The organism is Trujillonella humicola (assembly GCF_046233715.1).
GTDB lineage: Bacteria > Actinomycetota > Actinomycetes > Mycobacteriales > Geodermatophilaceae > Trujillonella > Trujillonella humicola.
Window position 1 is genome coordinate 1 of record NZ_JBJNRJ010000003.1, and the last position, 40,649, is coordinate 40,649.

At 71.3% G+C, this 40,649-nt stretch carries 37 protein-coding genes and 1 pseudogene; 18 read left to right on the top strand and 20 right to left on the bottom strand.

All coding sequences use genetic code 11. The annotated features are described in order from the left end of the window. The 3 genes and pseudogenes from ACK586_RS25590 to ACK586_RS02400 form a co-directional block, all read right to left on the bottom strand. A pseudogene (locus ACK586_RS25590) lies at positions 1–211 on the bottom strand (hypothetical protein); the annotation flags it as partial. Further along, positions 208–591: an ANTAR domain-containing protein gene (locus ACK586_RS02395; RefSeq protein ID WP_409328853.1), complete on the bottom strand. Its 384-nt coding sequence runs from the start codon at positions 589–591 to the stop codon at positions 208–210. The gene ACK586_RS02395 and the pseudogene ACK586_RS25590, both read right to left, overlap by 4 nt. Next, the gene (locus ACK586_RS02400) at positions 501–899 is read right to left on the bottom strand and encodes a GAF domain-containing protein (RefSeq protein WP_409328854.1); all 399 of its coding nucleotides are present in this window, start codon (positions 897–899) and stop codon (positions 501–503) included. Before ACK586_RS02400 ends, ACK586_RS02395 begins: the two co-directional genes overlap by 91 nt. Positions 900–1,199: 300 nt before the next feature. Here ACK586_RS02400 and ACK586_RS02405 point away from each other — a divergent pair, with 300 nt between their 5' ends. From ACK586_RS02405 to ACK586_RS02440, 8 genes are all read left to right on the top strand, one after another. Continuing rightward, a complete protein-coding gene (locus ACK586_RS02405; RefSeq protein WP_409328855.1) occupies positions 1,200–1,664 on the top strand; it encodes an STAS domain-containing protein in 465 nt (154 codons plus the stop codon). After that, complete coding sequence (locus ACK586_RS02410) at positions 1,661–3,163, top strand: PP2C family protein-serine/threonine phosphatase (protein ID WP_409328856.1); 1,503 nt, start codon at positions 1,661–1,663, stop codon at positions 3,161–3,163. Before ACK586_RS02405 ends, ACK586_RS02410 begins: the two co-directional genes overlap by 4 nt. Positions 3,164–3,247: 84 nt before the next feature. Further along, complete coding sequence (locus ACK586_RS02415; RefSeq protein WP_409328857.1) at positions 3,248–3,724, top strand: SRPBCC family protein; 477 nt, start codon at positions 3,248–3,250, stop codon at positions 3,722–3,724. A 109-nt stretch (positions 3,725–3,833) separates the two neighbouring features. After that, entirely contained in the window at positions 3,834–5,120 is a 1,287-nt protein-coding gene (locus ACK586_RS02420) for an ankyrin repeat domain-containing protein (RefSeq protein WP_409328858.1), read from the top strand. A 63-nt stretch (positions 5,121–5,183) separates the two neighbouring features. Beyond that, positions 5,184–5,720, top strand: coding sequence for a dihydrofolate reductase family protein (locus tag ACK586_RS02425; RefSeq protein WP_409328859.1), 537 nt, complete (start codon positions 5,184–5,186; stop codon positions 5,718–5,720). Between the two features lie 345 nt (positions 5,721–6,065). Continuing rightward, positions 6,066–6,395: a hypothetical protein gene (locus ACK586_RS02430; protein WP_409328860.1), complete on the top strand. Its 330-nt coding sequence runs from the start codon at positions 6,066–6,068 to the stop codon at positions 6,393–6,395. A 117-nt stretch (positions 6,396–6,512) separates the two neighbouring features. Then, a complete protein-coding gene (locus tag ACK586_RS02435) occupies positions 6,513–8,438 on the top strand; it encodes a RiPP maturation radical SAM C-methyltransferase (protein ID WP_409328861.1) in 1,926 nt (641 codons plus the stop codon). Continuing rightward, positions 8,439–10,469 carry a S8 family serine peptidase gene (locus ACK586_RS02440; protein ID WP_409328862.1) on the top strand — a complete coding sequence of 677 codons (2,031 nt, stop codon included), beginning with the start codon at positions 8,439–8,441 and terminating at the stop codon, positions 10,467–10,469. It abuts the gene before it with no gap. Here the strand turns inward: ACK586_RS02440 and ACK586_RS02445 are convergent. The 6 genes from ACK586_RS02445 to ACK586_RS02470 all read right to left on the bottom strand — a co-directional run bounded on the left by ACK586_RS02445 (position 10,466) and on the right by ACK586_RS02470 (position 18,829). After that, complete coding sequence (locus ACK586_RS02445; RefSeq protein ID WP_409328863.1) at positions 10,466–11,236, bottom strand: DUF6065 family protein; 771 nt, start codon at positions 11,234–11,236, stop codon at positions 10,466–10,468. The genes ACK586_RS02440 and ACK586_RS02445 overlap by 4 nt on opposite strands. Positions 11,237–11,402: 166 nt before the next feature. Then, positions 11,403–13,241 (bottom strand): IS1634 family transposase, encoded by a 1,839-nt coding sequence (locus ACK586_RS02450; RefSeq protein WP_409328864.1) that lies wholly within the window; start codon positions 13,239–13,241, stop codon positions 11,403–11,405. 300 nt (positions 13,242–13,541) lie between these two features. Next, positions 13,542–15,002, bottom strand: a complete 1,461-nt coding sequence (locus tag ACK586_RS02455; RefSeq protein ID WP_409328865.1) for an amidohydrolase family protein — start codon at positions 15,000–15,002, stop codon at positions 13,542–13,544. Next, entirely contained in the window at positions 14,999–17,341 is a 2,343-nt protein-coding gene (locus ACK586_RS02460; RefSeq protein WP_409328866.1) for a xanthine dehydrogenase family protein molybdopterin-binding subunit, read from the bottom strand. Before ACK586_RS02460 ends, ACK586_RS02455 begins: the two co-directional genes overlap by 4 nt. 1 nt (position 17,342) lies before the next feature. Further along, positions 17,343–17,855, bottom strand: a complete 513-nt coding sequence (locus ACK586_RS02465; protein WP_409328867.1) for a (2Fe-2S)-binding protein — start codon at positions 17,853–17,855, stop codon at positions 17,343–17,345. Positions 17,856–17,938: 83 nt separating this feature from the next. Next, positions 17,939–18,829 (bottom strand): FAD binding domain-containing protein, encoded by an 891-nt coding sequence (locus ACK586_RS02470; RefSeq protein WP_409328868.1) that lies wholly within the window; start codon positions 18,827–18,829, stop codon positions 17,939–17,941. Positions 18,830–18,992: 163 nt separating this feature from the next. Between ACK586_RS02470 and ACK586_RS02475 the strand changes: the two genes are divergently transcribed. Then, entirely contained in the window at positions 18,993–20,489 is a 1,497-nt protein-coding gene (locus ACK586_RS02475) for a PucR family transcriptional regulator (protein WP_409329017.1), read from the top strand. Between the two features lie 39 nt (positions 20,490–20,528). Here ACK586_RS02475 and ACK586_RS02480 read toward each other — a convergent pair whose 3' ends face one another. Beyond that, positions 20,529–20,729 carry a hypothetical protein gene (locus ACK586_RS02480; protein WP_409328869.1) on the bottom strand — a complete coding sequence of 67 codons (201 nt, stop codon included), beginning with the start codon at positions 20,727–20,729 and terminating at the stop codon, positions 20,529–20,531. Between the two features lie 192 nt (positions 20,730–20,921). On the opposite strand from ACK586_RS02480, the gene ACK586_RS02485 reads away from it, so the two are divergent. From ACK586_RS02485 to ACK586_RS02495, 3 genes are all read left to right on the top strand, one after another. After that, on the top strand, positions 20,922–21,233 hold the full coding sequence (locus ACK586_RS02485; RefSeq protein ID WP_409328870.1) for a type II toxin-antitoxin system PemK/MazF family toxin: 312 nt from the start codon (positions 20,922–20,924) through the stop codon (positions 21,231–21,233). Positions 21,234–21,899: 666 nt separating this feature from the next. Next, positions 21,900–22,211 (top strand): hypothetical protein, encoded by a 312-nt coding sequence (locus tag ACK586_RS02490; protein ID WP_409328871.1) that lies wholly within the window; start codon positions 21,900–21,902, stop codon positions 22,209–22,211. A 25-nt stretch (positions 22,212–22,236) separates the two neighbouring features. Next, positions 22,237–22,578: a hypothetical protein gene (locus ACK586_RS02495; RefSeq protein ID WP_409328872.1), complete on the top strand. Its 342-nt coding sequence runs from the start codon at positions 22,237–22,239 to the stop codon at positions 22,576–22,578. A gap of 558 nt (positions 22,579–23,136) precedes the next feature. Here ACK586_RS02495 and ACK586_RS02500 read toward each other — a convergent pair. Further along, on the bottom strand, positions 23,137–24,975 hold the full coding sequence (locus ACK586_RS02500) for an IS1634 family transposase (protein WP_409328864.1): 1,839 nt from the start codon (positions 24,973–24,975) through the stop codon (positions 23,137–23,139). A 371-nt stretch (positions 24,976–25,346) separates the two neighbouring features. Between ACK586_RS02500 and ACK586_RS02505 the strand changes: the two genes are divergently transcribed. Next, complete coding sequence (locus ACK586_RS02505) at positions 25,347–25,850, top strand: EVE domain-containing protein (RefSeq protein WP_409328873.1); 504 nt, start codon at positions 25,347–25,349, stop codon at positions 25,848–25,850. A gap of 71 nt (positions 25,851–25,921) precedes the next feature. Here the strand turns inward: ACK586_RS02505 and ACK586_RS02510 are convergent, their stop codons facing one another. Next, a complete protein-coding gene (locus ACK586_RS02510; protein WP_409328874.1) occupies positions 25,922–26,671 on the bottom strand; it encodes a TauD/TfdA dioxygenase family protein in 750 nt (249 codons plus the stop codon). A gap of 153 nt (positions 26,672–26,824) precedes the next feature. Here ACK586_RS02510 and ACK586_RS02515 point away from each other — a divergent pair, with 153 nt between their 5' ends. The 3 genes from ACK586_RS02515 (at position 26,825) to ACK586_RS02525 (ending at position 29,598) form a co-directional block, all read left to right on the top strand. Next, the gene (locus ACK586_RS02515) at positions 26,825–27,016 is read left to right on the top strand and encodes a hypothetical protein (RefSeq protein WP_409328875.1); all 192 of its coding nucleotides are present in this window, start codon (positions 26,825–26,827) and stop codon (positions 27,014–27,016) included. A gap of 97 nt (positions 27,017–27,113) precedes the next feature. Then, entirely contained in the window at positions 27,114–28,226 is a 1,113-nt protein-coding gene (locus tag ACK586_RS02520; protein ID WP_409328876.1) for a JmjC domain-containing protein, read from the top strand. Positions 28,227–28,269: 43 nt separating this feature from the next. Next, a complete protein-coding gene (locus tag ACK586_RS02525) occupies positions 28,270–29,598 on the top strand; it encodes a radical SAM protein (RefSeq protein ID WP_409328877.1) in 1,329 nt (442 codons plus the stop codon). 150 nt (positions 29,599–29,748) lie between these two features. Here ACK586_RS02525 and ACK586_RS02530 read toward each other — a convergent pair whose 3' ends face one another. Further along, positions 29,749–30,798: an NAD-dependent epimerase/dehydratase family protein gene (locus tag ACK586_RS02530; protein ID WP_409328878.1), complete on the bottom strand. Its 1,050-nt coding sequence runs from the start codon at positions 30,796–30,798 to the stop codon at positions 29,749–29,751. Between ACK586_RS02530 and ACK586_RS02535 the strand changes: the two genes are divergently transcribed. Continuing rightward, on the top strand, positions 30,785–32,263 hold the full coding sequence (locus ACK586_RS02535; RefSeq protein WP_409328879.1) for a class I adenylate-forming enzyme family protein: 1,479 nt from the start codon (positions 30,785–30,787) through the stop codon (positions 32,261–32,263). The two genes, ACK586_RS02530 and ACK586_RS02535, sit on opposite strands and share 14 nt — an antisense overlap. A gap of 151 nt (positions 32,264–32,414) precedes the next feature. Beyond that, positions 32,415–32,561 carry an immunoglobulin domain-containing protein gene (locus ACK586_RS02540; protein ID WP_409328880.1) on the top strand — a complete coding sequence of 49 codons (147 nt, stop codon included), beginning with the start codon at positions 32,415–32,417 and terminating at the stop codon, positions 32,559–32,561. A 1,314-nt stretch (positions 32,562–33,875) separates the two neighbouring features. Here ACK586_RS02540 and ACK586_RS02545 read toward each other — a convergent pair. The 7 genes from ACK586_RS02545 to ACK586_RS02575 form a co-directional block, all read right to left on the bottom strand. Beyond that, positions 33,876–34,412: a hypothetical protein gene (locus tag ACK586_RS02545; protein ID WP_409328881.1), complete on the bottom strand. Its 537-nt coding sequence runs from the start codon at positions 34,410–34,412 to the stop codon at positions 33,876–33,878. Positions 34,413–34,649: 237 nt separating this feature from the next. Next, entirely contained in the window at positions 34,650–35,087 is a 438-nt protein-coding gene (locus ACK586_RS02550) for a hypothetical protein (RefSeq protein WP_409328882.1), read from the bottom strand. A gap of 399 nt (positions 35,088–35,486) precedes the next feature. Beyond that, on the bottom strand, positions 35,487–36,044 hold the full coding sequence (locus tag ACK586_RS02555; RefSeq protein WP_409328883.1) for a hypothetical protein: 558 nt from the start codon (positions 36,042–36,044) through the stop codon (positions 35,487–35,489). After that, on the bottom strand, positions 36,041–36,640 hold the full coding sequence (locus tag ACK586_RS02560; protein WP_409328884.1) for an RNA polymerase sigma factor: 600 nt from the start codon (positions 36,638–36,640) through the stop codon (positions 36,041–36,043). Before ACK586_RS02560 ends, ACK586_RS02555 begins: the two co-directional genes overlap by 4 nt. Before the next feature lie 126 nt (positions 36,641–36,766). Further along, entirely contained in the window at positions 36,767–38,773 is a 2,007-nt protein-coding gene (locus ACK586_RS02565; RefSeq protein ID WP_409328885.1) for a helicase HerA domain-containing protein, read from the bottom strand. After that, positions 38,770–39,210 carry a hypothetical protein gene (locus tag ACK586_RS02570; RefSeq protein ID WP_409328886.1) on the bottom strand — a complete coding sequence of 147 codons (441 nt, stop codon included), beginning with the start codon at positions 39,208–39,210 and terminating at the stop codon, positions 38,770–38,772. The genes ACK586_RS02565 and ACK586_RS02570 overlap by 4 nt, the downstream gene beginning before the upstream one ends. A gap of 120 nt (positions 39,211–39,330) precedes the next feature. Continuing rightward, positions 39,331–40,518, bottom strand: coding sequence for an OmpA family protein (locus tag ACK586_RS02575; RefSeq protein WP_409328887.1), 1,188 nt, complete (start codon positions 40,516–40,518; stop codon positions 39,331–39,333). Between the last annotated feature and the right edge of the window lie 131 nt (positions 40,519–40,649).

The following is a 40,649-nucleotide window of genomic DNA, read 5'->3' on the forward strand; positions in this document are numbered from 1 at the left end:
CGGCGTGGTTGAGCAGCCGCTGCGTCGCATCCGGCGTCCGGTCACCGGCCTGCTCGGCCAGCGTCCACCCATTCTTGCGCTCCAAGCCCGACAGCAGCCTCCTGGAAAGGGTCGTACGCCGACTACCCATCGCAGGCGCAGGCGTACGACGTCGACGACGAGGTTCACCCAATCGCAATGTCGCGAGGAGCACCGTCGCCGGGCCCCTCACCGCCGGGCGAGCTCCCCGGTCTCGACCAGCTGCCGGGCGACTTCCCGCACTCGGGTGTTGGTGTCCTGGGAGTGGCGGCTCAGGATGGCGAACGCCTCGTCCGCAGTGATCCTCAGCCGCTCCATGAGGATCCCCTGGGCCTGGCCGATGAGGGTGCGGCTGGCCATCGCGGTGCGGAGGTTCTCCTCGTTCGTCCCCCAGCGCACCGCGACCGCCGCCAGAGCGGCGAGGGCCAGGGCCCGGACGCGGATCGCTGAGTCGAAGGCGTGTGCCCGGAGGGCGAAGAGGTTCAGCGCCCCGAGCTCGAAGCCTCGTCGACGAACAGGTTCACCGACAGGGCGCTGCGGATGCCGGTCTCGGAAGCTGCCCTCCTGGACCACTCGGGGTACCGGTCGTCGGCCGTCAGGTCCTCGACGGCGCAGGTCCGCTGCGTCGAGATGGCGTCGAGGCACGGTCCCTGGCCGAGTTCGTACTGCAACTGGTCGGCCCGTACGGCCCGCTGGTCGCTCGCCGCCGGCGTTTCCACGTCGCGGCGGCGGACCACCGACACGCTGGAACTGACGTGGGCACCGAGCTGAGCGGCGACCGTGTCGACCACCCGCTGCGCGACGTGCGGGAGGTCGGGTTCCCGGCCCAGCCCTCGGACGAGGGCCACCAGCTCGAGCGGCCGGCTGTCCGCTTCCGCCATGGAGGTCTCCCTCGGTCGATCCCGTCCTCCGGCGGCGCGGCTGACCACCGGGCGGGAATTGCGGTGATCCCAGGCTAGGACGGGTGCGGAGGCCCACCCATGCCCGGAGAGCTTTCGTCACGGGGTCGACAAACCGCTGCCCGCCGGCCCGCGCGGGCCCGGGCCGGCGAGCTGCTCCCCGGCGCCTGCTCCGCTGGTAGGTTTCTCCCCGGGTCATAGCGCCGGCCCTCGATCACGAGCAGGCAGCACGTCGGCACCGGTCGTTCCGCGGTCGGTCGTGTGCGCCGCCGAGGTGAGCGCGTGCCACATCCCGTCGGATCCGAACCCATCCGGCACGACCTGTCCTCGCTGGTCATCAGGCTCAGCCTGGGCGAGGGCCGGCTGCTCCTGGCCGGGCCGCTCACCCGCCCTGGCGCCCGACTCCTGCACGCCGGCGTCTCGCGCCTGCTGCGCACCGCGTGCAGCTCCTGGGTGCTGGACGTCGCCGCCCTGACCGGTTTCGACCGCTGCGGACTCCGGGCGATCAGCGGCACCTACCGCCGCGCGCTGCGGCACGACCGCCGCGTGACGCTGGTGGGCGCGTCGGTGGGGCTCCAGGGGGAACTCACCCGCCTCCGCCTCGATCGCCACCTCCTCGATCGCCACCTCCTCGTCGTGGACCGGCGATCGGCACCCTCGGGTGCCCACGTGGCCCGAGCCGTGCGGGAGCCGGTCCGGCCGGCTGGTGCGGTCCGTCGAGGGCCGGCTGCGGAGGAGGCCCGGTGAGTCTCGGCAGCGTCGCGGTGGACCTCCCGGGGGTGCCCCGTGCGGTTGCCGAGCAGGCACGCGACGCCCTGGACGACGTCGTGGCGTTGGCGGCGCACGCGGTCCCCGGCTGCCTCGGCGTCGGGGTGTCGCTGGCCATCGACGGCGAGGTGCACACCGTGGCGCTGACCGGCGATCCCGCCCGGCTGCTCGACGAGCTGCAGTACGACCGCGGCGACGGCCCGTGCCTGACCGCGCTGCGCCGGGACGAGGAGGTCGCCTGCGACGACTACGCCGTCGACCGGCGCTGGCCCGACCTCGCGCGTGCCGCCCGATCGGCCGGGGTCAGCAGCTCGCTGTCGGTGCCGCTGCACGCGGGCAACGGCGTGGTGGGCGCTCTCAACTGCTACGCCGGGCGTCCGGCGGCCTTCCCCATCCAGGCCCGCGGCGCCGTGCAGACGCTGGCCCGGCACGGCGCGCTCATCCTGCGGGAGCTGCAGCAGCGCCACGAGGACCGGACCCGCCTCGCCGGCGCCCGCGGTGCCCCGGACGCGCTGCAGAGCAGCCTGCTGCCCGCCCTGCCCGGGGTGGCCTGTGCCGCTCGGCGCGTGGCCGGCACCTCCGGCGAGACCACGGCCCGGGACTGGCACGACGTGTTCCCCCTGCCCGACGGCGCGATCGGGCTCGTGGCCGGGGAGGCCCCGGGGGACGGCGCCGTGGGTGCGGCCACGACGGGGCAGGTGCGCAGCGTCCTGCGCTCCTACGCGTACGACGGGGCCAGCCCCTCGCTGGTGCTCGACCGGACGGACAGGGTGGTCGCGGGACTGGGACTGGCCCGGCGGGCGACCGTCTTCTACGGCCGGGTGGTCGTCGATGCCGGCGGAGCGCTGCTGCTCTACAGCAACGCCGGGCACCCGCCTCCTCTCCTGCGTCGTCCCGACGGCAGCGTCACCCGGTTGCGCGGCGCGGTGACCGGCCCCATCGGCGTCCTCCCGCAGGGGCACCGGCTCCGCTCGGAGACCGCCGTCGACGTGCCGGCCGGTTCCACCCTGCTGCTCTACACCCGCGGACTGCTCCACGGCCGCGCCGGCGCGGTGGGACCGGACCGGGCGATCGACGACCTCGCGCGCACCGTGAGCCACCTGCCCGGCACCGCCGATCCCTCCTCCTTCTGCGAGGCCGTCCTCGAGCGCCACGGACCGCCCGAGCGGCACGAGGACGTGACCGTGCTCGCCGTGCGGATCGAGGGTCGACCGCGTCCGGTGCGCCCGCGGCGACCTCCCTCCGGCGGTGCGTCCTTCACCCGCACCGTCGAACGGGCCCGCCGGCTGGGCGACCTGCTGGCGGAGACGGCGCGCGAGAGCCGGGACCTGTGCACCGAGCTCCGCGACGGCGAGGGGGTCGACGACGACGTCCTCGCCCGTGCCGAACGCTGCCGACTGCTGATCGAGGAGGCGCTGGCCTGCGGCGTCATCGACCTGCCGGCGTCGTCGGAGGTCCGTGGCGACCCGCCGCCCTGACGATCTCGTCGTCCGCCCGCGGCCAGTGGCCGCCGGGCGTGACGGGGGCCCGAGGCCCTGGCGGAGCGCCTACGCTGCGCCGCCATGGCGACGGACACCTACACGGTGCAGCGATCGACGACGATCGCAGCACCGCCGGAGCGGGTGTATGCGGAGATCGTCGACTTCCGCCGGTGGACCGCGTGGTCACCGTGGGAGGACGTCGACCCGGCGATGCGCCGGGAGTACTCGGGCGCCGAGTCGGGCGTCGGCGCCGTCTACGCCTGGTCGGGCAACCGCAAGGCCGGCGCCGGCCGGATGACCGTCGTCGACGCCGCCGAGCCCTCCCGGGTCCGCATCGACCTGGTCTTCGAGAAGCCGTTCAGGGCCAGGAACGACATCACCTTCGCCATCACGCCTGATGCGGCCGGCTCCGCGGTCACCTGGACGATGGTCGGCCGCAGGACGCTGGCGGTGCGGCTGATGGGTGTCGTGAAGTCGATGGACGCCATGGTGGGCCCGGACTTCGAGAAGGGTCTCGCCCGGCTGAAGGCAGCGGCGGAGGCGCCGACCGGGACATAGCCGAGGCCGCGGCGGCCCCCGGCGCGTCCGCTCCCGGACGACCCCAGGCTCCGAGCCTCGCGGAGATGAGGGACTGGTGGGACCCGACCGACGTCCTGTCGTTCTCGCGATGCGCGCCGCGCGGTGGGCGGCCTGCGTCCTGGCCGTGGTGGCGGTCGCGGTCGCCGGGTGCGGGCAGGACGCGCCGCCGGAGCGGGCGGCCGGTTCCACGAGCCCGTCGACGGCGCTCTCGCCGTCCCCGCCCTCCGAGGAGACGCCCCCGCCCCCGCCCCCGCCGGCACCGCCCGGACCCGAGGAGCAGCGGGCGCTCGACACGGCCCTCATCGAGGCGGCCTGGGCGAACGACGTCGTCCGGGCCCGCGAGCTGATCACCGCCGGCGCCGACGTGAACGCCCAGGACGCCACGCAGCAGAGCGCCTACCTGATCGCGACCAGCGAGGGCCATCGCGAGCTGCTGGAGGTGGCCCTCGCCGCGGGGGCGGACCTCGCCGCGCTCGACAGCTTCGGCGGGACGGGGCTGATCCGAGCGGCCGAGCGGGGTCACGCCGACGTCGTCGGGCGGCTGCTGCAGGCCGGGATCACCGTGGACCACGTGAACCGGTCGGGCTTCACCGCGCTGCACGAGGCGGTCATCTACGGAGACGGCAGCCCGCGGTACGTCGACACGGTGCGGCTGCTCGTCGCCCGCGGGACCGACGTCGCGCTCCCGCCGGTGCGCGACGGGATCCCGCCGCTGCAGCACGCGCGGTCGCGGGGCCAGGACGCCGTCGCCGCGACGCTGCGGGCGGCCCTGGAGGCGGGACCGGTCGCGGACCCGGCGGGGTCGCTGCTGGAGGCCGCGGCGGCCGGGGACCCGGATCGAGCGGCCCTGGCGCTGCGCGCCGGCGCGGCCCTCGAGGTGCGGGACGCCGGAGGGCGGACGCCGCTGCTGCTGGCGGCCACCTCCGACCGGGTGGACGTCGCGCGGCTGCTGGTCGCGCTGGGCGCCGACCCCGACGCGCTGGACGGCCGGCACGACACCCCGTGGCTGGTGACCGGCGTGACCGGCAGCGTGGCGATGCTCGAGGTGCTGCTGCCGGCCGGGCCGGACCTGACGATCCGCAACCGCTTCGGCGGGGTGTCGGTCATCCCGGCCGCCGAGCGCGGGCACGTGGACTACGTGCGCCGGGTGGTCGAGACGGGCATCGACGTGAACCACGTCAACGACCCCGGGTGGACGGCGCTGCTCGAGGCGGTCGTCTACGGCGACGGGTCGGGCCCCTACGTGGAGATCGTCCGGATCCTGCTCGCCGCCGGGGCCGATCCCGGCATCCGCGACGCGAACGGGCGCACCGCTCTGGACCACGCGCTCGCCCGCGGGCACGAGGAGATCGCCCAGGCGTTGCGCGGGGGTTGACCGATGAGTTCGCCGCGGCGGGTCGGTCCCTCCGGCGGAGACCGAGCCGACGAGAGGCGACCCGTGCGGAGACTGACCTACGCGATGAACGTGAGCCTGGACGGCTACACCGCCGCGCCCCGCGACGACCTCGGCTGGAGCGTGCCGAGCGACGAGCTGTTCCAGTGGTGGTCCGACCGGGTGGCGGCGACCGGTCTGGCGCTGTACGGGCGCCGGTTGTGGGAGGGGATGAGCTCCCACTGGCCGACCGCCGACCAGCAGCCCGGCGTCACCCGGGCGCACGCCGAGTACGCCCGCCGGTGGCGGGACATGCCGAAGGTGGTGTTCTCCTCGACGATCGGCGCGGTCGACGGGAACGCCCGCTTGGTCCCCGGCGACGCGGTTCCCGAGATCGCCCGGCTCAAGACCGAGGACGGCGGTCCCATGGACATCGGCGGCTCGACCCTCGCCGCGGCGGCCATGCGGGCCGGGCTGATCGACGAGTACGCGGTCGTCACGCATCCCGTCCTGATCGGCGGCGGCAGGCCTTCTTCACCGCTCTGGACAGCTGGGTCGATCTCGACCTGGTGGAGACGCGGACCTTCGCCGGCGGCGTGCTGATGGCCAGGTACGAGACCCGGCGGTGATCACGCGAGCCCGCGGGTGCGCTCGAACCAGGCCCGGGTGCTCGGCAACCCTCAGGACTCCAGCGACGGATCGTGACGCGGCGGTTTCAATGCGTGCCTACACGCGTCCCTGGTGCTCATCACCGCAGGTTCGCGCATACGGCGTCCCGCAGCGGGTTGACGCCTTCAAGTCGGCAGAGGATAACAATTACGCGGATATCGGTGACTTTCATCACCACCGATGCTGGGGGACCTCCCTAGGGGTGGTCGTGCGCCGCGGGGCCGCGCCTGCTTTCCGGTATTCACCGTCCACCGAGAATGGTTCAGGAGGGGGAAGAAAGTGGACCAGACCATCACGCAAGGGGATCTCGCCGCACTTGCCCGGAAACTCGACGAACTGGGTGACGTGTTGACCGAGAAGGAGCAGACGCTGCTGCTGGCGGTGTTCAGACTCGCCGGAAAGGAGATCAACGACCGCGTGCGGGCCAGCGCGTCGTCGGGGAGCGGGTCGCAGACCGAGAGCGGGCGCGCCGTCGCTGCCGCGCGCACGACCGGGCGGCTCTCGGCGGGCTTCAAGGACGCCTTCGTCCCCGTCGGGACGGCCGACTTCAACCTGCGCGGTGGGCTCGACGAGGTCGCCGGCGGGGTCGGCATCGGCGTCGTCTACTGACCTGTTCCGGCCGCTTCCGGCCACTGCTCGGGAGCGGCCGGCCAGACAGGTCGGCGCGAGTCCTCCACCCCGGCTGTTCGCCCGACCCCCCGTGAGCCATAGCTGAGGAGCATGGTCATGCCCGCTGCTGCTTCCCCGGCGCCGACGGCTCCGGTCGCGCTCACCCTGTCGAGACCGCGGCGGCACGGCCCGACGGTCGAACAGCGCTCGGCCTGTGCCGTCGCCCTGGTGAGCATGCCGTTCGTGTCGGTGCACCGGCCTTCGCTGCAGCTGGGCCTGCTCAAGGCCATCGCCGAGCGGGCGGGCTTCCCGGCCGAGACGCTCCACCTCTGCATCCCCTTCGCCAGTCAGATCGGCACCCGCGCGTACGAGGAACTCGTCCACCACAGGGGGCGCATGTTCGGTGACTGGTTGTTCTCGGTCGCCGCCTTCGGTGAGTCGGCGCCCGACCCGGATGGCGCACTCCTCGACCGCTTCTCCGAGGAGGCCGACCTGCTGCTGGCCGACGTCGGTCTGACCCGTGAGCAGCTGCTCGGCGTCAGGGACGTACAGGTGCCCCGATACATCGAGTCGATGGTGGACGACGTCGATTGGGGCGGCTTCCGGGTGGTCGGGTTCACCTCCACCTTTCAGCAGAACGCCGCGTCCTTCGCTCTGGCGCGGCGCCTCAAGGAGCGCTGGCCGGAGACGACGATCGTCTTCGGTGGGGCGAATTTCGAAGGGGAGATGGGCGATGAGCTGGCCCGGCTGCCCTGGGTGGACCACGTGGTCAAGGGTGAGGCCGACGAGACGTTCCCCGAGTACCTCGATGCCCTCGCGGTCGGTGCAGATCCACGTGAGGTCCCCGGGGTCGTGGCCGACGGTGTGTCGGACGGCGGCGAACGTGCGCCCTTCGTCGCGTTGGACGAGCTGCCGGTGCCGGACTACAGCGAGTACTTCGCGCGCGCGCTCGCGGCCGGCGTGGTCTCCGAGACCTCCCGCCGCCTGGTTCACCTGCCCTTCGAGAGCGCGCGGGGTTGTTGGTGGGGGCAGAAGCACCACTGCACCTTCTGCGGCCTCAACGGGTCCACCATCGGCTTCCGTTCGAAGTCCCCAGCACGCGTCGCGGACGAGCTGGCCAGCCTCGCCCGGTCTTACGGCTCCTTCCGGTTCGAGGCCGTCGACAACATCATGGATATGCGGTACTTCACCGATTTGCTCCCCCGAATCCGGGCCGACGCCCTCGACTACGAGTTCTTCTACGAAGTCAAGTCGAATCTCTCGCGCGAGAAGATCAGGTCGCTGCGCGAGTCTGGCGTGGTGCGAATCCAACCGGGGATCGAATCGGTCGACAGTACCGTTCTGAAACTGATGAGGAAGGGCGTGACCGGGCTCCAGAACATCAATCTCCTCCGGTGGGCCGCCCATTACGGTATCGACGTCGGCTGGAACATGATCTGGGGATTCCCGGGTGAACGGCAGGAGTCCTACACGCAGCAGCTCGAAACTTTGAAGCTGCTGCGCCACCTCCAGCCCCCGACAGGTGCCGGCCGCATCTGGTTGGAACGTTTCAGCCCCTTGTTCCAAGAGGAGGGTGCCTGCACCACCGAGTACGTCCGCCCCGAGGAGAGCTACAGCTACGTCTACCCGCCCTACTTGGACCTCCGGCGCATCGCCTACTTCTTCGACTACCGGTTCGTCGACGCCCTGTCCGATGAGGTGTACCTGGCGATCCGGGACGAGGTGCGGGACTGGCAGGCGGCGTGGAAAGGATCGCCTCGGCCGTCGCTGTTCTTCTGGTCCTCCCCGGATCAGATCCTGATCGAGGATTTCCGCGACCCAGGGCAGCGCGGCGTGTACCGGTTCTACGACGAGCTCGCTGAGATTTACCGAGCCTGCAGCGAGCGCCCGTGCTCGGTCGCGAACGTGGCGAAGGGACTCGCGTCGGGCCGTTCCGTGGTCGAGGTGGAGGAGGCCCTCGTCGGGTTCGCCACGCGTGGCCTGATGGCTCGGGAGGGTGACACGTTCCTGAGCCTGGCGCTCCCGGCGAGCAGGGGCCGGTAGATGCCGACCTCGGTCCAGCTCAACGACGCGAGCGATCGCCAGCTGGCCGTCCTCCTGGGACTCGACTCCGACCAGGTGGCGTTGGTCGTGCGCCTCCGCCCGGTCCGGCGGCGGCAGGACCTGGCCATGCTCCCCGTCACGGCGCTCGCCCGGATCGACGATCTGCTGGAGATCCCGAAGCTCGACATCAACGAGGCCACGCCGCGAGAGCTGGTCGAGATCACGGGGATCCCCGTGGCCACCGCGGATCGCGTCGTGGCCCGGCGGCCGTACTTCACGGCGCTCGAGCTCCGCGCGCTATCCGGCATGGACGCGGAGGCGTTCACGGCCATCACGGAGTTCTTCGCGCCGCGACCGCTCGGCTATGTCGACAAGCTGTCCGGTGGGGAGGTCCGCCTCACCCCCGACCCGTCCCGATTGCTGGTCTCCCTTCGCCCGTCGGACACCGAGAGTGCGGCCTCCGTCGGGGAGAGCCACCGGTTGACCCGGGTCAGCTCCACGCGCGACGGCCGTGGCTACCAGGTGTTCGCCGTCCCCGAGACCGAGGGCGCCACCGACGCACTGGACGGGCTGAAGGGCGACGAGCGGGTCGAGCTCGTCATTCCCTCCTTTCGTCGGGGGCGCAACGGGACCGTGTTCTTCGACCCCCAGTTCTGCATCGCGCAGTTCCGGGCGGGGACGGCCGAGGCCCGGCAGGACGAGGTGATCGCGGCTGCCGGACTGGCGGTGGAGAGGCGACACCGGACCCCCGGGCTCGTGACGTTGCGGCTGGCCGGCCAGGGAATGAACCCGGCCGCGATCATGCAGTCGATCGGGGTGCTCAACGAGGCCTCGGAGGTCGAGTTCGCGGAACCGGCATTCGTCGCGGTCAACGACCTCGAGGTGGCCGCGACGCTCGAGATGGAGTCCGGGACGGCGACTGGCACCGCCGCTGACCTGCCCTGGAACCTCCGTCTCGTGGGGGCTCGCCCGGACGAGCCCGCCACGGCTGGTCACCCGGACGTCGTCGTGGCCGTCATCGACACGGGAGTCGAGACGTCCCACCCCGCGATCGCCCACGCCGTGCTGTCCCGCCCATCGGGCGAGAGCTGGAACTTCGAGGACGACGATGATCCGGAGCCGACCGACGACCAGGGACATGGCACGTTCATCGCCGGCCTCCTCGCCGGACGGGGGGAAGGCGGGATCTGGGGGATCTGCCCGAGCTGCAGCATTCTGCCGCTGAGGGTGGGTCTCTCCGGTGCTTCGCTGAGCTACGCCCAGCGCCGCGACGCCATCCTCTACGCCGTCGGGCTGGTCCGGTCTCCCCGGCGCCTCGTCCTCAACCTGAGCTGGAAGACGACCGGCGACGTCGCGCTGATCCGGGACGCGGTGGTCCAGGCCGAGCAGGCCGGAGCCGTCGTCGTCGCCTCGGCCGGCAACTGGCCGGCGGCGGAAGACGAGCCGCACTTCCCCTCCGACTACCGGCAGATCGTCTCCGTCGGTGCCGTCGGCCCGGACGGGCGGCGGGCCGCCTACTCCTTCTACGGTCGTGAGGTCGACCTGGTCGCGCCCGGCGGCCGCGGCACGGGGGGCGGTGCTGACAACATCCGGTCGGCGGCGCGGGGCGGGAGGGACACCGTCGACTTCGGCACGTCGTTCGCCAGCCCGCACGTGGCCGGAGCGGCCGCGCTGGTGCTTTCCCGGCGGCGGGACATCTCGGTGGCCGAGGTGCGCGATGCGGTGGAGCGCAGCGCCAATCCTCTCCCCGACTCCGGCACCGGACGGGGGCTGCTCGACGTGGGCGCCGGGGTGACGCGCGCATCGCCGTCGCCCTCCGGGCCGGTCGCCCCGACGGCGGGGGACGGCGGGCTGGTCGCGGTCAACACGATGGACCAGGCCACCCTCATGAGTTCGTTCGGGCTACTGGCGTTCACCGCGCGGCTGATCGTCGCGCGGCGCCCGTTCGCCTCGCTGGAGCAGTTGCGCGGCCTGCTCGGTCTCACCGCGGAGCAGTTCGACCGGATTCTCCGGTACGACGGAGGCGGCTAGGCCGAGGTGTGCCGCTCGCCCCGTGTTCGACGGCGCACCTCGGTCTTGTACGAACCGGGGCGGGCCGCTGGACCGTTGCGCATCATCAGCGACGCGCCGAGTTCGTCCCACTCACGCCCGGTGAACTGCTCCACGCCCCGAATGGACTCGACCGCCTTGAGGGTCTCGGCCCGGTAGGCGAACTTCGGTACCGGCTGGACCTGGAACAGGGGTCGGCGCACGTGGAAGAGGATCGGATGACCGGTCAGGCACAGCCGGACGTTCGAGATGAGCGGGCCGAACCACCAATCGGTCTCGATGATGCCCTCGAGCACGTCATAGCCCGGATGCCGCGGCAGGTTGGCAGGAGGACGCACGAGCAGGGACCACCCCGGCCGGGTCCGTGCCATCACCCCGGTCCAGATCTGCACGATTCCGGGAAGGTCCGGTCCCGTGGTCAGGAAAGGCACGAGATGCCCCGGAAGCGCGTACGGGGCGTGCCGGGCCAGGTGCTCGTCGAGTCCGGGCAGCACCGTCCATTCGAGGAGTTCCCAGTCGAGCTGCCCGGGAAGGCGGAAGTACACCGCTGTTCCGTCCCACTGCAGGGCGAACTCGAGTGGGGGGAACAAGTGCCAGCCGAAACCGGTCGCTGAGGTGAGCGGCTCGCAATAGTGCTCGGCCTTCGCGGGGATGGAGCCGTTGAGCCCGGGGCTGGCCCGACGGGGGAGAGGGGCGTCGGGGTACACCTGGAAGAACGTGGCTATCGCTTCGCTCTGGTTCGTGTCCATGGCTGACCTCGGGTGGTCCGGTCGCGCATCTGCCCCCCGGGTTCCGCAGTTCGTAGGTCGACGGGACCGCCGAATCGGGGGGTTGATCTGCGAAGACGCGCCTCGGCGGGAGCTGGAGTCGTGTCACTACACGCTCCGACGGCCTCCTCGGCCGTATCTGTGCAGGTCAGGCGGGGTGTAGGGCGGTGATCCGGGGCGGTGGGGTGAGCCCGCAGGCCCGAAGAATGCTCTGCTGGGCGGTGGTGAGCTCGGTGGTCTGGGTGACCGTGCCGGTCGGCCCGGTGAGGGTGACCGCGTGCAGCCGGCCCAGCTCGCGGGCCAGGGCCGGCCAGGTCTCGCCGGTGCGCCGTTCGGCGACCCGGATGAGCAGCAGCGCCAGCCAGCACAGCAGCACGTGCGCGCGGATGCGGGGCTCGAGGCGGTGGAACACCGGCCGCAGCTCCAGGGTGGACTTCAGGTCGCGGAAGCCGCGCTCGGCCTCCAGCAGGTTCTTGTAGCCCAGCGCAACGTCCTCGGCCGACAGATCGGGGTCGGAGGTGACCAGCAGGTACTTGCCGTCCAGCCGCGCCTCGGCGCGGACCTTGGCGGTGTCGACGACCAGGCGCCCGCGGGTGTCTTGGCGCAGCCAGCGGCCCAGCGCGCGGTGGTCGCGCAGCGCGCACTCGGCGCGGGTGTGCGCGGCGAGCTCGGCGTCGCGGCGACCGATGGCCGCCTTGGAGGTCGGCTTGGTGGTGGCCAGCCGGTCGCGAGCGGTCTTGATGCGGGCCAGCTCGGCGCGGATGCGGGTCAGCGCCGCCTCGCGCTGGGCGGCGGCGCGGGTCGCCTCGTCGGGGTTGGCGCACAGCACCCAGCGCAGATCCGGGGCGGCCTCGAGCCGCACTTCCTTGACCCGCAGGTTGTCCCGCACGGTCCGGTAGCGGCCCTGGCGGGCGAGGACCTCCTCGACGTGGGCGGTGCCGGCGCGCATCCGCTCGCCGGCGATGAAGTGCCCGCCGGCCCGGCGCAGGTAGTCCAGGTTCGCCGCGGAGGAGAAGCCACGGTCGACCACGGTGACCACCCGACCCAGCCGCCAGGCCCGCAGATCGTCCTTGACCTGCGGCAACACCGCCTGATCGGAGGTGTTGCCCGGCCAGCACCACACCCGCACCGGAATGCCCTCGCGGGTCACGGCTAGGCCGATGATGATCTGCGGCAGATCACCGCGGGAGTCCTTGGAGTGCCCGTAGCGGCGGAAACCCGCCGCCTCGCCGGTTCCGGCCTCGGTCCCTGCGCCGGCAGCGTCGGCGGCGTCGGCGGCGTCGGCGGCTGGCGCGGGGTCCTCGGTGTCGCGCTCGAAGTAGGTGCTGGTGGTGTCGAAGAACAGCAGGTCGACCTCGAGGTTGAGCAGGTTCGCCACGGCGAAGAACACCGCCTCCTGGACCTTGGCGTCGGTATCGGCCTCGACCAGCAGGTCCATCGCCCGGTACGCCTGATCGTCGGTCGCCTCGGCCAGCCCCGGGATCGCCACGTCGGAGGTGATCCACTCCGCGGCGGCCAGCTTCGACGCCGGGGCCAGCGCCCGGTTGGCCACCAGCGCGAAGATCATCCGCTCGACGTCGGTGCTGAACCGGCGATCGCCGAGCACCTCGTGCAGCGCGGTGCCGATCCCGAGTTGTTGCCACAGCCCGTCCAGCAGCCACGCCCCACCGGCCGGGCGGGAGCCGGTGATCCGCAGCCCACCGCCGGCCCCGTCACCGGGTTCGGCGCCGACCTGGAGGCCGGCGTCGCTGCCGGCGTCGTCACCGAGGTAGCGGTTGATCGAGCCGACCAGCCGGCGCAGGCCGGCGACGTCGAGGCGGTCCTCCCGGCCCAGCGGCAGCAGCACCTTGGCCACCGACGGGCCACCCGGGCTGCGCTCGTTGTGCGCGATCGACACGTACCGCACCGTCGTCCCGTCCTTGTTCTGCCGCGACGACGTCCGCAGGTACACACCTACACCCTGGCCGCCGATGACCAGGAAGAGCAAGCGCTCATTGGCCGGAACGTGTACCTACACATCCCCGGCGTCCGCGACCGCTACGAGGCGCCGACCAGCAGCTTCGCCCAAACCACCACGCTCGTGTGCCCATCAACTGCGGAACCCGGGTGCCCCGTGGTCTGCGCGTCACCCGTCATCCGGGTCGGCGGCGCCGTGTTCCGGGGCGGCCGAGCATAGCGGGGTGAGTCCCCTGGAGTGGTGTAGTTGGGGAGGCCACCGCCGTCCACTCCCGCGCGAAGGCGCGACAGGGCGATCCCATCTCTGGCTGCATGGAGGGCGGTGTGACGGCTACCGCGTGATTTCCACACCTGATCCGGTGCCGACCAGCGACCGCCACTCCCGGTCGGCGAGCCGGACGGTCCCGGCCCTCGCCGCCAGGCCGGCGGCTGCGGCGGAGGAACGGGACCGGATCTCCTCCTGGTCGACCGTGGCGAGCCTGCCGCCGTCCACCACCATCCGGCCGTCCACGTACACCCGATCGACCTCGTCACCGCGCTGGCTGTAGACCAGCGATGACACGGCCGCGTGTACCGGCGTCACGCAGAGGTTCGACAGGTCCAGGACGACGAGGTCGGCGCGCTTGCCCACGTCCAGGGAGCCGATCGATTCCTGCAGTCCCAACGCTCGAGCGCCGTCGATGGTGGCCATCTCGAGAGCCTTTTCCGCCGTCATGACCTCCGGGTCGCGCAGCACCCCTTTGTGGAGGAGGGCGGCGAACTTCATCGCCTGGAGCATCGAGTGGTTCGACGACGACGCCGGGCCGTCCGAGGCGAGGCCGACGGTGATTCCGCGCCGCTGCATCGCCGGAACGGGCGCGAAGCCCGACCCGAGGTAGAGGTTCGAGCAGGGGTTGTGCGACACCTTCGTGTCCGACTCCTGGAGCAGGTCCAGGTCCCGCCCATCCACCTGCACGCAGTGCACCGCCAGCAGGTCCGGGCCGAGCAGTCCCGTGTCGGCTGCAAACGGGACGTCCCGAACCCCGAACCGGCGGACGGACTCCGCGACGTCGAACGGCGACTCCGCCAGGTGCATGGTCACGAGCGCCCCGGTGCGGTCGGCCAGCGCGCGCGTCTCCCGCAGGGTCGCCTCATCCACCGTCCAGCTCATGCACGGTGCCAGCCCCACGGTGATCCGTGAGCCCGGGACGTTCCACCGGCCGATGAGCCGCTCGGCGTCGGCCAGAGCCATGTCCAGCGGCTGGATGAGCTCGGGCGGCACCCCGACGTCGCTGCCGGCCGTCATGTAGCCCCGTGCCATCACCCCGCGGATGCCGACGTCGACCATCGCCGCTGCCACAGCGTCCCCGAGGCCGGCGGTCGGGTGCACGTACATGAAGTCCAGCAGCGTCGTCGTGCCCGTGGTCAGTGCCTCGGCGCAGCCGTGCAGCGCTCCGGCGTAGCAGTCCTCCGGCGTCAGTCGCGCCGCCGACGGGCCGGTCATCGTCAGGAACCAGTCGGACAGGACGCGATCGTCGCCCAGCCCCTTGAGCAGGGTCTGGAACAGGTGGGTGTGGGTGTTGACGAACCCCGGCAGGACCACCCGCCCGGAACAGTCGACTACCTCGGCGCCGGGGTGGGCGTCGAGCACCTCGGCCGTGGACCCGACGGCGAGGATGGCGTCGGTGAATGCCACCGCCCCGTCCGTCAACACCCGCCGGGCGCCGTCCATCGTGATCACGGTGGCCCCGGACAGCACGGTGACGGAAGGGGAACCGTCCGGGGCGGCGGCGCGGCCCGCGAGGTCGCTCACGCCGTCGTGCCCGCACCGGCCGGCGCCGCCGTGCCCGAACGCATCAGTCCCCAGACCGTCGCGGGCTTCAGCGGCGTGCGGGTGACGGTGCAGCCGAGGTGCTCGATGGCGTCGGCGACGGCGTTGGCCACCGCGGAGTGCCCGCCGATGGCGCCGCCTTCGCCCATGCCCTTGAGGCCGAGCGGGTTCAGCGGGGACTTCGACTCCAGGTGTCCCACCTCGACGCGGGGGACGTCCAGGCTGCCGGGGATCAGGTAGTCCAGGAAGGACGTCGACTGCGGTTGGCCGTCCGGGGCGTACACCAGCTCCTCCATCAGCGCGCCGCCGAGTCCCTGCGCCACCCCGCCGACGATCTGCCCCTCGGCGTTGCGGGGGTTGACGATGGTTCCCGCGTCGTTGACGACGACGTACCGGCCGACCGTCGTGATGCCCGTGTCCGGGTCGACCTCCACCTCGGCGATGTGGATCCCGTAGGAATAGGGGGCGGCCATGTTCTCGAAGTACTGCACCGACTCCAGGTCCGGCTCCATCCCCTCCGGCCGGTTGCCGCCCGGCGTCGCGGCGGCGGCGATCTCCGCCCAGCTCACCCGCGTGGTGGGCACCCCCTTGACGTGGGCGTAGCCGTCCTCGAGCACCATGTCCGACGGGTCTGCCTCCACCAGGTGCGCGGCCAGGGCCAGCGCCTTCTCGCGCACCTTCGTCGCGGCCATCACCACGGCGGTACCGGCCATGACCGCGTTGCGGCTGGCGTAGGTCCCCATGCCGTGGGCCAGCCGGCCGGTGTCCCCGAAGACGACCTTGATGGTGTCGTGCGGCACCTGCAGCTCGTCGGCGGCGATCTGCGCCAGCATCGTGGCGGTGCCCTGCCCCTGCGGGGCGGCGCCGGAGTTGATCGTCACCTCGCCGGTCGGGTCCACCCGCACGCTGCCGCCCTCGAACGGGCCGGTGCCGGTGATCTGGTTGTAGACGCAGATGCCGAGGCCGATCAGCCGGCCCTGCTCGCGGGCCGCCTGCTGGCGCGCAGCGAAGCCGGCGTAGTCGATCATCTCCAGGGCCTTGTCCAGGCCCGCGGGGAAGTTCCCGCTGTCCAGGACGACCGCCGCCTCCAGGGAGACCAGCCCCGTGTCGTGGGGCATCTCCTCCGGGGTGAGCAGGTTCTTGCGGCGCACCTCGGCCCGGTCGACGCCGAGTTCGCGGGCCACGATGTCGAGCAGGCGCTCGCGCGCGAACGTCGCCTCGGGGGTCCCCGCCCCCCGGTAGGGGGAGGCGGGCGACTTGTTCGTGGAGGCGCAGACGGCCTCGACGCGGTAGGCCGGGATCCGGTAGACCCCCCCGAGGCTCGTACCGGCCAGGGAGGCGTTCACGAGTCCGAGGGGTCGCTGGTAGGCGCCGCAGTCGGTGATGTGCCGGGCGCGGAGGCCGAGGATCGTGCCGTCGTGCCGCAGCGCCATCTCCACCTCGTGGATCTGCTCCCGGGAGTGGGCGATCGCGAGGAAGTGCTCGTTGCGGTCCTCGATCCACTTCACCGGGCGACGTGCCCGTCCGGCTGCGAAGGGCACGAGGAAGTCCTCGGAGTTGAAGTCCGCCTTGACCCCGAAGCCGCCGCCGATGTCGGGGGTGATCACCCGTATCGAGCGAGCGGGGACGCCCAGCATGCCGGCCAGGAGGGTGCGGGCGGTGTGCGGCCACTGCGTCGAGTTCCACACCGTCAGCTCGCCGGTCACCGTGTCGCGGTGGGCGACGACGCCACGGGTCTCCATCGGGATGCCGGTGTAGCGCTGCATGTCCAGCCGCCGGGAGATGACCCGATCGGCGGAGGCGAAGGCGGCTTCGACGTCGCCGTTCTCGTAGACCAGTGTCGCGGCGACGTTGTCGGGCGCGTTCTCGTGCAGGACCGGCGCCCCGGGCTGGATGGCCGCGTAGGCGTCGACCACCGCGTCGAGCGGCTCGTAGTCGACCTCGATCAGCTCGAGCGCGTCCTCGGCCTCGTGCCGGCTCCCCGCCACGACGACGGCGACCGGCTCGCCCACGAAGCGGACGGTGTCCGTGGCCAGCGGGTACTGCGGAGCTGGGCGGAAGGTCTCGACGACGAACAGCGCGGGTATCGACGGTGGGTGCGGCCCCAGCGCCGCGGCGGAGAAGGCGTCGACCACGCCCGGTGACCGCAGGGCGGCGCTGACGTCGACCGAGAGCAGCCGGGCGTGCGCGTGCGGGCTGCGCAGCACGGCCATGTGCAGCATCCCCGGGAACCGGAGGTCGTCGACGAAGGCGGCCTCCCCGCGCAGCAACCGGGGGTCCTCCATGCGCTTGACGCTCGCGCCGATCGTCTGCACGCCCATGTCAGCGCTCCCACGACTCGTCAGCGGCCTGGACCGAGCACACGATGCCCTGGTAGCCGGTGCACCGGCAGAGGTTGCCCGAGAGGGCCTCCCGGATCTCCGGTTCGGTCACCCCGTGCTTCTCACGCAGGAAGTCGTACGTGGTGAGCAGGAACCCGGGTGTGCAGAACCCGCACTGCAGGCCGTGGTTCTCCCAGAAGGCCTGCTGGATGGGGTGCAGCTCGTCGCCGGCCGCCAGTCCCTCCACCGTGGTCAGCTGCCTCCCGTCGGCCTGCACGGCGAACATCAGGCACGCCCGGATCGGCTCGCCGTCCAGCAGGACGGTGCACGCGCCGCAGACCCCCTGCTCACAGCCGACGTGGGAACCGGTCAGGCCGAGGTCTTCGCGGAGGAAGTCGACCAGCGAGCGCCGGACGGAGAGGGTCCGCTGGTGGGAGTCCCCGTTGACCGTCACCGTGATCGTCTTCTCCCGCATGCCCCCGGAGCCGACCGTTGACCGCTCCTCGACGTCCATCGCGTGCTCGCTCTCCCGGCCGGTCGTGCCCGGCCTGCTCGTCGGTCCTCGGTGGGTGCTCGAAGGGGGGCGTGGCTGGGGGGTCAGGCGGCCGAGGCCGCAGGAGGTGCGGCGAGCCCGGTCGCCTCGGCGATCGCCCGCTGCAGCAGGTGCCGGGTCAGGTGGCGCCGGTACTCCGCCGGGCCGTGGGTGTCCGGGGGTGGGTCGAGGTCGGCCGCGAAGTTCCCGGCCAGCTCGGCGACGGCTTCCGGGGTGGGCTCGGAACCGACCAGCCCGTCGACGACGCTGTGGGCCTGCACGGTGCTGGGAGCGGCCCCGGCAACGCCGAGACCGGCCCGGGTGACCAGGCCGTCGGCCACGGTCACCACCGCGGCCACGGCGACCTGTGCGAAGTCGCCTCGGCGACGGCTGACCTCGAGGAAGGAGCTGCGGGTGCCCTCGGGCCAGGCCGGGACGCGGATCTCGGTGAGCAGTTCCTCGGCGGCGAGGGACGTGGTGAAGAACCCTTCGAAGAACTCCTCCGGAGCCACCTCCCGTGATCCGTCGGTGCTCCGGATCACGAGGGTGGCGCCCAGGGCGCTGACCGCAGCGGGCAACTCCGCCGCCGGGTCGGCATGGGCCAGGCTGCCGCCGATGGTTCCGCGAGCGCGGATCTGCGGATGGCCGATGTACCCGAGCGCGTTCCGCAGCAGGCTCCCCGGACCGTCGGCGGCCCCGGACAGGTGCCGCTCGAGGGCCCGCTGCCGGGACGTGGCGCCGATGTGCAACGTGCCGTCCTCGGCCCGGATGCCGTCGAGGTCGGCCACCTGGTTGATGTCGACCAGCACGGCCGGGCGGGCCAGCCGGAAGTTCAGCATCGGCACGAGGCTCTGACCGCCCGCGAGCACCTTCGCCTCGTCGCCGTGCTCCCGGAGGACGTCGAGGACCTCCTCGACGCGGGTCGGTGCCAGGTAGTCGAACGGAGCCGGCTTCACGGGCGTGCCTCCTGCTGTCCGTGGGGGCCGGCTGCGACCGACGCCGACTCCCGAGGGGCCATCGTCGGCACTTCCGCGGCTCGGCGCCACGGACGTTCCGGTGCACTTTGCCGGGCCGTCACTGGACGTTTCGTCCACCGGCTGCTGAGGTCGGCGCGTGACGATGACGCTCGCCGAGGTGCTCGCCCTCGACGTCCTCCGACGGGCGGACCCCCACGTGGTGGTGGGCGCGGAACTGCTCGACCGCCCGGTGCGCTGGGTGCACACCAGTGAGCTGGCCGAGGCGGCGTACCTGCTGCGGGGCGGGGAGCTGCTCCTCACGACAGGCCTGGGCATCACCGGGCGCGGTGCGGTGGGGGAGGCCGCCTACATCGCTGCGCTGGCCGCGCGCGGCGTGGCGGCGCTGGCCCTGGAGCTCGGCTGGACGTTCCCCGAGGCGCCGCGCGCGCTCGTCGACGCGTGCAGCGAGCACGGCCTGCCGCTGCTGGTCCTGCGGGAGGTGGTTCCGTTCGTCGAGATCACCGAGCAGGTGCAGGCCACGATCCTGGAACGCGCTTCCGGAACGGCGCGCAGGGGACGGGACGTCCGGCAGGTGCTCACCGATGCCCTGCTCGACGGGGCGGGCCCCCAGGAGCTCACCGTCCTGCTGTCCGAGCTGGTGTCCGCCCCCGTCGTGGTCTCCACCGCTGAGGGCGCGCTGGTTGCCGCGGCGGGCCAGGACCCGCACGGGTCGGGACGGCGCGGCCGACCAGTGGCACGCCGAGACGTCGTCCTGCTCGACCGTCACTGGGGCCACGTCGCCGTCCTGCCGCCCGCCCGCACGGACGACCCGTCCGTCAGCGCCGCGTGCGGCTACGGCGCCGAGGCGCTCGGGCTGGCGCTGCTCCGCTCGGCCGCCGGTACCGACCTCGAGGTCCGGCGTCGCCAGCTGGTCGATGACCTCACCGAGCGGCGGTGGCGGTCGCCGGGGGAGCTGGTCGCCCGGGCTCGCGTGCTGGGACTGCCGTTCCCGGCCGACAGCTCGTACGCGGCACTGGTGGTCACAGACCTCCCGGTGACCGATCCTGACAACCTTGTCCGGGCGGTGGCCGGCGCCGTGGCACCGGGCACCGCCCTCGTCGCCGACGTGGGGGAGGACGTCGTGGCCGTCGTCCGCACCTCGGCGGCGACCCCGGCCGCGCATGCGGTGCTGCGCGCCGTGGACGCGCTCGGCCCACCCTCCGCGCGGGTGGTGGCCGGGACCGTGGTGGGCAGGCTCGAGGACGTGGATCGGTCGATCGCCCGGGCCCGGGCCGTGCAGGCGCTCACCGCCGGCGGTGACCGGGTGGTGTCGGGCGAGGGCATGACCGCCCGGCTCCTGCTCGCCGGCGTCAGCGACGGGCCGCTGGCCCACCACCTGGTGCGAGAGGAGATCGGCCTCCTCGCCGATTACGACGCGGCTCACGGCAGCCAGCTCGTCCTCACGCTGCGGACCTACCTGGCCCATGCCTCGTCGAAGGTGCGGACCGCGCAGGCGCTGCGGCTGCGACGCCAGACCCTGTACGGCCGGCTGCAGCGGATCGAGGAGCTGATCGGTGACATCGCCGCACCGCAGCGGCACACGGCCCTGGTACTGGCCCTGGCCCTCGACGAACTGGCGTGCGGAACCGAGGCGCCGTGACCCCCGGTGCTCCCGGGTGCAAGCCGGCGCCCCGTCGTCTCAGCGGCCGGTCAGTCCGCCGAGCGGGCCGCCGCCCAGCTTGGCGATGACTTCCTGTGGTCCTAGGCCGTAGTTGGACAGGAGGTCCACGTCGTCGTCCGTGTCCATCCGGTCGGGCAGTTCGCGGTCCGCCTGCTCGGCCTTGTCCGCTTCCCCCTTGCGGCGCAGCAGCTCCAGCACCTGTTCCTTCTCGATCTGCATGAGCCCTGCCGTACCCATTCGCTGGGAATCGGTACCCGGCTCCGGGCAGCCATCGGGATCAGGGGGCTGACGGTCCCAGAGCTCGCGTCAGCGACCCCGAGCGTGGGCGGCCGCGCTTCTGGACCCAGGGCGTGGCCGATGAGGCCGACCGTGCCGAGGCGGCTCAAGTTCTTCGGGACATGGAGACGTTGCGTGCGTGGTGAGGTCTTCCGCCTGCGCGCTCCCCGTGGCACCCAGGGCGACGAGCAGGCCGGCGTTCGCTATGCCGTCGTCGTCCAGTCCGACCTGCTGCCACTGTCGACATGGCTCGTTGCCCCCACGTCCTCCTCAGCGCGCGCGGCGACCTTCCGCCCGGAGGTATCCATCGTCGGGCGCTCGACCAGGGTGCTGGCCGAGCAGACCAGTGCCGTCGATCCGCAGCGCCTGGGGGAGTCGGTCGGGCACCTCAGCTTTGATGAGCTGCGCCAGGTCGATGCTGCGCTGCGCCTCGTCCTCGGCCTATGAAGAAGACCTGTCCCTGTTCCGCCACTGATCACCGTCGAGCAGGGGCCTTCTCGCGGCAGCAGTGATTCCTCGTGATTGCCATCCATGGCACCCGAAGTTTCCCGGACCGAGTGCTGGGACCGGCTGTCATGCCGGGCGAGACGTCGACGACCGCGCTCGGGGTTGCCGGCGTTCGCCCCGTTCGCAGTTCCTACGTCCGCGTGTCCTGTGCCGGACTCCCACCTGGGGTGAGGGCTCTCCTGCCGTTCACGTCGTTGACGGCGTCGGCCCAGTCAGAGGTGGACGTCGACGAAGCCGAGGCCGGCGGCTGGCCTCGAGTAACCCTACGTGCAACGCGAGGTCGCGGGACGCTCGTGAACGGCGCCCCGCGACCTCCCGGCGGAGCGGGTGACCGAGATGGAACCGGCATGGTCAGCTTGGAAGGCTTGAGGATCCATAGGTTCTCCTGACTGGTCAGTGGAGAGTCAGGCTCATGTTGTGCCTTCCGCGTGCCTCAGCGCCGCAGGCCTCGGCTGGATCTCGTCGCTGTCGCTCGGCCCGATGCCATACCTGCGAGGAGGTCTTCGAGCTCCGGGCGCCGCGGCCCGACGTCATTGCGTTGTGACGCCGCCAGCCGGACTTCGAGTGTGGACACCGTGCCGAGCCGGGTCGGGCAGACTCCCTGCTGTGACGGGCCGCTCCTACGTCTGCGCGCTCACGGCGCTGATTGACGTCGACGACGAGAGCCTGAAGGCGGCTGTGCTCGGCTGCCGCCTCTCCAATGGGTTGCCAGGACTTGACGTTACGGATCCGGACACCGTGCAGCTAATGCTCGCAGCGACTGAGGAGATGCAGCCCGAGCGACGGATGCAGTTCTACCTCGTCAACAAGTACTTCGTGGACGTCCGGGAGTCACTGACATCCATGCTGGAGCAGGACCTGCCTGGTGCGCGCGTGCTTCTCATTGGCGTTGACGCCACACTCGAGGAGAGCGACTGACCCACGCTGCGTTGATCATGTGGGGGTGGATGTCGAGCAGTTCAGCTTCACGCGCCGCCGGGTGACCATCGTGATCGACCGGGAGAGATCTAATGGCCGCACCGGTCGCGGCGGTGTGGCGGTTGTCGCCACCTGCTCGGTCTGCGGCGCCAGCGAGCGCGGGGAAGTCCCCGCTGTGACGGACTACGAGGGACTCACGGACCTTGCGACACGCGTGGCCAAGGAGAGGTGCACCGTTCGAGGGCACCACTACAAGGTCCGTACTCACCGGGACAGGATCATCGAGCAATGGCACCACCAGCAGCTGATCAAGCGCATCTTCGCCTCCTGCGCTGGTGAACCCGTGCCTCCGCCCAACATCAACTAGCCTCTGCAGGCGCCCGAGCCCGCCACGTCCAGCCCTCGGGATGAGGAGACGGCCGAACAGGCGATCGCCCGCTTCCCAGCCCGGGTCCCCGGCGTCGCCAGGACGAGATGAGCCGTCGCTCGTCTGGCCGGACCCAGCCCCGCCACGCAGGCGCAGGGAGGCGCCATGCCGCCGCACTACGAAGCTCTCGAACCGCCTCGGCCGGTGTGGGTCAAGAATCCGAACGACCGCCGCTGGTACCCAGGCATCAGTGTCGGCAGGCTGTATCCCGCTTGGCCGGACAGACGGAGTGTGCGGTTCGACATCGCCTACGCGGATGACTCCGGGACGATGTACCGCGGCACGGTGTACGACCACCTTGTCGAGAGCCGGAGCCCACTGGCGGAGCCGGAGAAGGACGCGCCGTGCGCGCGGTGCGGCACCAGCCCCCGGGTTCCGCAGTTCGTAGGTCGACGGGACCGCCGAATCGGGGGGTTGATCTGCGAAGACGCGCCTCGGCGGGAGCTGGAGTCGTGTCACTACACGCTCCGACGGCCTCCTCGGCCGTATCTGTGCAGGTCAGGCGGGGTGTAGGGCGGTGATCCGGGGCGGTGGGGTGAGCCCGCAGGCCCGAAGAATGCTCTGCTGGGCGGTGGTGAGCTCGGTGGTCTGGGTGACCGTGCCGGTCGGCCCGGTGAGGGTGACCGCGTGCAGCCGGCCCAGCTCGCGGGCCAGGGCCGGCCAGGTCTCGCCGGTGCGCCGTTCGGCGACCCGGATGAGCAGCAGCGCCAGCCAGCACAGCAGCACGTGCGCGCGGATGCGGGGCTCGAGGCGGTGGAACACCGGCCGCAGCTCCAGGGTGGACTTCAGGTCGCGGAAGCCGCGCTCGGCCTCCAGCAGGTTCTTGTAGCCCAGCGCAACGTCCTCGGCCGACAGATCGGGGTCGGAGGTGACCAGCAGGTACTTGCCGTCCAGCCGCGCCTCGGCGCGGACCTTGGCGGTGTCGACGACCAGGCGCCCGCGGGTGTCTTGGCGCAGCCAGCGGCCCAGCGCGCGGTGGTCGCGCAGCGCGCACTCGGCGCGGGTGTGCGCGGCGAGCTCGGCGTCGCGGCGACCGATGGCCGCCTTGGAGGTCGGCTTGGTGGTGGCCAGCCGGTCGCGAGCGGTCTTGATGCGGGCCAGCTCGGCGCGGATGCGGGTCAGCGCCGCCTCGCGCTGGGCGGCGGCGCGGGTCGCCTCGTCGGGGTTGGCGCACAGCACCCAGCGCAGATCCGGGGCGGCCTCGAGCCGCACTTCCTTGACCCGCAGGTTGTCCCGCACGGTCCGGTAGCGGCCCTGGCGGGCGAGGACCTCCTCGACGTGGGCGGTGCCGGCGCGCATCCGCTCGCCGGCGATGAAGTGCCCGCCGGCCCGGCGCAGGTAGTCCAGGTTCGCCGCGGAGGAGAAGCCACGGTCGACCACGGTGACCACCCGACCCAGCCGCCAGGCCCGCAGATCGTCCTTGACCTGCGGCAACACCGCCTGATCGGAGGTGTTGCCCGGCCAGCACCACACCCGCACCGGAATGCCCTCGCGGGTCACGGCTAGGCCGATGATGATCTGCGGCAGATCACCGCGGGAGTCCTTGGAGTGCCCGTAGCGGCGGAAACCCGCCGCCTCGCCGGTTCCGGCCTCGGTCCCTGCGCCGGCAGCGTCGGCGGCGTCGGCGGCGTCGGCGGCTGGCGCGGGGTCCTCGGTGTCGCGCTCGAAGTAGGTGCTGGTGGTGTCGAAGAACAGCAGGTCGACCTCGAGGTTGAGCAGGTTCGCCACGGCGAAGAACACCGCCTCCTGGACCTTGGCGTCGGTATCGGCCTCGACCAGCAGGTCCATCGCCCGGTACGCCTGATCGTCGGTCGCCTCGGCCAGCCCCGGGATCGCCACGTCGGAGGTGATCCACTCCGCGGCGGCCAGCTTCGACGCCGGGGCCAGCGCCCGGTTGGCCACCAGCGCGAAGATCATCCGCTCGACGTCGGTGCTGAACCGGCGATCGCCGAGCACCTCGTGCAGCGCGGTGCCGATCCCGAGTTGTTGCCACAGCCCGTCCAGCAGCCACGCCCCACCGGCCGGGCGGGAGCCGGTGATCCGCAGCCCACCGCCGGCCCCGTCACCGGGTTCGGCGCCGACCTGGAGGCCGGCGTCGCTGCCGGCGTCGTCACCGAGGTAGCGGTTGATCGAGCCGACCAGCCGGCGCAGGCCGGCGACGTCGAGGCGGTCCTCCCGGCCCAGCGGCAGCAGCACCTTGGCCACCGACGGGCCACCCGGGCTGCGCTCGTTGTGCGCGATCGACACGTACCGCACCGTCGTCCCGTCCTTGTTCTGCCGCGACGACGTCCGCAGGTACACACCTACACCCTGGCCGCCGATGACCAGGAAGAGCAAGCGCTCATTGGCCGGAACGTGTACCTACACATCCCCGGCGTCCGCGACCGCTACGAGGCGCCGACCAGCAGCTTCGCCCAAACCACCACGCTCGTGTGCCCATCAACTGCGGAACCCGGGCAGCCGCGAGGACTGTGATCGGCGCCAGCAGACCAAGCGGCCGCCGTATTGCTGCCCCCGCTGTTGGCGCGGTAGAAAGCGCTACGAACTGCACGTTCGAAGGACGTGAGCGATCTCGTGCAGCCTGTCCCGGCGCAAAGCCCCCTGTCCCCGCTCCTGCACTTCGCTGCGGCGCTGACGGTCACCCGATTGTGTAGGCGACCCCGGCCCTCCCGTGAAGGGAGGATGCCTGGTGAAGCCAACGTGGGAGTGTGACCGTGCCGTCGGCCCGCCTGAGCACGACCGACGTCGCCTGCTGGGTGTTGAAGGCGAACCCACAGACATACGACCTCCTAGCTCAGTGGCACCAGCAGGGTCCCTTCAAGGTCGGGGGCTGGGTCCCGTTGCGCCGGACCTACCGACTCGACCTGATGGCACCAGGCCAGCGGTGTCTCCTGTGGGTCAGCGGACCGGAAGCGCCCGGAATCTATGCGATAGGAACGCTCACCGGCGTCGTTCAGGACAACAGCCGCGGCGGCGGGAAGTACTGGCGTGATCCGGTGAAGGCGCGACAGCTCGGGCCGGGGGTCCCCATTAAGGTGGCGCCGCTGTCGACCCCCGTGCCGCGCACTGACCTGATGCAACAGGCGGCGTTCCAGAATGCCGAGTTCGTTCGAATGGCAGCCGGGAGCAACCCGAGCTATCTGGACCCTGATCAATTCAAGGTCGTGCAGGCACACCTCCAGGCGGCGGACATGACCGCCGCCGGCTGGTAGCCGCCATAGCTGCGTAGCCCGTCGTGACGGGACGGGGGGTGACACAGAAGCCACCTGCCGACGCAAGGTAGCTACGGACGCACGCGGACCGCGATCCTTTCGGTCCAGCGGAGCGTTTGGTAGTCGGCCAAGACTCGGTGGAGAGTGCACCGGTTGTCCCAGATCGCAACGTCGCCGCGTGACCACCGGTGACGGCACTGAATGTCGGGGTGTTCGGTTGACTCGAACAGCAGCGGGAGCAGGTTTTCGCTTTCTGCCCGCGACCTTCCGACGATGCGCTTTGTGAATTGACGGTTCGCATACAACGAGGCCCGAGTTGACGTCGGGTGCACCTTCACCAACTTGTGCACCGCCGACCGGTCGCCGTCAGGGGTCACGTGCAGCGCACTCAATCCGTCGAGGAGCTGACGCAACGGCCCGCTCAGCATGTCGTAGGCGGCCCGGGCGTCAGTCCACACAGTGTCGCCGCCGATTTCGGGGGCGTGCACCATTCGCAGGAGACAGAGGTCCGGCGGCTCGGCTTCATACGTCTCGTCGGTGTGCCAAAAGTCCGCAAGCGCGCGTTCGCTCCTCATCACAAGGAAGTCCGGGTCCTGCGCGTCTGAGTGGTAGCGGTGGTGCTGCACCGTGCCGAGTAGAAGTGCTAGTTGCAGGTGCTCGGCGCGCGAAAGCTCCTGCCCGCGAAAGACCACGACGGCGTAGAGGTCGAGCAGCTCGCGCAGCGTCCGCAGCGAGGGCCCGTCGAGCTGCCTCGGCAGAGTTCCGCTGACGGTGACGCCGAAGGTACCGGAAGAGAGCGGCTCTACCCGCCAGTCGACCACAACGCAACATACTGCTGGCGGCTTCCCCTAAGGCGCCGCTGGACGGCGCCGCCTCAACCTCGAGGAGGCCCGGCGACCCTGTGCAGCATTGTGAATTCGGGCACATCCGTGGTAGACCTGGGCAGCCCCGTCCGAACCGCAGGGAGAGCCCCCATGTCCGATATTGTCTCAGACGAGCGACGTGAAATCGTCCGCGCGATCCTTACCCAGGCGCAGGTCGAGATTGACCTCGCCCTGACGAGGCTCGACACCTACGACAAGCCGCATTTCCTCGAGATCGAACGTGCCGCGGGCGGATTGATCAACTTCTTCCCGGAAAATGATCGCAACAAGAGTTGCTACTGACTCCTCACTGGCCGCCTGTCGCGTCTGCCGGGCGTGCGGGCGGATCAGCGCCCGCCGGACCTCGATCGCCTCGCAACATGTAGGGAGGGTGTAGCGGTTGCTGGACCTGCTGGCCAGTAGTGCGGCCGAAGTCGGCCTTGGGCGGCTCGCGGCTTCAATAGCCAGAGACTTGCGGCTCGACTCTACCCACGACGAGCGGACGAGGTCGGCTGACCTTCGCGGAAGTGAGCACCAGGAACTGGTTCCCTGCCTGGCCGCAGCAGCGTTCGAGGCAGTCAGCACCCCGGGCGCGCTCGCCAGCAACATGCGCCTGCTCGATGAAGGCCGCGAAGTCGGCGCCCCAACATGGGTGGCGTCGCGCATCGACGGCGACCAGGTCATCCATACGCAGATTAGGGCCGGCGCAATCGAGCGGGCTTTGGCGGCGGGGCATATGCTGGTTGTCGACAGCGCTGACGACCGGCACCCGTGGCTCATGGCGCTACGCGAGGGACTGGAGTACGCGCTGCGGGCGCGTTCCTGGATCAACATTTACACCACTGCCGGATTTGGCAGCACGTTCGGCGAGCACCGCGACACGATGCCGACCCTCATCTTTCAGGTATTTGGAAGGCGTCGGTGGCTCGTGGCCGACGCGCCCGGCGGCTCGCCGCCCGTCAGGCAGGAGCTACGAACGCATGATCTCGTCCCCGGCGAGATCCTTTACGTGCCCGCTTTGACGACCCACGATGTCGTCGCGGTCGGGGAGCTGTCGGTCCACCTGACTATCGGATTCGACCGGTCCTGCGGGCTGTCCCAACAGCTTGACCAGCTCGGCCGGTGGGTGGGGCGCCCACTGCCGGCCCTAGACGACCAGGAACTGGCCCGCGGCCGGGCGATGCTGCCCGCGCGGCGCGCCGGCAGCTCGCTACCCTTCGCGGTCACACACAACCTCGCTCATGTCCGCAGCGTCCGCTGGGCCAGCCGGCTGCCACCCATCCTCGAAACCGACGAGATGGGAGCCTGTCGGGCGCTCAGCCTGGGAAAGGAACACGAGTTGCCCGGCTGGGCGGCACCGGCCCTGAAGCTCCTGGCGAGAGGCTCCGCGCATTCGATCGGGGACCTTATGGCAGAAGGCCGCCTGTCCGAGCCCCAGACGCGGGAGCTTCTGGTGATGCTGGTTGACCGGCAGCTGGTGATAGCGAGCTGCGGGGGGCCTCCGAATGCTTGACGGGTCCCCGGGTCAGGGCGGCTGCGATGCCGAGAATTTGAGCGTGTCGCTCGAGCCCTTCTATCGGCTGTCTCGGTACGTGGTGGCGACGACACGGGGTGACGACGAGCGAGGGGGCGTGCTCGTCTTCTCGACGCGGAGCTGTAGGACGTTCCTGCTTAGCGCCGAGTATTGGTCCTATCTGACAAGCGGCGACTGCACGCGTCTGCCACCCAACGTTGCGCAAAGCCTTGTTGAAGCCAGGGTGCTGGTCGAAGGTTCCGCGTCAGAGCTGGACGACGTCCTGCGGGAGAACGTCGAAGCCATAGCGGCGACCTCTACCCTTGAGCAAGTCATCCAGCCGACCGCGGCGTGCCAGCTCGGCTGTCACTACTGCGGGCAGCAGCATTCGCCGCACCGCATTACTCCCGACATGGAAGAGCAGATTGTCGCGAGGGTCCGGCGCCGGCTGGACGCCCGCCGGTACGACCGGCTGAACGTCGGCTGGTTCGGCGGCGAGCCTCTGCTGGGCTTAGCGAGCCTGCGCCGCCTGTCGCCGGCGCTACAGCGGCTTTCACGGGAAGCCGGCGCGGACTACTCAGCGCACATTGTCACCAATGGCCTCCTCCTGACGCCCGAGGTCGCGCGCGAGCTCGAGGGCGCACACCGCGTCGGCCACATCGAGGTAACGCTCGACGGCCCGCGCCGGGTGCACGACTCCCGACGCATGACGAAGGCGGGCAGAGGGTCCTACGACAGAATCTTGCGCAACCTGCGGGGGATTCTCGATGACGACCGCGTCGCCGCCGAGATCACGCTGCGATGCAACGTCGACTCTTCGAACGCCGCCGCCGTGCCCGAGCTCGTGCACGAGCTGGGCGAGCTCGGATTCGCCCGACGCTTCCGCCTCTACTTCTCACCGGTGTATGACTGGGGCAACAGCGCAGGCGATGCGTCGTTGAGCCCTGAGAGCTTCGCCGCCGAGGAACTCGGCTGGCTCGGCATGATGTACCACTACGGCTTCGACATCGCGCTGCGCCCAAAGCGCAAGAAGATCACCTGCATCGCGGTCCTGCCGCGCGCCCGGGTCATCGACGCGTTTGGCGACGAGTACAACTGCACCGAGGTGCCGTACGTCCCGCAGTACCGGCAGAGCCACCTGCTCCTCGCCGGAGGCGAGCCGACCGAGCAGGCCCCACCCCCCCGGTACCGTGACTGGAACGAGCGCATCGGCCGGGGGGACGTCCCCTGCACCGCGTGCCGGATGCTGCCGATGTGCGGCGGAGCCTGCCCGAAGGCTTGGAGTGAAGGGGCCGTACCCTGCCCGTCGTTCAAGCACAACCTTGGGTCACGGCTCGTCTTGTCGCTGCTGCCGGCCCGCGGCGGCGAATGACGCCGCGCCCTACGGGTTGGCGAGTGTGAGAGCACGCCGCCGTGCTGATGGCTTAAACGGATCAGCCGGCGGGACTCGCGACGGCGAGAGCTGTACTGCCGGGTCAGAAGATCGGCTCCGCGGGCGTGAGGTGGCGGTGACGAACCTGCCTCACCGCCGGTCGCGCTGCACGATGGCTCCCTCCTCGTCCGCGGCGCACAAGATGAGGCGTTCGAGGACGTGCGAGAGCCGACCGGGGTCCTCCGGCGGGACGCCTGCCGCAACGATGTCCATCGCAGTCGAATACAGAGGGCGGACTCGAAGGCCCGCCACCTGGGCTTTGGTCGTCGAGAAAAGCATGGTGCCCTGCGTCTCTGCAGACGTGCCGCGCCACAACGGAAGGTCGGTCCAGGGACGGGCGTGGTACGACAGAAGAAAATGTGGGTCGACCCAGCTAACAGCTGGGCTGGCTGCCGTGGCACGCGCGGTGGCCTCTAGCACGTCTTTCATCGAGAGCAGGCCGGGTGGCGACGTGGCGTTGTAGGTGCCGTATTCGCGTCGCTCCAGCTGGTCCAGCAGGAAAGCGGCGTGGTCCCGGGCGTCGATCAGCTGCACCGGCTCCATGGGCGGGGCCGGGACGAGGACTTCTCCTCCACGGCGGAACCGGCATAGCCAGTAATTGAAGCGGCCCGTCATGTCGTGCGGGCCCACGGCGAGCCCTAGCCGCGTTATCAAATGGCTGCGCGGGAAAGCCTCTCGCACGACCCTTTCGCACTCCGCCTTGCGGCGCCCATAGGACCACGCCTCTTCGCCGTCGTCCTGACCAACGGGCCATGCGGCGGGGTCGCTCTCGTCCACGCCCGAGCGGCTGTGATCGGGATAGGCGCTCAACGATGACACGAACGCATACGCCTCGACCTGGTGGCGCAGTGAACGAGAAGATGCCTCGACAGCGGATGGGTAGTACCCGCATGTGTCCACCACGGCGTCCCAAGTGCGGCCGGTTAGAGCCGCTAAGGACGCTCGGCGGTCGCCGTGAAGAGCCTCCACCTGGGCGCCGAACCGGTTTGGACTTCTTCCGCGCGAGAATGTGGTTACGTGGAAGCCGCGGCCCAGGGCCGTCTCCACGATGTGGCGTCCGACAAAGCCGTGTCCGCCGAGAATCAGTAGCCTCACGGCTTGTTGCCCCCTGACTCTGGAGTTAGGCATGCACGACTTCATCGACGTGGCCGCTGTTCAGCGGCTGTACGCGCGGGTGGGCGCGCCTCCGCCATTGTCACTCCTACTCCAGCATAGGTCGCTGATCCCCGTGCCGGCGTTCGTTGACGTTCTCGCGATGCAGCGGCCCGACGAGCCCGCGCTGATCCTGGGCGCGGGCTCGAGTCCCGAGGCGATCACGCGAGCAGAGCTCGCAGGCGCCGTCACGGCCGCGTCGCTCCGCCTGCACGAGGCGGGCGTCGTTCAGGGCGATTGGGTCGGCGTGGCCCTTCCAAACGGCGCCGATCACGTCGTCGCGACACTTGCGGTTTGGCGCGTCGGCGCGACGCCCGTGCCTCTTCCAGATGGCACACAAGGCGCGTCACTGCCCGGGGGCCGTGTCCGGCATGTCATCGCGGACTGCCGCGGCTGGAGGTCGCACCGCGGGGGGCGCTACGACCCAAGCACTCGCGACCAGTGGAGCTTCCGCGTCCCGGACCCCTACGCGGTCCTGAGCAGCGGAGGAAGTAGCGGCCGGCCTCGACTTATTCCGCAGCCGAGCGGGCTCTGGGGCCGTGCGCGGGTTTCTAAGCGCGACCAGCACCGGTACGGGCTGCGCCTGGGCCAGACGCAGCTGGTGACGCTGCCTCTGAGCCACGGCTTCGGATTCAGCTACGCGTATGCGAGGGGCCTCGCGTACGGCCATTGCCTCGTCTTCCCAGCGTCCCTGGAGCCCGATGTCGTCTTGCGTGCGATCGCCGAGGAGCGGGTCGAGTACATGGCGGTGGTCCCCGTGATGCTGGAGAGGCTGCGCCGGGCCGGCGGGTTCGAAAAATTCGACGCCGGGTCGCTTGAGACGTTGCTCCACGGAGGAGCGCGTTGTTCCGAGGTGACGCGCGCAGCGTGGTTCGCGAAGGTCGGGCCGAACCGGGTCGTCGAGGCGTACGGCGCGACCGACTTCGACATTCAGTGCATGATCTGGGGCGACGAATGGCTGCAGCGCGTCGGCAGCGTCGGCAGGCCTGAACAGGGCGGGATCGAGATCAGGACGCCGGACGGCGCGGCGGCCGCGCCCGGCGAGGAAGGCATGATCTGGGCGTCGCCTCGGGTAAACAGCTCGCCACATCAGCCCCTGCAGCCGACGGGGGACTTGGGCCTCCTTGATGGCGACGGTTTCCTGTATATCGTGGGCCGCGCCGACCGCGTCATCGACTGTGGCGGAGTGAATGTGTCGCCCGAGGTGGTCGAAACCAGGCTCATCGAACACGTCGCCGTGGCCGACGTAGTCGTGCTAGGTGCGTCAGATGCGCTCGGCAATTCTCGCTTGCACGCCCTAGTGCAGCCCGCGGCAGCCGTAACCGCCGACGAGCTCATGCTCTGGTGTCGGTCCGCTTTGCCACGCGAGTTTGTTCCCCGCCGGGTCACTTTTGTGGATCAGGTGCCCAGGAGCAAGGCCGGCAAGGTGAAGTACGGGGTCAACCTCCTGTAACGGGATAGAGACACTCCGACCTGTTGGGGGTTTAGGCCCTCTGGTTGCTTGGGACTCGACAGCCTGTCTAAGCAGTCACGCTCTTCCAGCCCGGGGTTCAGTGAAGGCTCGGAACTGACGCGGCGACGGTAGTCGCCGCGGGGTTGTGCCGGTGGAAGTCGTCCTCGCGCTCGGCCGGTGGGATGAGGACGATTCCGCCGTGTCGGCGTCGGAGGTTGAACCAGTCGATGTACTCGGCGACGGCGACGGCGATCTCAAGGTCGTCCTCGCCCTTCCATGGGCCGCGGTTGCGGTTTAGCTCGGTCTTGAACAGCGAGTTGAAGGCCTCCCCCGGGGCGTTGTCGTAGCTGTCTCCGGTGGAGCCGAAGGAGGCGAGGGCGCCGGCCTCACCATCGACGCGCCCCGAGCGACCGCCGAGCTCGACGACGGAGTCCCGGCGTAGTCAGTAGAGAGAGATTTCCCATCGCGCGACCTCTTGTCTCGCGAGTCGGCCCCTGACATTGTCTTCGCCAATCGGGGTCGCTGTCGGGGGCGTCGCCATGATCAGGATCAGACGGGAGTGAGCCGGCGCTTGCTGTAGAGGGTGAACCGGTCCGCTCAACTAATTTCCTGGGTGCAGGGTATGGCAGGCGCGCTGCGCATCTCAGCGCAACCTTGGCTTCCTATTCCGAGGTTGCGACTGCTAGGGCTGTTGCTGACAACAATCCAGCGTCATGAAAAGTCTGCGCGCTGGCTGACGTTGAGACGAGCGGAGGGGTCTTGGGTAATGGGGCGATTGGGGGCAGCCGCTGATGAAACCCAGGCTCGACGCCAAGTCGCGGACGGTCAGGAATAGGCTGGCTTGCCACTGCTGGCGCTGACGGTGCTCGGTGCGAGTGATCGCGGCGGGAACGATCCGCTGATGGAAATGGCCAGGCCAAGAAGCCCACCGAGATGCGAAGCTGCCGTGCGTGTCGGGGAGGGCTAATTGTCCTCGTCGGCTTAGGTGACAGAAAATCTCACGCCAGCTGGTACAACCACCGCTAGTTTCACTGCTCGCGGCGACGTTTCAGCCGCCGAGTTCCAGCAGCACACTACCTGCCTCGTGGCGGTCAAGTAGATGCGCGCCATTCTTTGTGACTCAGGAGCCACCTTGACCCCTGAGTATATGCATGACTTTTCATATGACTCTCGGGTCTGGTGACATACTTGGTGCCTGGTGACCTACTTGATTAGGGAGAGAAATCCATGACCGATCTTGCAAGCATCACCGCGGTATACCAATGGCCACAACCCGGGGACGGGCTCCCCCAGAGGAAGGCAGCAAAGGGGCTTGAAAAAGAGGGGGCGGGGGCGGCAACAATTCTTGCTCAGTCCGGCGAGTCCCCGGTAGTCGCTGGTTACGGCCGCGAGGGGCTCGTCGTAGTGACGGATCGGCGCACGATCGTCGTCAAGCGAGGCAAGGTGCGCACGGAGCGTCCTCATTCCTCGGTCACCGTCACAAAACTAGGGAAGCATCCAGGGATGGGGCCGGTGGTGACTCTCCACGGACAAGGCATGGACCTCCTCTGGCTCGACGCCATGTCAGCCGCGAACAACATTGCAGTGTCGATTGACCGTTACCTAAGCTAACTCAGCCCGAGCTGCCGGCGAAGAAGATGGTCTGCAGGCTCTCTTCGTTGTGCGCGAAACGACGTCCGCCGAGGGTCGACAGCACTTCCCGGCCGTCCTCATCCGTCCACGCGACGGCGTTCTCGAGTTGTGCACGGATGTGGCCGGCCAGCCCCGACTGTCGCAACACCGCTGCCTCGACGTGCGCGCCCATGATCGAGTAGTCGGCGATCAGTACCGACGTGCCCGCCTCGCGGTGAGTCGCGATGTGATACTTGCCCAGCGCCGATCTTCTGTTCTTCTGGTTCGCCCAGAGCAGGCAATCAGTCACGCCCGGGACGTCGATGGCAATACCGCCGTACACGCTCAACGTCCAATTCCATCCGGCCGAGCCGGTGGAGTCGATGAAGAAGAGCGTGAGAGCGTTCGGCGATGCGACGCCGAAGCCGTTGAAGGTGTCCACCGAATCCATCAGGGGAAAGGTCATGACAGCGCCGGGATATCGTTGTTCGAGCCAGCCGCGGGTGATGCCAGCAACATCCGCTGCCGCGGAGTTCACCGGGCACCCGAGGTCGCAGCGACATGGACGGACGCGCCTGCGGCGGCCCCTGCTCTCAGTCGCCTCGAATTCCTGTCCGTGCGCATCGGGGCACCCCATCCTGTCTGTGGACGTACGTCGAACAGGGATGACCCGTTCGGCGCGGCCCGCGGAGTCTCACGGCCCGCGAAGCCCTTCTTCTCTGCCTGCATGGTGGTGAGTTAGGGGTGTTGCTCGGTCGAGACGGATGCGGGCGTCTCAGCGCGTCGAAACCGCTGCCGCGGCGTCGATCTTCCGCAGTTCAGCGGCGACCGCCTGCATGTAGGGCCGGATGAAGCGGGCGTCCGACGTTGCCCCGAACAGGCCGCCGATCCCTGAGCGGCCGGATGAGGTCAGAGCCATCGAGCACACGGTGCGATCCCCCGTTGCGCCGTCGATCGAGAAGGAGACCCGAGACCCCACCGCGGTCTCTGCCTCCTGCGCTGCCGTTCGAGAAGCGATGCTGCCTACGGCGCCCAAGCCCTTCCGCCCCTGATAAGTGGCTGTAGCGGATCGAGCGCCGGTCGCCACGGCCCAGCGGGCCTTCGCGAACGTCCCGCCTTTGCCGCTGAATGCCGCCGCAAATGCGCGGATGCACTGCTCGGGTGTGGCTGCTACGTCATAGCGCCATGTCCTGCGGTGGTCGAACATGCCCACGTGTTTCCCCTGTCGACTCGGACTTACCAGCACCCTATCGGCCCCACTGACCCACCGTCCACCACTCGTGCATCCGGCCAAGCGGAGTGCAGAAGCGCCTTTCCGACGCTTCCGATTCGCGAATGTCAAGCCTCTTCGGCAGTTACTTCGTCGCTAATGTGGAGCGTGGTCTCAGGCGCATTCCAGCCGACATCATGGAGACGCATGACGGCGGAGTGTTGTCGTCTCGGCAGAGCTCGACGGCTGAGCCCGTCCTCTCGCGTCTCGAGGACGCAGGACGACTGCGCTGCCCGCCACTGTGGCCCGTCGGACGCAGGAGCGCCGGCTGGGAGCGGAGCGGTGAGCCGCAACGGCGGTCCGTCACGTCGGGACGGTCGAGGGCCGCGCACCAGGAACACTTCAGGCCGGGGGGACGGGCCGGATGCGCACGTGCACCGGCGGCTCGGCCTGGCCGTCGACCGTCACGGCGGCGGGCCGCTGGGACACCACCTCGACCTCACCGACGGCCTCCGCGGCCCGGCCGGTCCAGGAGAGCTCGACCGCATATCGGCCCGGAGCCGCGCGAAGGACCCGGACGGTCCAGCGGCCGTTCCCGGCCTCGCTGACGACGAGTGAGGTACCCGTCCGCGGGTCCTCGGTCTGCAGCACCGTCCTGATCGGTTCGCCGCGGTCGTCCTCCGGGGTCCCGGTCCCGCGGTAGGCGATCTGCTGGTTCTCCACCAGCAGCAGCCACTCCACCTCGAAGTCGAACTCGTCGTCGGTGAGCGGCTCAGGGACGACCGGGCGGGTCGGGCGGCGGCGGGTCCGGGCCCCGAGCCGGCGGGCTGCCGCCTGGATGTCGGCGGCGGACACCGACGGGTCGTGGCCGTGCTCCTCGATGGCCCGCTCGGTCTCGAGGAGGGCGCGCAGGGCGTGCAGGACGGCCTGCTCGTCCTCGGGGCTCAGTGGGCCGGTCATGACGGGTCCTCCTCTCGCCAGAAGGGGGTCAGCAGCTCGCGCAGCATCGCCTTGGCTGCCATAAGCCGGACGTCGGCCGCGTTGCGGGTGATGCCCAGGGCCTCCGCGGCTTCCTTGCGTTCCACTGCGTTGAAGTCTCCCTGCTCCACGTCGTACACCGTGCGCACGATCTCCTGCAGGGCAGGCGTCAGCTGGTTGATGGCGGCCGCGAGGGCCTGGCGGCTCTCGAACCGCAGGGCCTGGTCGGCCACCGGCAGGGCCCGGGCCGGCTCGCGCCGGGCCTGCTCGATGTCTATGGTGTCCAGGATCTTTTCGCGGACCTTGTACTTGCGCCACTGGTCGATGAACAGGTTGGTCATCACCGTGCGCGCGTAGGCCTTGGCCTGGTCCTTGTCGCGCGGGATCGCGCCGGGCCGCTCCAGCAACCGCAGCTCGACGTCGCTCGAGAGGTCCTCGGCGTCGTCCTTGTCGTGGGTCAGCCGCATCGCCAGCCCGAGGGTCGCGGCGGTGAACTCCAGGTGGGAGAGCGGCCCGATGACGGGCTCGTCCTCGTACTCCTCGTCGTCGCTCCGGTCGATCTGAGGTGCTTCCTCCACGCCGCCCCCGTCCGCTCGCGCGTGCCGCAGGAGTATGGCTGCCCGCGGCGGGCGGCGGAAGTCTCCCGCAGCCGGGCCGCCCCCACCCCCGTGAGGGGCGGCCCGGGGTCTGCGGGGAGCGGGGCGCTAGTCCGCCAGCCGGCGCACCGGTGGCGGCGGGGGCACCACCAGCCCGCTCGGCCGGGGCAGGCGCCGCACCTGCGGGCGCCGCGTCAGGTCCGGCGGGTCCGCCGGGCGCTCCTGCGCGATGCGGTCCCGCACGGCGGTGGTGCGGGCGACGTCCCGCCGGCGCTGATCGACGTCGCTCCGGCTGAGCCGGCGCATCAGGCCGGCGCCGTCCCCCGGCTCCCCGGCGGGCCCGGTGCCGACGACGGACTGCCCGTCGTCGGCGGTGACGAGTACCTGGTGCGGCCGCAGCGCGGCGAGCTCGCCGTCGGCCGGCGCGCCCAGCCGGCCGCGCAGGTGCGCGGCGTCCAGCGGCCCCACCCGGAACGACGCCACGGTCCCGACGTTGGTGAGGACGGCGGTGCGCAGGTCACCGGGGAGGACGGCGGGGCTCTGCGTGCCGAGCCGCAGCTGCAGGCCGAACTTGCGGCCCTCGGCGAGCAGCTCCGCGCACATGCCCGCCGGCATCCGGTGCGCCTCGTCCAGGACGACGTCGACCGGCTGCCGCGCGCCCCGCCGGGCGTGCCCCCACAGCCACCGCAGCAGCAGGAGGCTGAGCACGGTGGCCCCCTCGTCGCCGAGGGTGCTCGCGGGCAGCGCGGCCACCAGCGAGCGGCCGGCCTGCACCGCGGCCAGGTCGACCGTGCCGACCGGGTGATCGATGACGGCGCGGACGCCGGGGTGCTGCAGCAGCGGTTCCAGCTTGCTAATCAGCCACGTGCGGGCGTGGCCCTCGCGGTCGCGGTCCATCAGGCCGACGGCCTCCCAGGCGTCCCGCCGGACGTCGGCGGGGACCCGGGACAGGACGCCGTCCCGCCACCGGACGGCGGGGTCGTCGCGGTCGGTGTTGCGGGGCAGGGCCATCTGCAGCACCGACGGGAGCGGCCACGGGCCGGCCGGGTCGAGCACGAGCGGGAGCAGCAGCCCGCCCATCGCCCGCCGGAACACCGGGCCGAACCACTGCGCGTCCGCCCCCGGCCAGGCCGCCTGGACGGCGGCGAGCAGCTCGGTGACCCAGGCGCGGGGGTCCACGCCCTCCGGCGGGGCCATGACGTTCCACCGGGGCGGGTCGTCGGGGTCGCCGAAGTCCAGGACCTGCACGGGCACGCCGAGCCGGGAGGCGTCCAGCGTCACCTGGGCGGCCAGGTCGCCGTGCGGGTCGAGGACGACGGCCGTGCCCCCCGCAGCCAGGCGGTGCTCGACCACCGCGCGCAGCAGCGTGGTCTTGCCCAGCCCGCTGCCGCCGAAGACCGCGGTGTGCGGCGGCGCGGTGCGGGTGAGCCGGTCCAGCAGCTCGCCGGCCGGCACGGACGCGCGGGCGTCCCACCCGCCCGGGACCAGCGAGACCGCGGCCAGGCAGCGGCCCACCACCGGCACGGTCAGGGGCAGGGTGCCCTCGCCGGGGCGGAGCGGGCCGAACGCGTAGCGGGCGGTGTCGTCGCCGAGGCCGGCGGCCAGCGTGCCGCCGACGGCGTGCAGGGTCGGCGCGTCGGAGGAGAGCACCACCCGCCCCCGCGGCTGCCCGGACGCGCTGCCGGCGCCCGGGGTGACCAGGGTCAGGGTGAGCCGGGTGCGGGCCGTGGCCCGGGTCGTGCCGTGCCAGAACGCGGGCAGCAGGTCCGGGCCGGGAGCGGGCGAGGCGGCATCGACCGGCGCCTCGGCGAGGGCCGCGGAGAACGGCAGCGGCCGGCCCGCGTCGGCGTCGGGGGCGGCCGCCCAGGTGGCCCACGGCGTGGTCACGGCGAGGACCGCGCCGGCGGCCTCCAGGGCCTGCTCGGCCAGGGCGTCGTCCAGGCTGCGGACGGTCAGGTGCGCCTCCGCCGGCGCGGCGCCGCCGACCTCGACGGCGAAGGTCCACCGGGCGGGGACGGGCAGGTCGAGCAGCGCCGCGGCCGCCGCCGCCGTGGCGCGCAGCAGCGGTGCGGCCGGCTCGGCCACGGCGACCAGGCGCAGCGACCGGGCGGTCACCGCCGGCCGGCCCGGGGGGCGACGACGCCGCGGACGGCCCCGAACAGCCAGGTGACCAGCCCGGTGAGCACCACGACGGCGAGGGCCGTCCCCGGCCCGTGGTCGTCGGCGAGAGCCGCGAACTGGGCGGCCAGCCCGAGAAGGGCCATGACGAGCAGCGCCGCACCGGGGGCGACGACGACGCCGACCACGGCGGCCACCAGCAGGGGGGCGAGGACGCCGGCCGGCACCGGGAACCAGCCCTTCCCGGCCACGTCGAGCAGGCCCCAGGTGCAGGCGGTCAGCGCGAGCCAGGTGGCGGCCAGCGGCCCGGTGGGCGACCGGAAGGTCGCGTCGGCCCGGCGCGGCGAGAAGGGGGTGAGGCGGCCGCGGGCGAGGAATCCGAACAGGCCGAGCAGCAGGAGGAGGGGCAGCACCAGGGCGAGGACGTCGTTCACGAGCGACTCCGGGGGTGGGGAGGGGGCGGGGGGGGGGGGGGGGGGGGGGGGGGGGGGGGGCGGGGGGCCGCGCCCGGCGCCCCCCCCCCCCCCGGGCCGGGGGTGGGCGGTCGAGGGGCGTTAGCAGTCCGCGGGGCCGCTGAGGGAGATCCGCACCGAGCGGTTGGCCTGGCGGGCGGCCGGGTCGTCGGCGTCGGGCACGTACTCGGGGAAGTCGCTGCCGACGCCGACGGAGGTGAGCTGGCCGCCGGTGACGCCGGGGGTGGCGGCGATCAGCTGCACCACGGCGGCGGCCCGGCGGCCGGCCAGCTCGCGCTGCCCGGCCGGGTCGCCGACGTCCGCGGTGGTGCCGACGACCTCGGCCCGGCGGGCCGGATCGGCGGCCAGCCACCGGCCGATGCCGGCGAGGGCCTGGGCGGCCGCCGCCGGGTCGGCGAGTTCGGTGGACTCGGCGAGGAAGCGGACCGCGCTGGTGCCGTCGAAGACCAGCGGCGCCGCGGTGCACGGCGGCTCGGGGTCGGGATAGGTGTCGACCGGCACGGTGCCGGTGGTGAACGGCGTGTCCGGCCCGTCGCCCTGCTGGGGCAGCGGCACGGCCTCCGCGGCGTCCGCGCCGCCGCGCCGCAGCACCTCGAGCCACACCTCGCTCACCCGGCGGCGCTGGGCGTCGGGCAGCGGCTCCTGCGGAGCCGCGGTGTAGCCGGCGCCCACCAGAACCCAGTCGGTGCCGGTGGTGTCGGGCAGGTTGCCGGTGGCGGTCAGGTGGTCGGCCACGTCGACCGGCTCGGCGAGCGCCCACGCCGGGTCGGTCATGTCGACGAGGCCGGTGTCGGGCAGCAGCGAGTCGTAGACGAGCACCGTGGTGTGCGCCGCGGGGCTCGCGGCGGCGAGGTCGCTGACGATGCCGAGGGCGGCGGCGACGTCGGAGCCGTCGCTGTCGGCGGTCGCCCCGGCGATCGCCGACAGCACCGCGTCGGTGCCCGCCTCCAGGTCGCGCTCGTGGCGGTCGGGATCGCTGTCGTCGACGGGGACGACCAGGTTGCGCAGCAGGGCCTGCGGGGTGCCGTCGATGGCCACGACGCTGATCGGCGCGCCGTCCCGGACGGCTCGGCCGACCAGGCAGGCGACGTCGGGATCGGCGGCGAGGGCGGCCGCCGGGGCGTTCTGGTGGACGCCGTAGGCGAGCGTCAGGCCGCCGGTGAGCGCCCGGCTGCAGGCCGGCTCGGGCTGGTCGCCGGAGCAGCCGGTGAGGGTGAGGGCGAGGGTGCCGGCCAGGGCGACACCGGCAGCGGTTCGGGAGCAGGTCATGTCGGACTCCGGGGGGAGGAGGGACGCGGACGGGTGCTGCGAGAGGTGGTGCTGCCAGGGGAGACGCGGGGGGGGGGGGGGGCGCTGGGGGGGGGGGGGGGGGGGGGGGCGGGGGGGGGGGGGGGGGGGGG

Coding starts and splice junctions, on each gene's coding strand:
- ACK586_RS02445 (WP_409328863.1), bottom strand. CDS start 11,236: ATGGACACGAACCAGAGCGAAGCGATAGCCACGTTCTTCCAGGTGTAC.
- ACK586_RS02475 (WP_409329017.1), top strand. CDS start 18,993: ATGACGCTCGCCGAGGTGCTCGCCCTCGACGTCCTCCGACGGGCGGAC.
- ACK586_RS02535 (WP_409328879.1), top strand. CDS start 30,785: ATGCACGACTTCATCGACGTGGCCGCTGTTCAGCGGCTGTACGCGCGG.
- ACK586_RS02460 (WP_409328866.1), bottom strand. CDS start 17,341: ATGGGCGTGCAGACGATCGGCGCGAGCGTCAAGCGCATGGAGGACCCC.
- ACK586_RS02480 (WP_409328869.1), bottom strand. CDS start 20,729: ATGCAGATCGAGAAGGAACAGGTGCTGGAGCTGCTGCGCCGCAAGGGG.
- ACK586_RS02530 (WP_409328878.1), bottom strand. CDS start 30,798: ATGAAGTCGTGCATGCCTAACTCCAGAGTCAGGGGGCAACAAGCCGTG.
- ACK586_RS02400 (WP_409328854.1), bottom strand. CDS start 899: ATGGCGGAAGCGGACAGCCGGCCGCTCGAGCTGGTGGCCCTCGTCCGA.
- ACK586_RS02420 (WP_409328858.1), top strand. CDS start 3,834: ATGCGCGCCGCGCGGTGGGCGGCCTGCGTCCTGGCCGTGGTGGCGGTC.
- ACK586_RS02440 (WP_409328862.1), top strand. CDS start 8,439: ATGCCGACCTCGGTCCAGCTCAACGACGCGAGCGATCGCCAGCTGGCC.
- ACK586_RS02415 (WP_409328857.1), top strand. CDS start 3,248: ATGGCGACGGACACCTACACGGTGCAGCGATCGACGACGATCGCAGCA.
- ACK586_RS02465 (WP_409328867.1), bottom strand. CDS start 17,855: ATGGACGTCGAGGAGCGGTCAACGGTCGGCTCCGGGGGCATGCGGGAG.
- ACK586_RS02435 (WP_409328861.1), top strand. CDS start 6,513: ATGCCCGCTGCTGCTTCCCCGGCGCCGACGGCTCCGGTCGCGCTCACC.
- ACK586_RS02555 (WP_409328883.1), bottom strand. CDS start 36,044: ATGACCGGCCCACTGAGCCCCGAGGACGAGCAGGCCGTCCTGCACGCC.
- ACK586_RS02515 (WP_409328875.1), top strand. CDS start 26,825: ATGTCCGATATTGTCTCAGACGAGCGACGTGAAATCGTCCGCGCGATC.
- ACK586_RS02575 (WP_409328887.1), bottom strand. CDS start 40,518: ATGACCTGCTCCCGAACCGCTGCCGGTGTCGCCCTGGCCGGCACCCTC.